The organism is Agrobacterium sp. 22094 (assembly GCF_052046015.1).
Classification (GTDB): Bacteria; Pseudomonadota; Alphaproteobacteria; order Rhizobiales; family Rhizobiaceae; genus Agrobacterium; species Agrobacterium cavarae.
Map to the genome: position 1 here is coordinate 115,344 of NZ_JBQEPX010000005.1, position 56,572 is coordinate 171,915.

56 protein-coding genes (2 of these 56 only partly in view) are annotated in these 56,572 nt (G+C 59.3%); 22 read left to right on the forward strand and 34 right to left on the reverse strand.

What is annotated here, in order from left to right; all coding sequences use genetic code 11:
• Positions 1-347: the beginning of a tRNA (adenosine(37)-N6)-threonylcarbamoyltransferase complex transferase subunit TsaD gene (tsaD, locus tag ACTJK5_RS19435; RefSeq protein ID WP_153312533.1), read on the reverse strand. It extends 751 nt beyond the left edge of the window; 347 of the gene's 1,098 nt are visible here — the first part of the coding sequence; it begins with the start codon at positions 345-347; its stop codon lies off the left edge, out of view.
• A gap of 72 nt (positions 348-419) precedes the next feature.
• Between tsaD and hemC the strand changes: the two genes are divergently transcribed.
• The 7 genes from hemC to ACTJK5_RS19470 all read left to right on the forward strand — a co-directional run bounded on the left by hemC (position 420) and on the right by ACTJK5_RS19470 (position 6,936).
• Entirely contained in the window at positions 420-1,349 is a 930-nt protein-coding gene (gene hemC, locus ACTJK5_RS19440) for a hydroxymethylbilane synthase (protein WP_440613042.1), read from the forward strand.
• 3 nt (positions 1,350-1,352) lie between these two features.
• Positions 1,353-2,111 carry a uroporphyrinogen-III synthase gene (locus ACTJK5_RS19445; RefSeq protein ID WP_440613043.1) on the forward strand — a complete coding sequence of 253 codons (759 nt, stop codon included), beginning with the start codon at positions 1,353-1,355 and terminating at the stop codon, positions 2,109-2,111.
• A gap of 133 nt (positions 2,112-2,244) precedes the next feature.
• On the forward strand, positions 2,245-3,726 hold the full coding sequence (locus ACTJK5_RS19450; RefSeq protein ID WP_440613044.1) for a COG4223 family protein: 1,482 nt from the start codon (positions 2,245-2,247) through the stop codon (positions 3,724-3,726).
• 3 nt (positions 3,727-3,729) lie between these two features.
• On the forward strand, positions 3,730-5,532 hold the full coding sequence (locus ACTJK5_RS19455) for a heme biosynthesis HemY N-terminal domain-containing protein (protein WP_440613045.1): 1,803 nt from the start codon (positions 3,730-3,732) through the stop codon (positions 5,530-5,532).
• Between the two features lie 27 nt (positions 5,533-5,559).
• On the forward strand, positions 5,560-6,051 hold the full coding sequence (locus ACTJK5_RS19460) for a TerB family tellurite resistance protein (RefSeq protein WP_440613046.1): 492 nt from the start codon (positions 5,560-5,562) through the stop codon (positions 6,049-6,051).
• A gap of 259 nt (positions 6,052-6,310) precedes the next feature.
• Positions 6,311-6,625 (forward strand): YggT family protein, encoded by a 315-nt coding sequence (locus tag ACTJK5_RS19465; protein ID WP_062444372.1) that lies wholly within the window; start codon positions 6,311-6,313, stop codon positions 6,623-6,625.
• A gap of 17 nt (positions 6,626-6,642) precedes the next feature.
• Positions 6,643-6,936, forward strand: coding sequence for a DUF167 family protein (locus ACTJK5_RS19470; protein WP_440613131.1), 294 nt, complete (start codon positions 6,643-6,645; stop codon positions 6,934-6,936).
• A 2-nt stretch (positions 6,937-6,938) separates the two neighbouring features.
• On the opposite strand, the gene ppa is transcribed toward ACTJK5_RS19470, so the two are convergent.
• The 4 genes from ppa to ACTJK5_RS19490 all read right to left on the reverse strand — a co-directional run bounded on the left by ppa (position 6,939) and on the right by ACTJK5_RS19490 (position 12,489).
• A complete protein-coding gene (ppa, locus tag ACTJK5_RS19475; RefSeq protein WP_062424907.1) occupies positions 6,939-7,472 on the reverse strand; it encodes an inorganic diphosphatase in 534 nt (177 codons plus the stop codon).
• Between the two features lie 242 nt (positions 7,473-7,714).
• Complete coding sequence (locus ACTJK5_RS19480; RefSeq protein ID WP_062597372.1) at positions 7,715-8,221, reverse strand: GNAT family N-acetyltransferase; 507 nt, start codon at positions 8,219-8,221, stop codon at positions 7,715-7,717.
• A 212-nt stretch (positions 8,222-8,433) separates the two neighbouring features.
• Complete coding sequence (typA, locus tag ACTJK5_RS19485) at positions 8,434-10,254, reverse strand: translational GTPase TypA (protein ID WP_062424909.1); 1,821 nt, start codon at positions 10,252-10,254, stop codon at positions 8,434-8,436.
• A 168-nt stretch (positions 10,255-10,422) separates the two neighbouring features.
• Positions 10,423-12,489, reverse strand: coding sequence for a M3 family metallopeptidase (locus ACTJK5_RS19490; RefSeq protein WP_440613047.1), 2,067 nt, complete (start codon positions 12,487-12,489; stop codon positions 10,423-10,425).
• Positions 12,490-12,730: 241 nt separating this feature from the next.
• Between ACTJK5_RS19490 and ACTJK5_RS19495 the strand changes: the two genes are divergently transcribed.
• Entirely contained in the window at positions 12,731-13,198 is a 468-nt protein-coding gene (locus ACTJK5_RS19495) for a MarR family winged helix-turn-helix transcriptional regulator (RefSeq protein WP_062444380.1), read from the forward strand.
• A gap of 233 nt (positions 13,199-13,431) precedes the next feature.
• On the opposite strand, the gene ACTJK5_RS19500 is transcribed toward ACTJK5_RS19495, so the two are convergent.
• Positions 13,432-14,655: an argininosuccinate synthase gene (locus ACTJK5_RS19500; protein ID WP_112359232.1), complete on the reverse strand. Its 1,224-nt coding sequence runs from the start codon at positions 14,653-14,655 to the stop codon at positions 13,432-13,434.
• A 259-nt stretch (positions 14,656-14,914) separates the two neighbouring features.
• Between ACTJK5_RS19500 and ACTJK5_RS19505 the strand changes: the two genes are divergently transcribed.
• Positions 14,915-15,769, forward strand: coding sequence for an SDR family NAD(P)-dependent oxidoreductase (locus tag ACTJK5_RS19505; protein ID WP_296105944.1), 855 nt, complete (start codon positions 14,915-14,917; stop codon positions 15,767-15,769).
• 78 nt (positions 15,770-15,847) lie between these two features.
• Entirely contained in the window at positions 15,848-16,495 is a 648-nt protein-coding gene (locus ACTJK5_RS19510; RefSeq protein WP_335321927.1) for a LysE family translocator, read from the forward strand.
• Positions 16,496-16,737: 242 nt separating this feature from the next.
• Here the strand turns inward: ACTJK5_RS19510 and ACTJK5_RS19515 are convergent, their stop codons facing one another.
• The 4 genes from ACTJK5_RS19515 to ACTJK5_RS19530 all read right to left on the reverse strand — a co-directional run bounded on the left by ACTJK5_RS19515 (position 16,738) and on the right by ACTJK5_RS19530 (position 20,655).
• A complete protein-coding gene (locus ACTJK5_RS19515; protein ID WP_440613048.1) occupies positions 16,738-17,697 on the reverse strand; it encodes a DUF3829 domain-containing protein in 960 nt (319 codons plus the stop codon).
• A gap of 164 nt (positions 17,698-17,861) precedes the next feature.
• Entirely contained in the window at positions 17,862-18,656 is a 795-nt protein-coding gene (locus ACTJK5_RS19520; RefSeq protein ID WP_440613049.1) for an ABC transporter ATP-binding protein, read from the reverse strand.
• Positions 18,653-19,534: an ABC transporter permease gene (locus ACTJK5_RS19525; protein WP_062424964.1), complete on the reverse strand. Its 882-nt coding sequence runs from the start codon at positions 19,532-19,534 to the stop codon at positions 18,653-18,655. The genes ACTJK5_RS19520 and ACTJK5_RS19525 overlap by 4 nt, the downstream gene beginning before the upstream one ends.
• Positions 19,535-19,701: 167 nt before the next feature.
• A complete protein-coding gene (locus tag ACTJK5_RS19530) occupies positions 19,702-20,655 on the reverse strand; it encodes an ABC transporter substrate-binding protein (RefSeq protein WP_296075042.1) in 954 nt (317 codons plus the stop codon).
• Positions 20,656-21,142: 487 nt separating this feature from the next.
• Here ACTJK5_RS19530 and ACTJK5_RS19535 point away from each other — a divergent pair, with 487 nt between their 5' ends.
• Positions 21,143-21,856, forward strand: coding sequence for a M48 family metalloprotease (locus ACTJK5_RS19535; protein WP_440613050.1), 714 nt, complete (start codon positions 21,143-21,145; stop codon positions 21,854-21,856).
• A gap of 129 nt (positions 21,857-21,985) precedes the next feature.
• On the opposite strand, the gene rlmN is transcribed toward ACTJK5_RS19535, so the two are convergent.
• The 6 genes from rlmN to ACTJK5_RS19565 form a co-directional block, all read right to left on the reverse strand.
• Entirely contained in the window at positions 21,986-23,158 is a 1,173-nt protein-coding gene (gene rlmN, locus ACTJK5_RS19540) for a 23S rRNA (adenine(2503)-C(2))-methyltransferase RlmN (RefSeq protein ID WP_116494339.1), read from the reverse strand.
• Between the two features lie 268 nt (positions 23,159-23,426).
• Positions 23,427-23,930 (reverse strand): invasion associated locus B family protein, encoded by a 504-nt coding sequence (locus tag ACTJK5_RS19545; RefSeq protein ID WP_062424918.1) that lies wholly within the window; start codon positions 23,928-23,930, stop codon positions 23,427-23,429.
• Positions 23,931-24,289: 359 nt separating this feature from the next.
• Entirely contained in the window at positions 24,290-24,667 is a 378-nt protein-coding gene (locus ACTJK5_RS19550) for a YkvA family protein (RefSeq protein WP_440613051.1), read from the reverse strand.
• Between the two features lie 52 nt (positions 24,668-24,719).
• Positions 24,720-25,025 carry a 4a-hydroxytetrahydrobiopterin dehydratase gene (locus tag ACTJK5_RS19555; protein WP_440613052.1) on the reverse strand — a complete coding sequence of 102 codons (306 nt, stop codon included), beginning with the start codon at positions 25,023-25,025 and terminating at the stop codon, positions 24,720-24,722.
• Between the two features lie 147 nt (positions 25,026-25,172).
• Positions 25,173-25,766: an RNA 2',3'-cyclic phosphodiesterase gene (gene thpR, locus ACTJK5_RS19560; protein WP_333631810.1), complete on the reverse strand. Its 594-nt coding sequence runs from the start codon at positions 25,764-25,766 to the stop codon at positions 25,173-25,175.
• Positions 25,767-25,834: 68 nt separating this feature from the next.
• Positions 25,835-26,485: an arylesterase gene (locus ACTJK5_RS19565; RefSeq protein ID WP_440613053.1), complete on the reverse strand. Its 651-nt coding sequence runs from the start codon at positions 26,483-26,485 to the stop codon at positions 25,835-25,837.
• 67 nt (positions 26,486-26,552) lie between these two features.
• On the opposite strand from ACTJK5_RS19565, the gene ACTJK5_RS19570 reads away from it, so the two are divergent.
• The 3 genes from ACTJK5_RS19570 (at position 26,553) to ACTJK5_RS19580 (ending at position 30,861) form a co-directional block, all read left to right on the forward strand.
• Complete coding sequence (locus ACTJK5_RS19570; RefSeq protein ID WP_333631808.1) at positions 26,553-27,266, forward strand: ABC transporter ATP-binding protein; 714 nt, start codon at positions 26,553-26,555, stop codon at positions 27,264-27,266.
• The gene (locus tag ACTJK5_RS19575; protein WP_335321924.1) at positions 27,263-29,812 is read left to right on the forward strand and encodes an ABC transporter permease; all 2,550 of its coding nucleotides are present in this window, start codon (positions 27,263-27,265) and stop codon (positions 29,810-29,812) included. Before ACTJK5_RS19570 ends, ACTJK5_RS19575 begins: the two co-directional genes overlap by 4 nt.
• A gap of 266 nt (positions 29,813-30,078) precedes the next feature.
• Positions 30,079-30,861, forward strand: coding sequence for a Bax inhibitor-1/YccA family protein (locus ACTJK5_RS19580; RefSeq protein WP_062597381.1), 783 nt, complete (start codon positions 30,079-30,081; stop codon positions 30,859-30,861).
• A gap of 189 nt (positions 30,862-31,050) precedes the next feature.
• Here ACTJK5_RS19580 and ACTJK5_RS19585 read toward each other — a convergent pair whose 3' ends face one another.
• The 3 genes from ACTJK5_RS19585 to acnA all read right to left on the reverse strand — a co-directional run bounded on the left by ACTJK5_RS19585 (position 31,051) and on the right by acnA (position 35,478).
• Positions 31,051-31,443 (reverse strand): DUF2794 domain-containing protein, encoded by a 393-nt coding sequence (locus tag ACTJK5_RS19585; protein WP_062444399.1) that lies wholly within the window; start codon positions 31,441-31,443, stop codon positions 31,051-31,053.
• A gap of 298 nt (positions 31,444-31,741) precedes the next feature.
• A complete protein-coding gene (locus ACTJK5_RS19590; RefSeq protein ID WP_082478871.1) occupies positions 31,742-32,524 on the reverse strand; it encodes a DUF1223 domain-containing protein in 783 nt (260 codons plus the stop codon).
• A 260-nt stretch (positions 32,525-32,784) separates the two neighbouring features.
• On the reverse strand, positions 32,785-35,478 hold the full coding sequence (acnA, locus tag ACTJK5_RS19595; RefSeq protein ID WP_274103427.1) for an aconitate hydratase AcnA: 2,694 nt from the start codon (positions 35,476-35,478) through the stop codon (positions 32,785-32,787).
• 273 nt (positions 35,479-35,751) lie between these two features.
• Between acnA and ccmA the strand changes: the two genes are divergently transcribed.
• From ccmA to ACTJK5_RS19620, 5 genes are all read left to right on the forward strand, one after another.
• Positions 35,752-36,393: a heme ABC exporter ATP-binding protein CcmA gene (ccmA, locus tag ACTJK5_RS19600; RefSeq protein ID WP_274103608.1), complete on the forward strand. Its 642-nt coding sequence runs from the start codon at positions 35,752-35,754 to the stop codon at positions 36,391-36,393.
• A gap of 241 nt (positions 36,394-36,634) precedes the next feature.
• Positions 36,635-37,294 carry a heme exporter protein CcmB gene (gene ccmB, locus ACTJK5_RS19605; RefSeq protein WP_062597385.1) on the forward strand — a complete coding sequence of 220 codons (660 nt, stop codon included), beginning with the start codon at positions 36,635-36,637 and terminating at the stop codon, positions 37,292-37,294.
• Between the two features lie 66 nt (positions 37,295-37,360).
• Entirely contained in the window at positions 37,361-38,122 is a 762-nt protein-coding gene (locus tag ACTJK5_RS19610; RefSeq protein ID WP_274103428.1) for a heme ABC transporter permease, read from the forward strand.
• 4 nt (positions 38,123-38,126) lie between these two features.
• Positions 38,127-38,303, forward strand: coding sequence for a heme exporter protein CcmD (gene ccmD, locus ACTJK5_RS19615; protein WP_113178176.1), 177 nt, complete (start codon positions 38,127-38,129; stop codon positions 38,301-38,303).
• The gene (locus ACTJK5_RS19620; protein WP_274103429.1) at positions 38,300-38,902 is read left to right on the forward strand and encodes a DsbE family thiol:disulfide interchange protein; all 603 of its coding nucleotides are present in this window, start codon (positions 38,300-38,302) and stop codon (positions 38,900-38,902) included. Before ccmD ends, ACTJK5_RS19620 begins: the two co-directional genes overlap by 4 nt.
• 18 nt (positions 38,903-38,920) lie before the next feature.
• Here the strand turns inward: ACTJK5_RS19620 and ACTJK5_RS19625 are convergent, their stop codons facing one another.
• The 7 genes from ACTJK5_RS19625 to leuC all read right to left on the reverse strand — a co-directional run bounded on the left by ACTJK5_RS19625 (position 38,921) and on the right by leuC (position 46,729).
• Complete coding sequence (locus ACTJK5_RS19625; RefSeq protein WP_274103430.1) at positions 38,921-40,108, reverse strand: GGDEF domain-containing protein; 1,188 nt, start codon at positions 40,106-40,108, stop codon at positions 38,921-38,923.
• A 93-nt stretch (positions 40,109-40,201) separates the two neighbouring features.
• Positions 40,202-40,798, reverse strand: coding sequence for a DUF2585 domain-containing protein (locus tag ACTJK5_RS19630; RefSeq protein WP_274103431.1), 597 nt, complete (start codon positions 40,796-40,798; stop codon positions 40,202-40,204).
• Positions 40,795-41,445 carry a septation protein A gene (locus ACTJK5_RS19635; RefSeq protein ID WP_274103432.1) on the reverse strand — a complete coding sequence of 217 codons (651 nt, stop codon included), beginning with the start codon at positions 41,443-41,445 and terminating at the stop codon, positions 40,795-40,797. The genes ACTJK5_RS19630 and ACTJK5_RS19635 overlap by 4 nt, the downstream gene beginning before the upstream one ends.
• A 2-nt stretch (positions 41,446-41,447) precedes the next feature.
• On the reverse strand, positions 41,448-42,920 hold the full coding sequence (ftsY, locus tag ACTJK5_RS19640) for a signal recognition particle-docking protein FtsY (RefSeq protein WP_313057832.1): 1,473 nt from the start codon (positions 42,918-42,920) through the stop codon (positions 41,448-41,450).
• A 22-nt stretch (positions 42,921-42,942) separates the two neighbouring features.
• The gene (mtaB, locus tag ACTJK5_RS19645) at positions 42,943-44,217 is read right to left on the reverse strand and encodes a tRNA (N(6)-L-threonylcarbamoyladenosine(37)-C(2))-methylthiotransferase MtaB (protein WP_335321920.1); all 1,275 of its coding nucleotides are present in this window, start codon (positions 44,215-44,217) and stop codon (positions 42,943-42,945) included.
• Positions 44,214-45,146 carry a diaminopimelate epimerase gene (gene dapF, locus ACTJK5_RS19650; protein ID WP_335321919.1) on the reverse strand — a complete coding sequence of 311 codons (933 nt, stop codon included), beginning with the start codon at positions 45,144-45,146 and terminating at the stop codon, positions 44,214-44,216. The genes mtaB and dapF overlap by 4 nt, the downstream gene beginning before the upstream one ends.
• Before the next feature lie 173 nt (positions 45,147-45,319).
• Positions 45,320-46,729 (reverse strand): 3-isopropylmalate dehydratase large subunit, encoded by a 1,410-nt coding sequence (leuC, locus tag ACTJK5_RS19655; protein WP_062424938.1) that lies wholly within the window; start codon positions 46,727-46,729, stop codon positions 45,320-45,322.
• A gap of 452 nt (positions 46,730-47,181) precedes the next feature.
• Here leuC and ACTJK5_RS19660 point away from each other — a divergent pair, with 452 nt between their 5' ends.
• Complete coding sequence (locus ACTJK5_RS19660) at positions 47,182-48,474, forward strand: MFS transporter (RefSeq protein WP_062424939.1); 1,293 nt, start codon at positions 47,182-47,184, stop codon at positions 48,472-48,474.
• Between the two features lie 5 nt (positions 48,475-48,479).
• Here ACTJK5_RS19660 and ACTJK5_RS19665 read toward each other — a convergent pair whose 3' ends face one another.
• From ACTJK5_RS19665 to rplS, 3 genes are all read right to left on the reverse strand, one after another.
• On the reverse strand, positions 48,480-49,295 hold the full coding sequence (locus ACTJK5_RS19665; protein WP_440613054.1) for an amino acid ABC transporter permease: 816 nt from the start codon (positions 49,293-49,295) through the stop codon (positions 48,480-48,482).
• Positions 49,296-49,331: 36 nt separating this feature from the next.
• A complete protein-coding gene (locus ACTJK5_RS19670; protein WP_440613055.1) occupies positions 49,332-50,126 on the reverse strand; it encodes a transporter substrate-binding domain-containing protein in 795 nt (264 codons plus the stop codon).
• Between the two features lie 213 nt (positions 50,127-50,339).
• Positions 50,340-50,885: a 50S ribosomal protein L19 gene (rplS, locus tag ACTJK5_RS19675; protein ID WP_027673599.1), complete on the reverse strand. Its 546-nt coding sequence runs from the start codon at positions 50,883-50,885 to the stop codon at positions 50,340-50,342.
• A gap of 261 nt (positions 50,886-51,146) precedes the next feature.
• Here rplS and ACTJK5_RS19680 point away from each other — a divergent pair, with 261 nt between their 5' ends.
• Positions 51,147-51,893 carry a sulfite exporter TauE/SafE family protein gene (locus ACTJK5_RS19680; protein ID WP_440613056.1) on the forward strand — a complete coding sequence of 249 codons (747 nt, stop codon included), beginning with the start codon at positions 51,147-51,149 and terminating at the stop codon, positions 51,891-51,893.
• On the opposite strand, the gene trmD is transcribed toward ACTJK5_RS19680, so the two are convergent.
• The 5 genes from trmD to ffh form a co-directional block, all read right to left on the reverse strand.
• Positions 51,875-52,573 carry a tRNA (guanosine(37)-N1)-methyltransferase TrmD gene (trmD, locus tag ACTJK5_RS19685; RefSeq protein ID WP_440613057.1) on the reverse strand — a complete coding sequence of 233 codons (699 nt, stop codon included), beginning with the start codon at positions 52,571-52,573 and terminating at the stop codon, positions 51,875-51,877. The genes ACTJK5_RS19680 and trmD overlap by 19 nt on opposite strands.
• A 4-nt stretch (positions 52,574-52,577) precedes the next feature.
• Complete coding sequence (gene rimM, locus ACTJK5_RS19690) at positions 52,578-53,153, reverse strand: ribosome maturation factor RimM (RefSeq protein ID WP_062424944.1); 576 nt, start codon at positions 53,151-53,153, stop codon at positions 52,578-52,580.
• 134 nt (positions 53,154-53,287) lie between these two features.
• Positions 53,288-53,665: a 30S ribosomal protein S16 gene (gene rpsP / locus ACTJK5_RS19695; protein WP_062424945.1), complete on the reverse strand. Its 378-nt coding sequence runs from the start codon at positions 53,663-53,665 to the stop codon at positions 53,288-53,290.
• A 32-nt stretch (positions 53,666-53,697) separates the two neighbouring features.
• A complete protein-coding gene (locus tag ACTJK5_RS19700; RefSeq protein WP_062444677.1) occupies positions 53,698-54,015 on the reverse strand; it encodes a chorismate mutase in 318 nt (105 codons plus the stop codon).
• A gap of 8 nt (positions 54,016-54,023) precedes the next feature.
• Positions 54,024-55,592 carry a signal recognition particle protein gene (gene ffh, locus ACTJK5_RS19705; RefSeq protein WP_062424946.1) on the reverse strand — a complete coding sequence of 523 codons (1,569 nt, stop codon included), beginning with the start codon at positions 55,590-55,592 and terminating at the stop codon, positions 54,024-54,026.
• A gap of 336 nt (positions 55,593-55,928) precedes the next feature.
• Here ffh and ACTJK5_RS19710 point away from each other — a divergent pair, with 336 nt between their 5' ends.
• On the forward strand, positions 55,929-56,572 hold the 5' portion of the coding sequence (locus ACTJK5_RS19710; RefSeq protein ID WP_440613132.1) for an MBL fold metallo-hydrolase. It continues 430 nt past the right edge of the window; only the first 644 of its 1,074 coding nucleotides appear in the window; its start codon is at positions 55,929-55,931; its stop codon lies beyond the right edge, outside the window.

Below are 56,572 nucleotides of genomic sequence, written 5' to 3' on the forward strand. Positions count from 1 at the left end.
GCATAAAGCGGCTTGCCCGCAGCCTTCGCAATTGCCTTGCCGGTCATCAACCCGACGATCAAGCCGCCGATGAGACCAGGCCCAGAGGTGGCGGCAATCGCGTCCACTTGCTCCAGCCTCACGCCCGCCTTGGCGAGCGCTTCCTCGATCAGCGTATCGAGGGCTTCCACATGGGCGCGGGCGGCAATTTCCGGTACCACGCCACCATAGGCACTGTGTTCTTCCAGCTGCGACAAAACGACGTCAGAGACGATCTCACCACGGCCATCAGCATGCCGAACCACCACAGATGCAGCGGTTTCGTCACAACTGGTCTCTATGCCGAGGATACGAAGAAAGGGGGTCATCAGCCGGTTCGTTGATTGCGGTGCTTTTGAAACTTAGGTACGAACACCTCCGGTAACAACGGATAGATGCCGATGCAAACAAAACCTTTCCGAATAGGCACACGCGGTAGCCCGCTGGCACTGGCGCAGGCGTTCGAAACGCGCGACCGGCTGGCGGCGGCCCATGACCTGGCCCCGGAGATGTTCGAAATCGTGCCGCTCGCGACCAAGGGCGACCGCATGACCGACCGCCCCCTGTCCGAAATCGGCGGCAAGGGCCTGTTCACCGAAGAGCTGGAAGCGCAATTGCTCTCCGGCGATCTCGACTTTGCCGTTCACTCGTCCAAGGATATGGCAACCAGGCTACCCGACGGACTGGAGCTGCGCGCCTTTCTGCCGCGCGAAGACGTGCGCGATGCCTTTATCGGCAGAACGGCACCTCGCCTCCTTGAACTGCCGCACGGCGCCATCGTCGGCTCCGCCTCACTTCGCCGTCAGGCGCTCATCCGTCGCCTGCGCCCGGACCTTGAGGTCATCATCTTCCGCGGTCTGGTCGATACGAGACTGCGCAAGCTGGCGGAAGGCCAGGCGGATGCCACCCTGCTTGCCTTTGCCGGGCTGAAGCGGCTGAACAAGGACGACGTTCCAACCGAACTGCTGGACCCGAAGGCATTTCCCCCTGCCCCCGCGCAAGGCGCCATCGGCATCGAATGTCGCATCGGCGATAGCCGGATTCAGGATTTGCTCTCGGCCATCAATGATGGGCCGACCTATGATGCGGTGATGTGCGAACGCGCCTTCCTCGCGGCTCTCGATGGCTCCTGCAGAACCCCGATTGGGGGCCTTGCAACCTGTCATGGGGAGGACCTGCACTTCCACGGCGTCATCCTGACACCCGATGGACAGACCGAACATGCCGTCGAGGTGTCCGGCAGGCTTGCCGATGCCGAAACGCTCGGCCGCCAGGCTGGCGAAAAGGTGCGGCACGCCGCCGGTCCCGGCTTCTTCGAAAGCTGGACCTGAGCCATGCGCGTCGTCGTGACCCGTCCGATGCGTTCGGGGCAGAAGACGGCGACGCTGTTGCGCGAGCGCGGCCACGAAGCCATCCTGCTGCCGCTAACCGAAGCGGTGCACAAGGCGGAAGCTGCAAGAGAGGCGCTGACGCGCCAACCAGACGCTCTCGCCGTCACCAGCGCCGAAGCCATTCGCGCGCTGATGTCATCCGGCATCGATCTATCCGGCCACTTGGACCGCCCGCTTTTCGCCGTTGGTGCGGCAACCGCTCAGGCCGCACGCGAGTGCGGCTTTGAGACCGTGATTACCGGTGAGGGAGATGGCGAGGCACTCGCCCAGCTGGTGAAGACGACACTGACGCCGGACGGGCAAGTATCATCGGCGAAAAGTCCTGCTGCGCACGTGCTCTATCTCGCCGGACGGCCCCGCGAGGGCGGCTTCGAAAACACACTCGCACAAAGCGCGATCACGCTGGATGTCGCCGAGATTTACGAGATGCAGCCTGTCTCGTGGGAAGGGGCAGCCTTGCGGGCCGTGCTCGACATTCCGCCGGATGCGGTTCTCCTCTATTCCCGCGAGACCGCGCGGATCTTCTTTGACCTTGTCCAGGCCCATGATCTGGCGCCCCTTCTGCACACCAGCCGCTTTATCTGCATCAGCGAAAAGGTTCTGGACGTCGTTCCGACACCGCATCGCAGTCGCGCATGTGCAAGCACCACGCCAAGCGAACACGCAATGTTGCAGCTTCTGGACAGGGGCGCTGGAACCTAATTCCCTTTCGCCTCTTTCCTTTGCCACCATCACTGACTAGGTTTGGGGCGTGGCGACATGCGATCCCGTCTTCCCGAAAGGTGGTACGTCGCCACCGCGACCGAGGAATAGACACGACTAGAATGAGGTTGTCATGGTATCCGGAAAGCCGCCACGCCACTCCAAATCCAAGACCGAGCCGGTCACGATTGATCTGGACGCCAAGGACGTGACGGATGTCAGCGCCACCAAGCCATCCACGTCTGCGGATACGACGGCGACAAGCGCATCAAGTGACGCAAAGCCGGTGACGGAACCGAGCACTCCCGAACCCGTCACGCCATCGACCAGCGTAGCGGACGGCACAAAAGCCGAAAACCCGAAGCCAATCTGGGATCAGCCAACCAAATCGCCGATCGAGCCTGAGCCGAATGTCGGAAAACCGCGGGACGCATCCGGCAAAGACGAAGGCCCAGCGAAGACGGACGCGACGGTAAAGCAGGAGCCGCCGAAAGCCACAGCGGCAGCAGCCTCCACCACCACATCGTCCGCTGCATCGAGCAGCGCTGCCGATAGCGCCAAAGCGACATCGAGCACCTTTGGGAAGGACGCCCCAAAGAGCGACCCCTTCAAGCCGCAGACCACGTCATCCACATCCAGCGCATCGTCGGCCAGCAAGCCGTCGGCAGCCACCACATCGACATCGCGGGATGCAAAGCCGCAAGGCAATTCCGGCCTGATTGCCGCCGGCATTGTCGGCGGCCTGATCGCGCTTCTGGCCGCAGGCAGCATGCAATATGCGGGCGTCCTGCCGTCCAGTTCAACCGATAGCGGTTCGTCGACGGAACTGGCCGCGTTGAAGTCTCAGGTCGCCAGCCTGCAGCAGCAGATCGCCGAAGCACCAAAAGGACAGACCGCCGACACGTCTGCGCTCGAGCAGCGCCTTGCCGCGCTGGAAAGCTCCACCGCATCCGGCGGCGACGCCAGCGCGAAAATCTCGCAGCTTGAGACCACGGTTTCGACCTTGCAGTCCGAGCGCGCCGCAGAAGACCAGAAGATTGCGTCGCTGACACAGCGGCTTGACGCGGCAGAAACCAAGATCAACGAGCCTCGGGACGATGTCGAAGTGGCGCGCGCCATTGCCTCGGCAGCACTCAAGGCGGCGATCGATCGTGGCGGTCCGCTCCTCACCGAACTCGACACGCTCTCCAAGGTCACGCCGGACGATCCGGCGATCCAGTCGCTTCGCCCCTTTGCCAATACCGGCGTGCCGACGCGCGCGGAACTGGTGCGTCGTTTCCCCGATGTTGCCAACGCGATGCTGGCGGCCCTTCGCCCGACCGATCCGAATGAGGGGATTATCGACCGGCTGGCCAACAGCGCGATGTCGCTGGTCAAGGTGCGCCCTGTTGGCAATGTAGAGGGCGAAGGCGACGATGCCAAGATCGCCCGCATGGAAGACAAGCTGCAGAATGGCGACCTGAAGGGTGCGGCCCTTGAATGGGATGCTCTTCCCGAAGCCGCCAAGACGGCATCGGCCGATTACAAGAAGTCGCTGGACGCACGCATTCAGGTCGAGGATCTCGTCAACAGCACATTGAACCGCGCCGTCAGCAGCACAGGCCAGCAGGGGTAAGACATGACCAGAATCGTTAGCTTCGTCGTCATCGTCCTTCTCATCGCCGTCGGCTTCGCCTGGTTGGCGGATCGTCCGGGCGTTCTGTCGCTGGAATGGCAGGGGCAGCTGATACAGATGAGCATGATGGTGGCGGCCTCCATGGTTGCCGCCCTCATCGCAGCCATAATGATCTTGTGGTGGATGATCAGCACCCTGTGGAACTCCCCACACGCCGCACGCCGCTACTTCCGCGCCCGCAAGCGGGACCGCGGCTATCAGGCACTGTCGACCGGCCTGATCGCTGCCGGCGCCGGCAATGCCCTACTGGCCCGCAAGATGACGGCGAGAACACAAGGTCTGCTCAGCGCCGATCAGGAGCCCCTGATCCATCTGCTGGAAGCCCAGGCCGATCTCATCGAGGGCAAGTATGACGCCGCGCGCCGCAAGTTCGAGGCAATGGCAAATGACCCGGAGACGCGTGAACTTGGTCTTCGCGGCCTCTATATCGAGGCCCGCCGCCAAGGTGCGCATGAGGCAGCGTTGCAATATGCCGAGGATGCGGCGAAAAACGCACCCTATCTGCCCTGGGCTGCGCAAGCGACGCTGGAAAGCAAATGCCGCAGTGGCGAGTGGGACGATGCGATCCGCCTGCTCGACCAGCAGAAGGCCGCCCACGTCATCGAGCGCGGCGAGGCCGAGCGTCTGAAGGCCGTGCTTCTGACCGCGAAGGCGGAAGAGAAGTTCGAGATCGACCCAAAGGGTGCGCGCGACGACGCAAAAGCTGCGCTGAAACTGTCGAAGGCGCTCGTTCCGGCAGCGCTCGTTGCCGCCAAGTCCTATCTCCGCGAAGACAATCTGCGCAAGGCGGCCGCCATTCTGGAACCCGTCTGGAAGGCTGAGCCGCATCCACAGATCGCCGAGCTTTATGTTCGCGCCCGCAGCGGCGATACGGCCATCGACAGGCTGAAGCGCGCCGAGCGGCTGGAGAGCCTGAAGCCCAACAATATCGAATCGCTCTTTGCCGTGGCACAGGCGGCATTGGCCGCGCAGGATTTCGACAAGGCGAGAGCCAAGGCACAAGCCGCCGCCCGTATCGCCCCGCGCGAAAGCGTCTTCCTGCTGCTGGCTGATATTGAAGAGGCCGAGACCGGCGACCAGGGCCGTGTGCGTCACTGGATGGCGCAGGCGCTGCGCGCGCCGCGCGACCCGGCCTGGGTGGCAGACGGCATCGTTTCGGAAAAATGGCATCCGGTCTCGCCGGTCTCCGGCCGTCTCGATGCCTTCGAATGGAAGGCGCCCTTCGGCCAACTGGAGGGCCCGGTGGAAGATGTGAGTGTCGATAGCGCACTCGCCTCTCTTCCCGACGTGGCGCAGCCGGAAATTCGTGAGCGCATCATCGAAATCCCGGTTCCAGTAAAGCCAGAGCCGGTGAAAACCGAGCCGAAGCCACACGTCGAGACGAAGGTTGAGCCCAAGGTCGAGACGAAGACCACGGTTCATCCCGTGGTAGAAACGCCGAAACCCAAGGTCCAATCGGGTGAACCCACAAAGGTCACGCCCTCGGCGAAAGCGGAGGAAGTCGTTCCCTTCTTCGGCGGCGCGCCGGACGACCCTGGCGTGAAGAAAGCAGAGGGCGCCCCTCTTGCCGAACCCGCGAAGCCCGTGACACCGGTGACCCAGACGCCCAAGGCCGCTGCGCCAAAAACCACAGTGATCGAAAAAAGCGGCGAAGCCGTTCCTTTCTTCGGCGGTTTGCCGGATGACCCGGGGGTTAAGAAACCCTCTGCCCCCGCGGACGAAAAAAACCGCCTCAATCTGTTTTAAGGGAGCCTTTAACGCTCAAGGAGAGCCATGCTCGACCGTATCCAGACCTTCTTCCAAAGCCTGACGAGTGGCGACACGTCTCGCGATTTTCCGCCCGACGACCTGCGCGTCGCCATCGCCGCCCTTTGCTTTCAGGTGATGGAAGCGGACGGAACGGTGTCCAAGGTGGAGCGTGAGCGCCTGCGCGAATTGCTGCAGGAGCATTATGACCTCAGTTCCGGCAAGCTGGATGCGCTGATGGATGCGGGGCAGGAAGCCGGCAAGGAGGCGGTGGATTACTACCGCTTCACCACCGACATCCGCCGCCACCTGAACGAACAGGAGCGCGTCGAACTCATCGGCATTCTCTGGGACATCGTCTACGCAGACGGCGAGCGCAACGAGATGGAAGACAACGTCATCTGGCGCATCGCCGAGCTTCTTGGCGTCTCCGTCCGCGACCGCGTACTGCAGCGCCAGCAGGTGGCAAGCCACAAGCACATTGAAGGTCATGATGAGGCCGACGCAGACGCGATCTAAGCCGCGCCGAGCGACGGTGTGGAGCAGTTTTGCGACGAAGACGCGCGGCAGGCTGGAGTGGCAAAGCGGAGGAAGCTGGCATGAGATATCCCGTCACGCCTTCTGTGCAGCAAAAGCCGAGGTTGGTCTTCGGCTTTTTACCCACCTTGGAAAGAGGCCGCTAAGACAACACACTTTCTAAACGCGCACTTCCGTGTGACGGTACTTGTCGGCTCATGTGGTAATGTCTAAATGTCTGCCAACAACATAGGAGACATTGATGGTAGGCATTATCGACGCGGTGATTACAATCATATTATTGGCGTTGCAAATCTACTGGTGGATCTTGATCGCCAGCGCCATTTTCTCATGGCTCTACGCATTCAATGTCATCAACTCCTCCAATCAGTTCGTAAACGCGATCGGCAACTTCCTGTACCAGGCTACCGAGCCGGTTCTGCGCCCCATCCGCCGGGTTCTTCCGAACATGGGTGGCATCGATCTTTCGCCGCTCGTGGTGCTGCTTGGCATTGTCTTCCTTCAGATGATCATCGCAAATCCGATCAGACCTTTCCTGATCTCGCTCTTCATTTGACGCTCCAGCCCTGGAAGATCGTCGCTCGGCAGATTGAGCTGAGAGTGAGGCTCACGCCCTCTGGTGGGCGTGACGCCATCGATGGGGTGGAGAAGGATGCCGAAGGGCTGCCCTATCTCAAGGCCCGCGTCACCGCCGTGCCGGAAGACGGCAAGGCAAACAAGGCGCTGATTGCGCTTCTGTCGAAGACGCTGAAGATCCCAAAGTCATCGATCAGTTTCGTGTCCGGGGAAACATCGCGCAAAAAAATCCTCCGGCTCGATGGCGAACCGGAGGATCTTTTAGGTAAGCTTGAAAAGCTGATTGGCTGAGATCAGCCCTGCGCCTTGTAGCGTTCGACGGCTTCGAGGATCAGCTTCTTGGCAACGTCGACATCCTGCCAGCCGCCCATCTTCACCCACTTGCCGGGTTCCAGATCCTTGTAGTGCTCGAAGAAGTGCTCGATCTGCTTCAGCGTGATGTCCGGCAGGTCGGTGTAGTTTTTGACCTTGTCGTAACGCTGCGTCAGTTTGGGAGCCGGAACTGCGAGGATCTTTTCGTCCTTGCCGCCATCGTCTTCCATGATCATCACGCCGATCGGGCGAACATTGATGACGCAACCAGGCACCAGCGGGCGGGTATTGCAGATCAACACATCGATCGGGTCGCCATCTTCCGAAAGCGTGTGCGGCACGAAACCGTAATTGCCCGGATAGGTCATCGGCGTGTAGAGGAAGCGATCGACGATCAGTGCGCCAGCATCCTTGTCCATCTCGTACTTGATAGGATGGCCGCCGACCGGCACTTCAACGATCACATTGACGTCTTCAGGCGGGTTCTTGCCGACGGAGATTGCATCAATACGCATACTCTTTCCTTATTTCGGTGAGTTGAGATTGATCCTCGATACTGGGAAAGGCAGCGCTTTGCAACATCGCCTGCCGCAACCTTTGCGCTTTTGTCGAACCAAGAATGGGCTGAGCTTAAAGGTTTGAGAGCGTTACAAGAAACGAGGGGCGAGAAGTCTTAACAGGTACCCTGGCGGCTTCACGGGATCGGGCCAATCGTCATACTTGCGTCAACGCGCACATGACACGGCTTGAAGAACAGTCAGCGCCAGGCAAAACCGATCTTGCGCAGCTGCTTGTCGGCGAAGTCTTCCATGCCTTCGGCAATATCCTTGCCGCCATGCGAGCGGAAGAAGCGGCTGGCGACATCGCTGTCCTCGAGGCACCAAGCCACCACGCCATTGCAGCCGAGCGACTTCAACAGGCGGCGTCCTTCCTTGAAAAGAACGGTGCCAAGGCCGATGCCCTGATATTCCGGACGCAGATAAAGCTCGTAGATCTCGCCATCATAGGGAAGACCGCGGGCGCGGTTGAGACCAAGCGTCGTATAGCCGGCGACAACGCCCGCCACTTCGACCACCAGCAGCGTGGCGGAACCACGGGCAGCACGGCGCCACCAGTCCTCGTCACGACGATCCAGCATCTGCCAGAGCGGCTTGTGCGGAATAAGTCCTGCATAGGCCTGCTCCCAGGACAGCCGATGCGTCTCTGCAATAGCGGCAGCGTCTTCCGGTTCAGCCCGGCGCACATCGATGGATAACGTTTTCATAACGCGATTCTGGCCCCGGCCATGAAAACTTACCAGCCATAAAGGTTAACGGCGGGAAGCTTACCCACAGCCTAATCATGTGGACGATGGGGAAAAGATTAACGCTTTTTTTACCATTGAGACAAGCGGGCTTGATTCGCGCGGACAAAGAAAAACCCGGCTTGAGGCGTGCTCAAGCCGGGTTCTTGGAAACACGGTTAATGGCAGGGCGATCAGCCGGCCATCTTGGCCTTTTCGAAGCGCTTGCGATCGTTCGGATCGAGGTAGAGCTTGCGCAGACGAAGCGACTTCGGCGTCACTTCCATCAGCTCGTCGTCCTGGATCCAGGACAGCGCGCGGTCGAGCGTCATGCGGATCGGCGGCGTCAGCTTCACGGCTTCATCCTTGCCAGCGGCGCGGATGTTGGTGAGCTGCTTGCCCTTCAGCACGTTGACTTCGAGATCGTTGTCGCGGGTGTGAATGCCGATGATCATACCAGCATAAACCTTTTCACCCGGCTCGATGATCATCGGACCACGGTCTTCCAGGTTGAACATGGCGTAAGCGACAGCCTCGCCCGAACCGTTCGACAGCAGAACGCCGTTGACGCGACCTGCGATCTGACCCTTGAAGGGCTGATAATCGTGGAACAGGCGGTTCATGATGGCCGTACCGCGCGTGTCGGTCAGGAGTTCCGACTGGTAGCCGATCAAGCCACGGGTCGGCGCATAGAACTTCAGACGAACGCGGTTGCCACCGGAAGGACGAAGCTCGGCCATTTCAGCCTTGCGCTCGGACATCTTCTGAACGACGACACCGGAATGCTCTTCATCGACGTCGATGACGACTTCTTCGATCGGCTCCAGCAGGGTGCCGTTCTCATCCTTGTGCATCACGACGCGCGGACGCGACACGGCAAGCTCGAAGCCTTCGCGACGCATGGTTTCGATCAGAACTGCAAGCTGCAATTCGCCACGGCCGGACACGAAGAACGAGTCCTTGCCTTCGGCTTCTTCGATCTTCAGCGCAACGTTGCCTTCGGCTTCCTTGAGCAGACGGTCGCGGATGACGCGGCTCGTGACCTTGTCGCCTTCGGTGCCAGCCAGCGGGCTGTCATTGACGATGAAGGACATGGTCACAGTCGGCGGGTCGATCGGCTGCGCGGTCATGGCTTCAGTGACCGAAGGATCGCAGAACGTATCGGCGACGGTGCCCTTGGAAAGGCCAGCGATAGCGACGATGTCGCCTGCATGGGCTTCTTCGATCGCGGTGCGCTCGATACCACGGAACGCGAGGATCTTCGAAATACGGCCGGTTTCGATCGTCTTGCCATCCTGGCCCAGAACCTTGACGGCCTGGTTCGGCTTGATCGAACCGGAAGCGATACGGCCGGTGATGATACGGCCGAGGAAGTTGTTGGCCTCGAGGATCGTGCCGATCATGCGGAACGGACCTTCTTCGACCGTAGGCTCAGGCACGTGCTCGAGAACCAGATCGAGCAGCGGTGCAAGACCCTGATCCTTCGGACCTTCCGGGTTGACGTTCATCCAGCCATCACGACCGGAGCCGTAAAGGATCGGGAAGTCCAGCTGCTCGTCGGTCGCGTCGAGATTGGCGAAAAGGTCGAAGACTTCGTTGATGACTTCCTCGTGGCGGCCATCCGGACGGTCGATCTTGTTGATCGCGACGATCGGGCGAAGACCGACCTTCAGCGCCTTGGAGACGACGAATTTCGTCTGCGGCATCGGGCCTTCGGAGCTGTCGACCAGAACGATCGCGCCGTCCACCATGGAGAGGATACGCTCGACTTCACCACCGAAGTCGGCGTGGCCGGGGGTGTCGACGATGTTGATACGAACACCCTTCCACTCAACCGAGGTCGCCTTGGCGAGAATGGTGATGCCGCGTTCCTTTTCCAGATCGTTGCTATCCATAACACGCTCGGCAACGCGCTGGTTGTCGCGGAACGAACCAGACTGCTTCAGAAGCTCGTCAACAAGTGTCGTTTTTCCATGGTCAACGTGCGCGATGATCGCGATGTTGCGAAGGGCCATATGATTATATCTCTGAGGTTGGGGCGCTGATCGTATGGGATGCGCCAATTTAGTTTGGCGGGCTCATAACCTTTTTTTTGCAAATGCGAAAGGGGGGCCTGTGACATAAGCCCCTTGCGAAAACGCCGTATCAGAGATGTGTGACAGGTTTTTGGGCCCTGAACGGGGTCAGGCTGCCACCAGTCCGCGCTTCTTCAGCATGGCCTCGGGGCTCGGCATCTTGCCGCGGAAGGCCTTATAGGTCTCCTCCGGATCGACCGCACCACCGACGGAATAGACATTGTCGAGAAGCCTGCGCGCCGTTTCCGGATCGAAGGGATTGCCGGTTTCCTCGAAAGCTTCGAAGGCGTCGGCATCCAGCACTTCCGACCACATGTAGGAATAGTAGCCAGCCGAATAGCCATCGCCGGAAAACACATGCTGGAAGTGTGGCGTTGCATGACGCATGGTGATCGACTTCGGCATACGGAGCGAGGCCAGAACCTCTGCCTGCACCGCCATCGGATCCTCCACTGCGCCGCGGGTATGGAACGCCATGTCGACCAGCGCGGAAGACGTGAACTCCACCGTGTTGAAGCCGGCATTGAATGTCTGGGCCGCCAGCACCTTGTCGAGCAGCGCTTTCGGCATCGGCTCGCCTGTCTCGTAATGCAGCGCATAGGTTTCGAGGATTTCCGGCACGGTCAGCCAGTGCTCGTACAGCTGCGAAGGCAGTTCGACGAAGTCGCGGGAGACGCCAGTTCCCGAAACGGAGGGATAGGTGACGTTCGACATCATGCCATGCAACGCGTGGCCGAATTCGTGGAACAGTGTGCGCGCATCATCCAACGAGAGGAGCGCTGGCTTGCCGGCTGATGGCTTTGCGAAGTTGCAGACATTGTAGATGATAGGCAATTCGCCAACCGCGCCATTCTTCAGCGGCAGCTTGTGCTGCGACTGGAAGGAACTCATCCACGCGCCAGACCGCTTGGAGGGCCGGGCGAAATAATCGCCAAGGAACATCGCTTTCAGTTTGCCATTGGCATCGCGGATTTCGAAGGTGCGCACATCGGGATGATAGGCCTGCACGTCTTTCAACTCGACAGCACGAATGCCGAAGAGACGTGTGGCCACATCGAAGCAGGCCTCGATGATTTTCTCCAGTTGCAGATAGGGCTTCAGCTCGGTTTCGGAGAAGTTGAAGCGCTTTGCTCGGAGCTTCTCGGCATAATGGCGCCAGTCCCAGGGCATGACCTCATGGTTCTTGCCCTCCTGCGCAATGATCGCGGCGAGCTCGGCTTCCTCTTCGCCTGCACGCGCAACAGCCTGTTCCCAAACCTCTGTCAAAAGACCGTTCACCGCATCCGGCGTCTTCGCCATCGTGTCATCCAGCTTGTAGGCGGCAAAACTGTCATAGCCGAGCAGCTTTGCCTTTTCCTCGCGCAACGCCAGCGTCTTCTTGACGATCTCGCGATTGTCGCTCTCACCACCATTTTCACCCCGTGCCACCCAGGCCTTGAAGGCCTGCTCGCGCAGATCGCGGCGCTCGGAAAAGGTGAGGAAGGGCTCGATGATCGAGCGCGACAGCGTCACTGCAAACTTGTCCTCCTCGCCATGCTCCTTGGCGGCGCCCGCCATGGCATCGCGCAGGAAGCCCGGAATGCCGGCAAGTTCCTCATCAGAAGACAGCAGCAGCTTCCAGTTCTTTTCATCCGCAAGCACGTTCTGGCCGAAGTTTGCGCCAAGTCCCGCCAGCTCCTCGTTGATGGCGGCAAGACGCTCCTGCTCCGGCTTCGGCAGTTTCGCGCCGGCGCGCACGAAGCCCTTCCAGTGGCGCTCCAGGACCCGCAGTTCCTCATGGGTCAGTCCCAGCGTCTCGCGCTTGTCCCACAGCGTATCGATGCGCTTGAACAGCGCCTCATTCATGCCGATGCGCGAATAGTGGCGCGACATTTTTGGCGCGATCTCGCGCTCCAGCGCCTGGATTTGCGGGTTTGTATGGGCGCCCGCCTTGTTCCAGAACAGCGCGGAGACGCGCGACAACTCATCACCAGCGACTTCGAGCGCAATCACCGTATTGGCGAAGCTCGGCGCTTCGCTGTTTTGGGCAATCGCATCGATCTCTGCATCATGGGCAGCAAGGGCCGCATCGAACGCGCCGGCAAAATCCTCGTCCTTGACAGCATCGAAACGCGGCAGCCCGTTTTTCCCGTTCCAGTCGGTCAGAGCGGAATAATGCGCGATCGTCGATGTCATGGTGATGTCCTCATGCAGATGTGATTGTCAGCCATATGGGCATGCTGACGGCAAGCTTTCAATATCAGACCGCAAGAAGGGCGACGGCATCGGCCCTAAAATCGGCGTCGATTCCGCAAAAGCACGATGCGTGGATATCAAAGACATGGAGCGTGCGGAACACTTTCTTCTCCCATCCGATTGCATGGAAAGACAGAAGTTGTCACAACGTAGAATAGTTCTAGTGAAAAGCACCCATTTGATGACATCCAATCCCGAACGAGAACCGCTGGCCTTTCTGCTCAATAGCAGTGCCCGTTTTCTCAACAGCGTGTTCGAACGGCGTATTGCCAATGCAGGCCTTGGACTGACGCCCGGCGAGGCCCGCGCGCTGCTGACCGTTGCCGCCATCGACGGTGCCAAGCAGGCGGACATCGCTGCTCGCATCGGTCTCGAACCGATGACGGTCTGTACCTATCTCGACAAGCTGGAATCGCTCGCCCTCGTGGAGCGCCGCCCCAACCCGGACGACCGCCGGTCGAAGTGCATCTACTTGACGGAAAGCTCGACGCAGATGCTGAAATCGGTGCGCGAAGAGGTGGATGGCCTGATGGCGCAGGCGACGGAAGGCTTGGGCAGGGAGGACATCGAACGCTTCCATGCGCTGCTCTCCGTCTTGCAGAAGAACCTCCACACCGCAGCGATGGATAAGAGCCGGACAGAAGGCTGAGCCGGGAGCAAAAAAAGCCCCGCGCTAACAGGGCTTCCATGCGTGAGGTGATCTCGTCGTCATCCTCGGGCTTGACCCGAGGATCCATGTTTTCCAGTGGCGTCAACGGCTTATGTATCCTCGGCTCAAGGCCGAGGATGACGGCGGAGAGGCTTTACGCCTTCTCAGCCAAGTTAATTTAGACATCTGAGCCCCGGAAAAAGCGAAGGCTCAGGACAGCCCTTGCGGACCTCTTACTTGCCGAGGTTGCGCTTTGCGAGCGTACGAAGACGCAGCGCGTTGAGCTTGATGAACCCTGCCGCATCCTTCTGGTCATAAGCGCCCTGGTCGTCTTCGAAGGTAACGAGCTTGTCGGAATAGAGCGACTTGGCAGACTCGCGACCTGTGACCATGACGTTGCCCTTGTAGAGCTTCAGCGTCACTTCGCCTTCCACATGCTCCTGGCTCTTGTCGATCAGGGCCTGCAGCATCTCGCGCTCCGGCGAGAACCAGAAGCCGTAATAGATCAGCTCGGCATAACGTGGCATCAACTCGTCCTTGAGGTGGGCTGCACCACGGTCGAGCGTGATGGATTCGATGGCGCGGTGGGCTGCCAGCAGGATCGTGCCGCCGGGGGTTTCGTAGACGCCGCGGCTCTTCATGCCGACGAAGCGGTTTTCTACGAGATCGAGACGACCGATGCCATTGTCGCGGCCATAATCGTTCAGCGTCTTGAGAATTGTCGCTGGCGACATTTCAACGCCGTTGATCGAGCAGGCATCACCCTTGCGGAAACCGACCTTGATGATGGTTGCCTTGTCGGGGGCCGCTTCCGGAGAAATGGTACGCATATGCACGTATTCCGGGGCTTCCTGTGCAGGGTCTTCCAGAACCTTGCCCTCGGAGGAGGAGTGCAGCAGGTTGGCGTCGACGGAGAACGGTGCCTCACCCTTCTTGTCCTTGGCAACCGGGATCTGGTGCTGTTCGGCGAAGTTCAAGAGATCCGTACGGCTCTTGAACGTCCAGTCGCGCCAAGGGGCGATGATCTTGATATCCGGGTTCAGCGCGTAAGCGGAAAGCTCGAAGCGAACCTGGTCGTTGCCCTTGCCGGTGGCGCCATGGGCAATGGCATCAGCGCCGGTCTTCTTGGCGATTTCGATCAGGTGCTTGGAAATCAGCGGGCGGGCAATCGAGGTGCCGAGCAGATAGACGCCTTCATAGACGGCGTTGGCGCGGAACATCGGGAAGACGAAATCGCGAACGAATTCCTCGCGCACATCCTCGATAAAGATTTCCTTGATGCCGAGCATTTCGGCCTTCTTGCGGGCCGGCTCGAGCTCTTCGCCCTGACCGAGATCGGCGGTGAAGGTGACGACTTCCGCGCCGAGTTCGGTCTGGAGCCACTTCAGGATGATCGAGGTATCGAGACCGCCGGAATAGGCGAGAACGACTTTTTTAACGTCTTTCGGGAGTGCCATTCGTGAAATCCATTTGCGTAACCGGCGATCGCTTCAAGCCTCGCCTTTCCTTGGGATTGCGGCACTTTTAGCGAGTTTATCGGTCGGCGCAAGAGATAATGAAAACGGATCGGACCTGGGAACGCTTTGCTTGCCGGATGACTTGTCACGTGACTGAGACGAGAAAAGCGATAGATTTCATAAGGCGCGCCAAAAGGCGTCTGGTTGCATGGGATGCCACTGCCGTTTGATAAGGACGGCCCTGGAGAAGGAGAAACCAATGTCGACATTTCACCCCGCATTCCAACAGGATAATGTTGCCGTCATCACCGGAGCCGCCTCCGGCATAGGTCTTGCAGCGGCAAAACAATGTGCCGGTTTCGGCATGAGCGTCGTGCTGGTCGATCTGGACGGTGAGAAATTGCGAGCGGCAGAACGTGACATTGCCGCCACGGTTGAGGATGGCGCGGCGAAGATCGTCGCCATCCCGACGGATGTCTCCAAGCTCGATGAACTCGAGGCACTCGAACGAGCGGTGATCCAGCGCTTTGGCCGCGTCCATGTGCTGATGAACAATGCCGGCATCCAGCCGGGCAGCGCCCTTTTCGGCCCCCAAGTCAACTGGGACAGGGTGATCGGCGTCAACCTTATGGGCGTCATCAACGGCACCCGCGTATTCGGCGGGGGCATGGTCGCCCATGGAGAGCCGGGCCTCATCATAAATACCGGCTCGAAACAGGGCATCACCACGCCACCCGGCGATCCGGCCTATAACGTATCGAAAGCGGGCGTGAAGGCGTTCACCGAAGCGCTTCAACATGAGCTGCGCACTTCAAACACCGGCGCGATTTCAGCGCATCTCCTGATTCCCGGCTTCGTCTTCACCGGTCTTACCGCAGGCGAGCGTACGAAAAAGCCGGATGGCGCATGGACGCCGGAGCAGACGGTGGACTTCATGCTGGAGAGCATTGGGCGCGGCGATTTCTACATTCTCTGCCCCGACAACGAGGTGGATAGAAAGACCGACGAGAAGCGCATTCTTTGGGCTGCCAACGACATTGTCCAGAACAGACCACCGCTGTCGCGCTGGCATGGCGATTATGCCGAGCACTTCAAGACGTTTTTGAATAGCTGACGCAATACGAAGAGGAATTGGCAGGCTCACGAAACGGCGTTATGAGTATGCAGCAACCCCGTTTTGGATGGTATCACCGTGGACTTCATTCCGAGCCTGCCAACCCTGATTGCCTTCACCGTCGCCATCCTGGTTCTGGCGGTGACGCCCGGTCCGGACATGACGCTCTGGATCAGCCGCTCCCTGCGCGAGGGCCGCAAGTCAGGCTTCATGACGCTCGTGGGCACCAATCTCGGTATCACCGTCCATACGCTGCTGGTCGCCTTTGGCGTGGCAGCCCTCATCGTCGCTTCACCAACAGCCTTCATGGTGCTGAAGACAGGCGGTGCCGCCTATCTCGTCTGGCTGGCCATCCAGGCCATCCGCCACGGTTCCAACTTCGTCATGGAGCGCCCGAAGGAACAGAAGGCGGGCGCATCGATGACATCGGCTCTGGTCAACGGTCTATGGGTCAACCTGCTCAACCCGAAAGTCATCATCTTCTTCATGACCTTCCTGCCGCAATTCGTCACGGCGACAGATCCGCACGTTACCGGAAAGCTGATCTTCCTCGGTCTCTGGTCGATCATCGTCGCGCTGCCCATCGGCATCGGAATCGTGGTGGCTGCAGACTCGCTCTCCGACTGGCTGCAGCGCAATCGCAAGGTTTTGCGCGGTCTGGATTACACCATCGCCGGCGTCTTCTCGCTCTTCGCCGTCAAGATTTTCCTGACGCAGGCGAAGTAAGGCGATAGCTGTCAAAAGCGTTTCGCGGTCTTCCAGATCTGCTCACAAGCTCTGGATCCTTGTTTTATCGCATGTCGTTATCGCAACCGTTGCACATTTTTGCGTAGACCATACTGCAGCCTTGCCAGGCGGAGCCGCAACGTCGTGGGGTCTGGCTTCTCAAGACCGTTTATAAGTCATCGTAGTAAATTGATCTCCGCCTCGAGGGCGAGGATGAGGGTGAGCTTACAAGTCAGCGCCCATCAGCACCTGTTGCCGTTAAATGAACTGATCAGCCAGCTATAGTTCATGTTCAACTGACGGCCATCCGTGTAAACGGGATCTTGGATGGTGTTGACGTAGCGAGGATCAATTTCAACACTGTAATCGCCCTTTTCCGCTCTTTGCACGGCTGTGCGTGCGCCAGCAATGAAGGTGTTGATAGCGCTCATCGTGGCGGGACATCCCTTCGCATCGCTGGACCGAAGTTTCTTGTCCCATGCCACCGACACATCACTCAGGCGGTTAAGGCTGGCTTTCGTATCATCGCGGAGATTGGCGTCACCAGGCGTTGCAAACATGGCAGTCAGTTTGGAGACTGTGTCCTTTGAAAACAAAATGATCCCTGCTCGATCACGCTCCACACTGTCCGGCGCAGCCTCGTCATAGGCTTTGCGCGCCAAATCGTAATCGTGCTTCTGCATACTATTGAAGAAGGCCTCCTCTGCCGCCGCTACTTTCTTCAGGGCATCCACAAAGGCTGGGTCCTTCTCACGTGCGGTCTTGCCACCATCTGCGAGATACCCTTTGGATTGCGCATAATTCGCAAGGTCAGTGTTGATCGGCTCGAAACCGGCCAGAGCATCGGCATAAGACTTCGCTGCAGGATCGATATCTGCAAACGTCGCATCCTTGACGAACGCCTCATTCAGGGCAGACTTGACCTTGGTAACGTCTATGGGGCTTGCGACGGAGTAATTCTGAAGCGGTTTGTCGCCAGCCAAGGCTCGAGCATATGTCTGAGCGTGGCTTTGCAGAACTTGGTTGAAGCTCACGGCCAGCGAATTGGCTGCCTTGACATAAGCGTTGTATTTGGAAACCGCCGCCTGGTCTGCCGCTGCGGCGCCAACACCCTTATTTTCATTATCCTTGTCGTTGCAACCGGTCAGAAGAATTGCAAACGCGGCGGCGAGTACGGCGAGAAGACTTTTTCTGAAAAACATCATTTCTCCATGACTGTGACATTCGACCTGAAACGAACATGACAGGACATCCAGTCCCTCGTGAGGGATTGGATGCGGTAGAAATGGTGCAGCGGTCGTCAAGTTCCAGCGTGGTCTTGTTGCCCGCACTTTAACGGTGACAGGAGCATAGCCTGTCCTGTGCATCACCCGATGAGCAATTCATCATCATCGAGAGTCTGACCACGGATCTTGCGGAACATCTCGATCAGATCTTCCACCTGGAGACCCTTGCGGCTTCCGCCGGAGACATCGAGCACGATTTCACCGGCATGCAGCATGATGGTGCGGTCCCCGTAATCCAGCGCCTGGCGCATGGAGTGCGTCACCATGAGCGTGGTAAGCTTGCGCTCCTCCACCACCTTGCGGGTCAGTTCCATGACGAATTCGGCCATGCCCGGATCGAGCGCAGCAGTATGTTCATCCAGCAGCAGAACATCGGACCCGGCAAGCGTTGCCATGACCAGCGAGACCGCCTGGCGCTGGCCGCCGGAGAGAAGATCCATGCGGTCCTTCAGCCGGTTTTCCAGACCTAGGCCCAGCGAAGCGATACGATCCTGGAAGAAGGCGCGACGTCCACCGCCGAGCGCCGGAAGCAGACCGCGAACCTTTCCGCGTGCGGCTGCCAGCGCCAGATTTTCCTCGATGGTGAGCGCACCGCAGCTTCCTGCCAACGGATCCTGAAACACACGCGCCACTTGCCCCGCACGGCTGGCGGTCGGCTTGCGTGTGACGTCCACGCCGCTGATCGTGACCTTGCCAGCACTCGGCAGCACGTCGCCGGCCAGAACGCCGAGAAGCGTCGACTTGCCAGCACCGTTCGAGCCGATCACGGTGACGAAGGAGCCGGTTTCAATCGTGAGATTGATCTTCGCCAGCGCCTGCTTTTGCAGCGGCGTTCCCTTGCCGAAGATGACCTGAATATCGGACAGCGAAATCATGATGCGGCTCCTCCACGGCGCAGGCGCGGCAGGATGAGGGCGACGGCAACCAGAACGGCGGTAACGAAATTGAGGTCGGAGGCCTTGAGGCCAAGCGCATCGCTCGACAGCGCAAGCTGGATAGCCAGACGATAGGCAATCGAGCCGAAGACGCAGCCGATCAGCGCGATCAGAATGCCGCGAGAGCCGAACAGCGTTTCGCCGATGATGACGGCGGCAAGCCCGACAACGATGGTGCCGACACCCGATGTCACATCGGCAAAGCCGTTGGTCTGGGCAAACAGCGCCCCGCCCAGCGCAACGAGCGCATTGGACAGCGCCATGCCGAGATAGATCTGGTTGCCAGTCTTTACCCCTTGAGCGCGGGCCATGCGGGCATTCGCGCCAGTGGCGCGCATGGCAAGACCTGCATCGCTTTCCAGAAAGCGCCACACGAGGACGACAGCAACGATAACCAGCAGGCCGACGAAGAGCGGCCGCACCAGATAATCGGATATGCCAAGACCATAGAAGGGCTCGATGACCGTTTCCTGATTGAGAAGCGCGACATTCGGCTTGCCCATGACGCGCAGATTGACTGAGAACAGCGCAATCATCGTCAGGATCGAGGCCAGAAGATTGAGGATCTTGAAGCGGACATTCAAAAGTGCTGTGACCATACCAGCGCCAGCACCGGCGATCATCGCAACGCCTGTTGCAAGCCATGGATTGAGACCGGCAATGATCAGCACCGCCGCCACGGCAGCGCCGAGCGGAAAAGAACCATCAACGGTCAGATCGGGAAAATCGAGCACGCGAAAGGCGAGATAAACACCGATCGCGACAAAGGCGAAGACCAGCCCCAGTTCGACGGCACCCCAGAAGGCGATTTGGCTCACGACAGAAGTCCTTGGGTTTTTCGACCGGGCGTTTCGCCGGGCCGATAGAGCAAGAGTGCCGCTGAAGCGCGGCACTCTCGATTGGAAGTGATGTATCTCGGTGATCCGGCCTTGTGTGGACGAAACGACATAAACAATGTCAATCGCGCGAGGCGGACGAGGAGACCTTACTCGATCACCTTCGTAGCGCGCTTCACGACGCTCTCAGGGAAGGTCACGCCAATCTTTTCAGCGGCTTTCTTGTTGAGAACGAGGTCGGTGCCGACAGCTGTGGTTGCCGCAATATCGCCAGGCTTCTCACCCTTCAGGATACGCACAACGACAGCACCCGTCTGCTTGCCCACATCGAAATAGTTGAAGCCGAGCGCTGCGATAGCGCCACGTGCCACGGAATCCGTATCGGCAGCAAAGAGCGGGATCTTCGCTTCAGCCGCAACACCGGCAGCCGCCTCGAAGGCGGAGACGATGGTGTTGTCGGTCGGAACGTAGATTACATCCGCCTTGCCGACCAATGCGCGGGTCGCGCCCTGAACTTCGGAGGACTTGGTGGCGACGGATTCGACAACCGTGAGACCCGCCTTTGCCGCTGCTTCCTTCAGCAGAGCGAGCGTCGAGACGGAGTTGGCCTCAGCCGAGTTGTAGATGTAGCCAATGGTCTTGGCAGACGGCACGATTTCCTTGACCAGAGCCAGATGCTCATTGACCGGAAGCGCGTCGGAAAGACCGGTGACGTTGCGGCCGGGCTTTTCCATCGACTTGATCAGCTGCGCGCCGACGGGATCGGAAACCGCGGTGAAGACGACTGGAATATCGCGCGTTGCGGCAACGACGGCCTGAGCCGAAGGCGTGGAGATCGGCACGATGACATTCGGAGCATCGCCAACGAACTGACGGGCGATCTGTGCGGCGGTCCCTGGGTTACCCTGCGCGGACTGATAGACGAACTTCAGGTTTTCGCCTTCCTTATAGCCAGCTTCGGCAAGTGCGGCCTTCACGCCATCACGTGCAGCATCGAGGGCTGGATGCTCGACAATGGCTGTGACAGCGACGGTGACGTCTTCCGCCTTGGCAGGCAGCACAAGAGCCGTGGCGGCGGCAAGCGCCAGAATAAGTGCGCGCATAGGGGTATTCCTCCGATTGTTTTGCTTTTCCCGCCCTCTTTAAGAAAGGGTTAAGCCGAAATCAATCACGCGGGACAGATCGGAGTGATCAAATATTTGATTGGGTGGAGGGTAAGGTTCAATCGAAAGCCGCTGAGGTCCATAAGCCCGTCGAAAAATGGATCGAAACTGCCGATCCTCTTCTCGCGAATGCCGTCTATACCACGCCAGCCCGATACCCCGCAGCCAAGCTCAAAGCCAACACCCGTCTGACGTAAGACGAAATTTCCGCGATCAAGATACAGACGTGTTCTTGCAATGAGTACTCAAGCCCGACGCAATCAGGACGCTTACGCCTCTGCCGGCATGCGCTATCCTGGAGAGATCACCAAAGTCACAGGCACAAGGGTCTTGAGACAGTGGCTGGGACATGTCATCGGAATGTTCGAGCAAATTGCCCTGCGCGATCGGTGGCGTCAGCCTTGAGTGAGACTTGATTTGGCAAAGATTGTTCTGGCTGAAGGTCGGCATTCCTTTGCTGGCAGTCACAGATAACGAAGCGATGTTCGCCATTCTCATGCATGAGAATGGCCACGTGCTGAACGAGGATGTGAATGGAAAGCTCCGTCTGGCAGAACTCGAAGAAAGCCTTAACATCGTCTTCGACTTCGCTCCACCGGAAGAATCAATCGCCGGACGCCTGCTCTTTGCCGTATGGAAAAGACTCTCACCGTCATTTGAGCGTGAGAAGATGCGTCTGTCTCGAGACGCCGAGATCAAAGCCGACCTCGAAGCGGCAAATGGTGGTCACGGCGAGGAGGCCGCTCGCGCCCTGCTTCTGGTCGATGCGTCCGCCATATTCCGGGAGCAAATATTTTATAAGTCGTTGCGACAACAACATACGGATACCGTGCCACCTGTCATTTCGCCCACAAAACGCCTTTTGAACGCGGTGTCTATGCTCAATATGATCGAGCTGTTGAACATCTATGCCCAGCACGCATGGTCGATGGAGGTCGACGAGCTGTCCTCTCATCCCTCCTGCGCTCAACGTCTTTCAGCGCTGGGCTATGCCGAACGTTTTACCATAGAACCAGTGGCAACATCCGCACTTGCCCTCTTGGAAGACGGTTTTGCCAAGCGAGTATTTGCTGAGCTGGATGAGTTATGGACAAACCCGTTGCCGAGCAAGCTGCAGTCGCAAGCGGAACACAGCGGATAATGTAAAAGGTGCCGGAGGCAGCGGGAGATGACCTGGATTCAAAGGTGACGTCAGAAAGAGTGTCGCCACAAGCCCCTTACCGGAAAGGCTCAAGACTGAGGCTGTCCTCGGGGCGACGACAGCGGAAAATCAGTCGTCAGCCCCATGATTGGCAATCATCATCGCTTCGAACGCCAAGCGCTCGGTCTTGCGCATGCGTTCGGATTCCGACTTCAGCTGGCCGCAGGCTGCCAGAATATCGCGGCCACGCGGGGTGCGGATCGGTGAGGCGTAACCGGCCTGGTTGATGAAGTCGGCAAACTTCTCGATCTGCGCCCAATCCGAGCACTGATAGTTGGTGCCGGGCCATGGGTTGAAGGGGATGAGATTGATCTTGGCCGGAACGCCCTTGAGAAGCTGAGTCAGCATCTTGGCATCTTCCAGGCTGTCATTGACGTCCTTCAGCATCACATATTCGAAGGTGATGCGGCGCGCATTCGAGAGACCCGGATAGTTGCGGCAGGCGTCGATCAGCTCCTTCAGCGGATACTTCTTGTTGATCGGCACCAGCATGTCGCGCAGCTCGTCGCGCACGGCATGCAGGGAGATCGCCAGCATCACGCCGATTTCGTCGCCGGTGCGGAAGATTTCCGGCACGACACCGGAGGTGGAGAGTGTCACGCGGCGCTTGGAGAGCGACAGACCATCGCCATCGGTTGCGATCAGGAGTGCGGTCTTCACATGCTCGAAATTATAGAGCGGCTCGCCCATGCCCATCATCACGATGTTGGAGACCTTGCGGCCTTCGCTCGGCACATAGGCGCCGACCGGCGTCGAGCCGTCCGGGAAATCACCCAGACGATCGCGGGCGAGCAGAAGCTGCGAGAGAATTTCTTCCGCCGTCAGGTTGCGCACCAGCCGCTGTGTGCCGGTGTGGCAGAAGGAACAGGTGAGCGAACAGCCAACCTGGCTGGAGATGCAAAGCGTCCCGCGGCCTTCTTCCGGAATATAAACGGTCTCGATTTCCACCGGGCGACCGGCACCACGCGGGGGAAAGCGCATCAGCCACTTGCGCGTGCCGTCATTGGAAATCTGCTCTTCGACGATTTCCGGCCGCGCGATGGTGAACTTCGCCTTCAGCGTCTCGCGAAGCTCCTTGGCGACATTGGTCATGTTGTCGAAATCGGAGACGCCGCGCACATAAAGCCAGTTCCACAACTGGCTGACACGCATCTTGACCTGCTTTTGCGGCACGCCGATCTCCGTCAGCGCATCCGCCATCTCGTCGCGCGTCATGCCGATCAGCGACGGCTTGTCCGACATGAGGTCGCTGTTGGCGACCAGAGGCGCCTTGACTGCAAGACCGGGTGTAGCTTCCAAAGTGGACATCGTCCTATCCCATCATCCAATGCACGAGCGAAACCGACCAGTCGAAACGGCGGAACGTCATCTGCATGTCGAGAAAATCCAAAAGCGCGGCGATCACCTGATGACGCCAGCATTCGTGTTGGCGCGCATCTAGCATCAAACCGGCAAAAACGCAAATGGCCGGTCAAGGACCGGCCATCAGACTCTAATTTTTTAAAACTGCTTACTTGCAGCTTTCGATCTGCTTGAGAGCAGCCGAGATGCCAGACAGCGAATAGGAATAGGAGGTTGCCGTGCCGCGACCGGAGGTCGCCTTCACGGTCATGCTCTTGCCAACCTTCATGGCCGCGACGAGTGCCGGCTCTTCAGCGGCATTTTCGACCCAGGCCGCCTTGTCCTTGGTGAACATCACGAAGTTCTTGGCATCGATCGTCACATTGACCTTGGAGCCTTCCTTCAGAGGATAGCCCACCATGGCCTGCGGCTCATAGGAAATGTTCTGGCCGGGACGCTGCGACACGATGAAGAAGATATCGCCATGGTCGACACTTGCCGGCTCCTTGGCGGTTGGAACGGAAAGAACATAGCAAACGGTGCTTTTACCCGATTTGTACGAATAGGCACCCCAAGCGTTGAACTGCTGGATGCGCGTGGGCGACTGTGCAGAGGCAATGCTGACGCTGGTCAGCAAAATGGCGGCTGCGGTTGCTACACTTCTTACAAACATTGAAATTCCTGCCGGGTTTATTGTCTTCCAGTTGCCCGAACGGCTAGGCCGGGCCGGTGCGAGGTGAAGGCCGTCATCTTCATTTTGGCTAAGGAACGGTTACCAAACCGTCAACGCCATCATTAAAAGGTGAGAATTGTATCGCGGTGTTACAGTTCGGATACTCCCCGCGCCCCAAGAAACATGCTGCGCCAAGGCCGAAAACGCCTTGACAGAAATGCATGCGTCAGAGGTCCTCAACGCATGTAAAACACGCTTCGAGCGACGCGAGTCAGCGCCACGCAAAAGGTATGACACGGCAATTCAGGCAAGAATTTGTCGGGATTTGGAAGCGCGTCTAACGGCGCATCACAGAGCCGTTATTCTTCGCGCATCTTCTCCAGTGCAATGTCGGCAGCGTCATAATGCTCCATCTTGATATGCGCACGGATCATCGCAAGGGCTGCGGTCAAAACCGCAATATCGTCGGTAAAGCCGATCACCGCCAGCATGTCCGGCACGACGTCAATCGGCATGATGAAATACCCGAGTGCGGCAAGCAGAATACCCTTGGCCCGAAGCGGCGTGGAGGGATCGACAGCGCAATAATAGGCCGCAGCCGCGTCTCTGGCAAAAGGCACCTTGCTAACGACCCGCTTCATCTTCGGCCAGAATTTGGATCGAACAGTCTCCTCGCGTTCCTTCTGCGTGTCGGGATCGCCGGGAAGCAGGATTTCACCGATCTTGACGTCATCCATGGTCGTAGTTCCTTTGGTCATGACGAATAATATAGGCGATGAAGACCGCTGTTCAATTGCTGCGCCCGGCAGCCGCCTTCTCCATCGCCTTTGCCAGCAGGATATCGCGCTCGGTAATCCCTTGGGAATCATGCGTGGTGAGACAGATCTTCACCCGCGAATAGACATTGGACCATTCCGGATGGTGATTGAGCTTTTCTGCCGCGAGCGCGCATTCAGCCATGAAACCGAAGGCTTCGGCGAAACTGGCAAACTTGTAGGCCTTGACGATTGCCAGGCCGTCTTCGCGCAAAGACCAGCCGTCCAGCGTCTCAAGCGCTGTGCGCACTGCGTCCGCTTCAAGTTTTGCATAGGTCATGATGGTCCCTTCCCCTGATACACTGTTCTATGCAACTGAACGGACGGGCATGCGCTTTGGTTCACGTTTGACCGTCAGATCAACCGCGCAAATGGATGCTCGGCCGGGACGATTGCCCAGCCGATACCATGTTCAGACATCATGGAGTTAGAACAGACTCTTCTCCGGAAGCAGTCCACCGTCGGCATAGACGCCAGCTGAACGGCTTTCATAGAGCGGAAAGGCCTCTTCGACGATGTAAGGCCCGCCACCGACAGATTCCTTCGAGGACATCAGCACGAAGCGCCCGACGGTGAAGGGCGAGGTTCGGAAATCCCCGCGGCCTGAAAGATAATGAACCACATCGTCGAGTCTGGAATTGCGAAGCCGCGCCAGCGTCACATGCGGCGTGAACTTTCGCGGATCCGGCGGCAACCCGAGACGCTGGCAGATGCGCTCAATTTCTGCCTGGAGAGCGACCATTTCCGGAGAGGGAGAAACACCGGCCCAGAGGGAATGCGGCTTCTTCGATCCGAAGGAGCCCATCCCCGTCAGGTTGATCTGAAACTCCTCGCGATCGATACGATCCAGCCGGTCGACCACTTCGTCAGCGGTGCGTCCGTCGATATCGCCGATAAAGCGCAAGGTGATGTGATAATTCTCCACATCAATCCACCGGGCTCCCGGTAGACCACCGCGCAACAATGAAAGGCTCATCGCCGCATTGCGCGGAATTTCGAGGGCGGTAAACAGTCTCGGCATGGCGAGCTCCCCGAATCTCTTGGCAGAACAAGGACAGCGAATCATGCAAAGCTTCGCTGCGCAAGTGCTTATTTTTTTTGCTCACGGATAGTCTTAACAAAGGCCTCGACGGCGGGCAGAGACTTCTCCACCATCACTGCAACGCCCTTGGCATTGGGATGCATTCTGTCTTCCAGTTGCAGGCTTTGGTCCAGCACGACGCCGTCTAGGAAGAACGGGTAGAGCGGGATCTGATACTTCTGCGCCAGCCGCTCATAGATAGGGTTGAACGCCTTGCCGTAGTCACCGCCCATGTTTGGCGGCACGATAATGCCCATCATGAGAACCGGGATATTGCGCTTCTGAAACCCTTCGATGATGGCCGCCAAGTTCTTCTCGGTATCCACCGGCGGAATGCCCCGCAGCGCATCGTTGGCACCGAGCTCCAGGATCACGCCATCGGTCCCATCTGGCACCGACCATTCGGCGCGTGCAAGGCCGGCAGAACTCGTATCGCCCGAAACGCCGGCATTGGTCACGACCGCATTGACGCCCTTGGCTTTCAGCGCGGCTTCGAGCTGGGCGGCGTAGCTTTCGTTCGGCGCAAGCTGATAACCGGCCATCAGACTGTCGCCAAAGCCGACGATCTGCAAAGGCTTATCTTGAGCCCCAGCGACTGAAGAGGAAAGAAACGCTCCGAGGATGACGACGAAGTGAGCGGCAACGGCTTTAAAATTCATTCCAGCCTTCCTAATTGGTGAAGCCAGCAAGGCTTCTGCACTCTTGATCATATAGGAACGCAAAAACGTGGCGAAAAGCACCATCGAGCTGAAGAAAGCGGATCTCACCCTTGGCAGCGCCGCCGCCTCCGTCCACGTTTTGAAGAGCATCGATCTCACCATTGAAGAAGGCGAAGCCGTCGGTATTGTAGGGCCTTCCGGCTCCGGCAAGTCCACGCTGCTGATGGTTCTGGCAGGCCTTGAAAGGCTCGATAGCGGCGAGATCACAATTACGGGAACGCATCTCCATACGCTTGGCGAAGACGCGCTGGCGGATTTTCGCGGCAAGAATATCGGGATCGTCTTCCAGTCCTTTCACCTGATCGCCAATATGACAGCGCTCGAGAATGTCGCCGTTCCGCTTGAGCTTGCCAATGTGCCGAACGCCTTCGACATTGCGACACGAGAACTGACCGCCGTCGGCCTCGGCCAGCGCCTCAACCATTATCCCGGCCAATTGTCCGGCGGGGAACAGCAGCGCGTGGCGATTGCCAGAGCGCTTGCCCCCTCGCCTGCAGTGCTGATCGCCGACGAGCCGACGGGCAATCTCGATACCGATACCGGCAAGCAGATCGCGGATCTGCTGTTTTCGAAGCAGGCAGAGCGTGGCATGACGATGATCCTCGTCACCCATGATCCGTCGCTTGCCGCCCGCTGCACCCGCCAGATCAAGGTTCGTTCCGGCCAGATCGAAGGCGAGAGTGCCGGCTCCACAGCCGCCAGACAGGCGGCAAGCGCATGATCCCGTCTGCCACCAACATTCGAAATGCGCTGAGATTGGCACGCCGGGAAATCCGCGGCGGGTTCGGTGGCTTCTACATCTTCCTCGCCTGTATCGCGCTCGGCACAGGTGCTATCGCTGCCGTCAACTCGGTCTCGCGCGCAGTCACCAGCGCCATCGCCGACGAAGGCCAGTCGATCCTGGCTGGCGACGTGCGTTTCGAACTCAGAAACCGCGAGGCGAGTGCTGAAGAGCGCGCCTATATCGATAGCCTCGGTGATGTCGCCGTCTCCGACGGGCTGCGCTCCATGGCGCGACTGGAAGACGGCTCACAGCAAAGCCTGGCCGAGGTCAAGGCCGTCGATGGCGCCTATCCGCTCTACGGCGATTTCGTCGCCGAGCCGGCGCAACCGCTTCCCGCGCTTCTGGCCAAACAAGGCGAGAGCTTCGGCGCGGTCGCGGCCCCCATGCTGCTTGAGCGTCTCGGCATCAAGGTCGGCGACGAACTGCTTCTTGGCAATGCCAGGCTGAAACTGACGGGGACCATCGTCACCGAGCCGGACACGCTATCTGACGGTTTCGGCTTCGCGCCCCGCCTGCTCATCAGCCGCGATGCGCTGATCGCCTCCGGCCTGATCCAGACGGGAAGCCTTGTCGAGCATGCCTACAAGGTTCGTCTGACCGACCCGTCGCAACGCGCGACGATCATCGAAACGACCAACAAGCAGTTTCCGAACGCCGGCTGGTCCATTCGCACCAGCGATCGGGCCGCACCGCAGCTCACCGAAAACGTCAATCGCTTCTCCCAATTCCTGACGTTGGTTGGTCTGACCGCGCTGATCGTCGGCGGCGTCGGTGTTGCCAATGCCGTGCGCGCCTTTCTCGATTCCAAGCGCACCACGATTGCCTCGCTGAAATGCCTTGGCGCACCGGCAAGCGTGGTGACGATGACCTATCTGTTCCAGATCGGTTTCATTGCCTGCGTCGGCATTCTGATCGGGTTGTTGTTCGGCGCCATAGCACCACTCATTGCCATGCGCTTTCTGGACGGTGTTCTGCCGGTGCCGAAGGAACTTGCCTTCTACCCTTCGGCACTCTGGCTTGCCGCCGTCTTCGGTATGCTGACCACACTTGCCTTCGCCATCGTGCCGCTCGGTCAGGCACGCGAAGTGCCGGCAACCGCACTCTTCCGCGAACAGGGCTTCGATGAAGGAAAGCTTCCCTCCTGGCCGTATCTGGCTGCAACGGCAATCCTTCTTGCAGCGCTTGCGAGCCTTGCGATTTTCACGGCGGATGATCGCTTCATCGCCTCGGTCTTTCTCGGTGCGATCGCCTTCGCCTTCGTCGTGCTGAGGCTTGTCGCCTGGGGCATCCGCGCCCTGGCGAGACGCAGTCCACGCGTTCACTCCGCAGCCCTTCGGCTCGCCATCGGCAATATCCACCGCCCCGGCGCGCTGACGCCTTCCGTTGTGCTGTCGCTTGGTCTTGGCCTCACGCTTCTGGTGACACTAACGCTGATCGACGGCAATCTGCGGCGGGAATTGACGTCGACGCTGCCGGAGAAAGCCCCCAACTTCTTCTTCGTCGACATTCAGGGAAGCGAGCGAGATGGCTTCCGCGACCTCGTCAAGCGCGAGGCGCCGGAAGGCACGCTGACAGAAGTTCCCATGCTGCGCGGCCGTATCCTGGCGCTGAACGGTCAGGACGTGACCAAGATCGAAGTACCGCCATCCGGCCGCTGGGTTCTGCGCGGTGATCGCGGCATCACCTATTCGGAAGATGTCCCGCAAAATGCCGAGCTCACGCAAGGCACATGGTGGGGCAAGGATTATAGCGGCGAGCCGCTGGTTTCCTTTGCCGCCGAAGAGGCGGGCGAACTTGGCCTGAAAATCGGCGATACGGTCACCGTCAACGTCCTCGGCCGCAGCATTACCGCCAAGATCGCCAATCTGCGCGATGTGCAGTGGCAGTCCATGTCCATCAATTTCGTCATGGTGTTCTCGCCCAACACCTTCCGGGGCGCACCGCATGCATGGCTGGCAACGCTGGCTGACCCTTCGGCGACACCCGCCAAGGAAGGCGAGATCCTGCGCAACGTTACCAACGCCTATCCGACGATCACCACGGTGCGCGTCAAGGATGCGCTCGATATCGTCGACCGGCTGGTCGGTCAGCTCGCAACCGCGATTCGTGCGGCGGCAGCCGTTGCGCTGATCGCCTCGGTGCTGGTGCTGGCAGGCGCCCTGGCGGCGGGGAACCGTGCGCGCACCCGCGATGCCGTGATCCTGAAAACGCTCGGCGGCACTCGATCCATGCTGATCCGCGCCTTCTCCTATGAATACATGATCCTTGGCGTGGCAACCGCCACCTTCGCCCTTCTGGCAGGCGGCGTCTCCGCATGGTTCGTGATTGCCCGCATCATGAAGTTGCCCTCTAGCTTCCTGCCCGATGTGGCAATCGGCACGCTTGTCGTGTCGCTGGTGATGACGGTGGGCATCGGGCTGATCGGCACATGGCGCATCCTCGGCCAGAAGGCTGCACCCGTGCTGCGCCAGGCGGGCGAGTAAGCCGCTGGATGCAAGTGAAAATCTAAAAAACGGAAAAGTTGTGCGCGATTTAACTTTTACGATTAATTCTTGGTAATGATGTCAAAAACGTTATCGCTTTTCGCGCATACGGTGTTTTTTCGCTATTTTTGGCACTTGTAACGGCTGCGCCATCGCCTCATATTCTCCGGTAGGCTTGCTGTAGCTCCGCAGCGGCGCCTGGGATAGTATCCACATAACGGTCTTATCCCGACACCGTAGCAACTTCGGAGCTAAAAGAGGAAACAATGGCTGACTTTAACAACTACCAGAACCGTATGGCCCAGGGCCGTGCTCAGTCTGGTGCGATGATCGACCAAGGTCTTCGCTCCTACATGGTGAAGGTCTACAACCTTATGGCGCTCGCGCTGGTGATTACCGGTGTTGCTGCCTTCGGTTTTGCTAGCCTCGCTGTAACAACCGATCCTGCGGCGGCCGTCGCGACGCTTAGCAACGGTACAATGCTGACCCAGCTCGGCGCTGCGGTCTACGCATCGCCTCTTCGCTGGGTCGTCATGCTGGCACCGCTAGCCCTCGTCTTCTTCCTGAGCTTCCGCGTTCATAAGATGAGCGTTTCTGCTGCTCAAGCAACGTTCTGGGTCTACGCTGCCCTGGTTGGACTATCGATTTCGTCGATTTTCGTGGCCTACACCGCAGCTAGCGTCGTCCAGACGTTCTTCATCACCGCTGCTTCTTTCGGCGCGCTGTCGCTCTACGGCTACACGACCAAGAAGGACCTGTCCGCCATGGGCTCGTTCCTGATCATGGGTCTGTTCGGCCTGATCATCGCGTCGGTCGTGAACATTTGGTTGGAGTCGAGCGCTGTTAGCTTTGCAGTCTCTGCAATCGGCGTTCTGATCTTTGCAGGTCTGACCGCCTACGACACGCAGAAGATCAAGGAAATGTACTTCGAAGGTGACGACGTTCTCGTGGCCGGTCGCAAGGCGATCATGGGTGCGCTGACGCTCTACCTCGACTTCCTGAACCTGTTCATGTTCCTGCTTCAGTTCCTGGGCAACCGGAACAACTAAGGATCGCAATAGCGCTCAAACAGAAAGGCGGCCACTGGCCGCCTTTTTCATGTCCGCCTATGAGGCCGAAGAAGTCGCTCCCCTGCCGCCTTGCTGCGTCGGCCCGAAGATTGGACTCGATTTCCGGGCCGATGCGTGGATTCAGAAAGGTAAAGCGTCCATTGTACGTCCAATCAGACGCACAGCGCTTTAGTCGATCAGCTTGAGCGCTTTATCGAACACCTTCAGCACCTGCGGCAGTTCATGCCCGCGCTTAAGAATGCGGCCATCGGTATTGATGACGCAGTAGGCGCCCTGCTTGGCAGCAAGCTTCGGGTTCTTCTCGATCCTGAAGAGCGGCATTTCGCCGGAGCGCTTGAAGACGGAGAAGACTGCCTTTTCCTTCATGTGGTCGATGGCGTAGTCGCGCCACTCACCTTCGCCCACCATGCGGCCGTAGACGCGCAGAATGGCGTCCAGTTCCCGGCGGTGGAAGGTCACGGGCAAGGGGTCCTTGGCCCGCTTGTATTCCCGAAGATCAACGACGGTAGAGCCTTCCCGGGTCTGGGAAGTCGCGTATTGCAAATCCGGCTGATCGGCCATCCGGCACCTCGCTCGACTGCTTATGACATCTCTGCGACAGTCTGTCCCCGCCTTGGCGAAATTGCAAGCCCGCAAAGTAGGGCGGCAAGGAGCGGCTTGTCCGGTAACCAATGAGGCAAAACAAGCGGGCGCAAATGCCCAATTTCGAACAAATCATGGCCCGAATTCAATGGAATAGTGCGATTGTCAATTGATGCCTAGGCACCAAGATGACCCGGTCCGGTGCATTGACCCTTTACCCCCAGCCCCCAATGCCCGGGCCGGATCTCCCCCAGCGGAGATCCCCAAAAATCTCGTCTTATCCCTCTGACTGCATCAGCACATTCGCGCCGACAATGGCCGATGGATTGCCAGCCGCATCCATCTTTTGCAGCAGCACGGCGCAGCCGCCGGATTTCGCCTTGCTCATGACGCTTGCTGGCAGCTTCACGGTCATCGCCTTGCCATCCCACATGCCGACCGTCTGCACATCATAGACGCTGTGCCAGTAGGAGATGGTCTTGCCCTGGTTCTCACCCTTCTGCACGTCGACGACCTGCTCGCGGTTGAAATAGGCAACCACGACCTCCGCCTTGCCCTGACCGGCACCGATATCGATCTCGATCTCATCGCCGACACGCTCGGTGCTGATCGGCACGTTCAAGCCCTCGCCCGCCTTGTTGAAATCGTCCAGGCGGCGGTAGATCGTCTGAATATCCGCGCCCTTCACATGGTCACGCCCATTCACCACCGCCTGCGGCGTATAGACGTTGTTGCGGCCAAGCGCACGGGCATAGCCGTACTGCCGCTCGGTATTTTCCTTCGACGCCAGCGAATCCGTCCAGCCGAGATAATTCCAGTAGTCGACATGATAGGACAGACCGATCACATCGCCATTCTGGATAAGCTTGCGCAGGTTGGCATCTGCCGGCGGGCAGGAGGCGCAGCCCTGCGAGGTGAAGAGCTCGACCACGCCTTTCAGCTGATCCTGAGCATAGGCCGCACCCGCAGAAAGCCCGCCGAACAGGCATAGGGAAACGCCGACGCTGCGAAGCCCGTTTCTGAAAATGCCGCTTCGCTGCGGGCCAATTGTATTCGGCATAGCGTGAACCCTTGTCTGAAGGCCGGTCCGAACCATTGATGCAATCAATTCGGGTATGGTGGCAAGGCGGAAAATAGCCTCGAACTCCGTTCAAGAGGAAGTCACGATGGGGTGAGCTTCGCAGGCTTCGCGTGAGGACGAAAAGGCAGGGGTTAAGACCCGTTCCTTCGGACCGATCAGACCCTCGGAAGAGGCCGTCCCAAAGGCCACAAAAAAACGCCGGGATCGCTCCCGGCGTTCGACGTCTTTGGACTGTCGGGTCAGGCTGCCAGATCGCGAAGAACGGTCTGCAGGATGCCGCCATTGTCCATGTAGGTCACTTCGTCCAGCGTATCGATGCGGCAAAGCAGCGGAATTTCCTTCACTGTGCCGTCCGAGTAGGTGATCTTGGCGATCTTGGTTTCGCGTGGCTTGATCTCGCCTTCGAGGCCTTCGATCGTAACCGTCTCGTCACCCTTCAGGCCGAGGCTTGCCCATGTCGTACCTTCCTGGAAGGTGAAGGGCACGACGCCCATGCCGACCAGGTTGGAGCGGTGGATACGCTCGAAGGACTGCGCGATCACGGCCTTGACGCCGAGCAGGTTGGTGCCCTTTGCCGCCCAGTCACGCGAAGAACCGTTGCCGTATTCGACGCCAGCGAAGATGACGAGCGGAACGCCCTCATCCTTGTACTTCATCGCTGCATCGTAAATCGACATCTCTTCCTTGGACGGATAGTGGATGGTGTAGCCACCTTCCTTACCGTTCGGCCCGAGCATGTGGTTGCGAATGCGGATGTTGGCGAAGGTGCCGCGCATCATCACTTCGTGGTTGCCACGGCGCGTGCCGTACTGGTTGAAGTCGGCAACCGCCACACCGTTTTCGGTGAGGTATGCACCGGCTGGAGACGCTGCCTTGATCGAACCGGCCGGAGAAATATGGTCGGTGGTGATCTTGTCGCCGAAGAGACCGAGAACGCGAGCGCCCTTGATGTCCTTGAGGCCAGTGCCCTTCTTGCCCATGCCGACGAAGTAAGGCGGGTTCTGGACGTAAGTCGAGTTGTCGTCCCAGGCATAGGTCTGGCCATCGGGAACCTGCACGGCCTGCCAGTTTTCGTCGCCCTTGAACACGTCCGCATACTTGGTTTCGAACAGCTCGCGCGTAACGTATTTCTGGATGAACTCCTGGACTTCCGCAGAGGTCGGCCAGATGTCCTTCAGGTATACCGGGTTGCCATCCTGGTCTTCGCCGAGCGGCTCCGTGGTAAGGTCCTTCTGCACCGTGCCGGCCAGCGCATAGGCGACGACGAGCGGCGGGGAAGCTAGGTAGTTCGCCTGAACGTCGGGCGAGATACGGCCTTCGAAGTTACGGTTACCGGAGAGAACGCCAGCGGTGATCAGACCCTTGTCGTTGATGGTCTTGGAGATCGGCGCAGGCAGCGGGCCGGAGTTGCCGATGCAGGTCGTGCAGCCGAAGCCGACGAGGTTGAAGCCGAGCGCGTCGAGCTCCTTCTGCAGGCCAGCCTTCTCCAGATATTCCGCCACGACCTGGCTTCCAGGTGCAAGCGAGGTCTTGACCCAAGGCTTGGACTTCAGACCCTTGGCAACCGCGTTGCGGGCCAGAAGGCCGGCAGCGATCAGCACCGATGGGTTGGAGGTGTTGGTGCAAGACGTAATGGCGGCAATGGCTACATCGCCATGGCCGAGATCGTAGCTTTCGCCCTCGACCGCGTAACGGGTGTTGAGCTGGCCTGGCTTCTTGTAGTCGTTTTCGAGAGCCGTTGCGAAGTTGGGTGCAATGGTTTCGAGCGGCAGGCGGCCTTCAGGACGCTTGGGGCCGGCCATGGATGGCACGACGTCGCCGAGTTCGAGTTCGAGCGTGTCGGTGAAGACGAGCTGCGAGCCGTCATTGTCGCGCCACATGCCCTGCGCCTTGGAGTAGGCTTCGACGAGTGCGATACGATCCTTCGCACGGCCGGACATGTCGAGATAGCCGACGGTTGCGGTATCGACCGGGAAGAAGCCGCAGGTCGCGCCATATTCCGGGCCCATGTTGCCGATGGTCGCACGGTCTGCAACCGGCAGCGTATCGAGGCCAGGTCCGAAGAATTCGACGAACTTGGAAACGACGCCCTTCTTACGCAGCATCTGCACGACGGTCAGAACGAGGTCGGTTGCGGTGACGCCTTCTCTCAGCGTGCCCGTCAGCTTGAAGCCGATGACTTCCGGCAGAAGCATGGAAACCGGCTGGCCGAGCATGGCCGCTTCGGCTTCGATACCGCCAACGCCCCAGCCCAGAACGCCAAGACCGTTGATCATGGTCGTGTGGCTGTCGGTGCCGACGCAGGTATCCGGATAAGCGATCGTCTCGCCATCCTCATCCTTCGTCCAGACGGTCTGGCCGAGATATTCGAAGTTCACCTGGTGACAGATGCCGGTGCCAGGAGGAACGACGCGGAAGTTCTTAAACGCCTGCTGGCCCCACTTGAGGAAGCGGTAACGCTCGCCGTTGCGCTCATATTCCAGTTCGACGTTGCGGGCAAAGGCGTTGGCATTGCCGAATTCGTCGACGATGACAGAGTGGTCGATGACGAGGTCGACGGGCACGAGCGGGTTGATCTTTTCAGGATCGCCACCGAGCGCCTTGATGCCATCACGCATGGCTGCAAGGTCAACGACGGCAGGAACGCCGGTGAAGTCCTGCATCAGAACGCGGGCAGGACGGTAAGCGATTTCCGCTTCCTTCAGACCCTTGTTGTTCAGCCACTCGGCAACAGCCTCGATATCGGACTTGCGAACCGAACGGCCGTCTTCGTTGCGCAGCAGGTTCTCCAGCAGAACCTTCATCGAATAGGGGAGATTGGCGACGCCCTTAAGGCCGTTCGCTTCCGCTTTCGGCAGGCTGTAATAGACATAATCCTTACCGTCGACGGTAAGAACGGAACGACAATTGAAACTGTCGAGAGATTTTGCCACGGTTATAAACCCCGTTCATTCTGATAGCCAACACGCGCGTGCGGACACCTATGCACTATCATGCACATCAGGATGCGGGTACGACCATTTCCGCTGTCCGCACGAGAAAATTGCTTCCGCAACATTCAGGTCCGGCGCTAGGTGATGTTCACGCCGGCCGCTGGCGTGGTTGAGACCCATATAGATAATTTCGCTAAAACGTGCCAGACCAACCAACGGCTAATTTCGATTTTTTTTGATCGAGATGATGAAATTCTTAAACGAGGCGCAGCAGTGCATCTGACAGCGGAAAATCTTGGCGTCAGACGGGGCGAAGATTTCATATTCATGAACGTTTCTCTCCAGTTAACGGATGGCGACGCTCTCCTTCTCACGGGCCCCAACGGATCGGGCAAATCCACGCTTCTGCGCGTCCTTGCGGGGCTTCTGCCTGCCGAGGCGGGCACCATAAAGATAGCCGGCGAAGGAATAGAAAAGGGCACACGCCCCGCTGAAGTCAGCCACTATCTTGGCCACCGCAACGCCATGAAGCAGGAGCTGACGGTCTACGAGAACCTGTCCTTCTGGAAACGCTTTCTCGGTGATTTCAACGGCACGCCGTCTGTATCGATCGAAGAGGCAGCCGACATCGTCGGGCTTGCCGGCATCACCCACCTGCCCTTCGGTTATCTCTCCGCGGGGCAGCAGCGGCGATTCGCCATGGCGAAGCTGCTGGTGGCGTGGAAGCCGATCTGGATTCTGGATGAGCCGACGGCGGCGCTGGATGCGGAAGCGGATCGGATGTTTACCGGATTGGTGAAGGCGCATCTTGTCAAGGGCGGAATGGTGATTGCCGCAACCCATCAGCCGCTGGGGTTGGAGGAGGCTAAGGAATTGCGGATGACGGGGTTTGCTGGGGTGGAGGAGGTATATTGATGGGCTCTTTCGTTACCACCTTCGTCGCAGACAGTACCCCCCTCTGCCCTGCCGGGCATCTCCCCCTCAAGGGGGGAGATCGAACCATGGCACGGTCTCGCCAATCTCATCTCTTGAAGATGGAGTGGAGAGCCCGCCTCTTGCCGATCTCCCCCCTTGAGGGGGAGATGCCCGGCAGGGCAGAGCGGGATGAGCAACCAAACCCTCCGTGCGGAACTCCAGTACGCGGGAGCACGCCACGATGACCGCTCTCTTCCTCCGCGATCTCAAACTCTCCATCCGCGCCGGCGGCGGCGCGCTGATCGGCGTTCTCTTCTTCATGACCGTCGTCGCCGTCATTCCCTTCGGTGTCGGACCGGACCTCAACCTCCTCTCCCGCATTGGACCTGCCATCGTCTGGATCGGCGCGCTGCTCGCAGCCCTTCTCGGCCTCGACCGCCTGTTTCAGGCAGAGCGAGACGACGGTTCTCTCGATCTGATCCTGATGCATGAAAATCCGCTGGTGCTGACGGTTTTGGTCAAATGCCTGGCGCACTGGACCGCGACCGGTCTGCCGTTGGTCGTCGCATCGCCACTTCTCGGCCTGTTCATGAATATGGGCGAAGTCGCCATCGGCGCCGTCATGCTGACACTGCTTGTCGGGACGCCGGCCCTCACCTTCATCGGCGCAGTGGGCGCGGCGGTTGCCGTAGCACTGCCACGCGGTGGTCTGCTGGTGTCGATCCTCGTTCTGCCGCTTGCCATTCCCGTACTGATCTTCGGCGTCAGCGCGTCTTATGCCGCGGTGGAAGATCCGGCCCCCTTCATGCCGCCCTTCCTGATCCTGATTGCCATCACGCTCTTTTCATCGGTGGTCGGTCCGTTCTTCGCAGCTTTGGCATTGCGCAATTCCGCCGATTGACAAGGATCAATTGCCGCGGCTTCGTCTGCATTGTAAAAGGGCCTTGCCCGCGGCCAGAAAGATGCCATGACCAATACGAGCCTAGCCATCACCAAATTCAGCGATCTCGCCAATCCCACACGGTTTCTGGCGCTGTCGTCACGCCTCTTGCCGTGGCTTGCGGGGCTATCCGCCCTTTGTCTGGTGGCTGGCCTCTATCTCGCCTTCTCGACGGACGGCGATTACCAGCAGGGCAATACGGTGCGCATCATGTATGTGCATGTGCCCGCCGCCTGGCTTTCGATGATGTGCTACACCGTCATGGCGCTCTCTGCCATCGGCACGCTGGTCTGGCGCCATCCGCTGGCCGATGTCAGCCATAAATCTGCAGCGCCGATTGGTGCTGCCTTTACGTTGATTGCGCTGATCACCGGCTCGCTCTGGGGCAAGCCCATGTGGGGCACATGGTGGGTGTGGGATGCGCGCCTGACCTCCGTCTTCATTCTGTTTCTGATGTATCTCGGCCTGATTGCCTTCAACAAGGCGATGGACGACCCGTCAAAGGCGGCGCGCGTCAGTGCGGTTCTGATCCTCGTCGGCTTCGTCAACATCCCGATCATCAAGTTTTCCGTCGAATGGTGGAATACGCTGCACCAGCCGGCAAGCGTGATGCGCATGGATGGCCCGGCCATCGATCCGGAATTCCTCTGGCCGCTGCTGACCATGGCTGTCGGCTTCACCCTGCTGTTCTTCACGCTTCATCTTGCCGCCATGCGCAACGAGATCATGCGCCGGCGCATCGCCGCGCAACGACGCCTTGCCGCGCGTGCTGCCGGAAGAGGAGCCTGACACCATGACTCACGCCTTTTACATCGGCATGTCCTACGCGCTGACCGGGCTGATCGTCTTTGGATTGATCGCCTGGGTGTGGCTCGACGGACGCGCCCGCAAGCGCGAGCTGAAGGAGCTGGAAGCGCTCGGCATCCGCCGCCGTTCCCGTCCGGCCAAAACCGAGGCATCCTCGACATGAGCGACACGAAAGCGCCTCCTCCTCCCACATCGCGCGGGCGCTCGCGCTACGTGCTCGCACTCCTGCCGCTGCTGGTCTTTGGTGGCTTCGCCGCGATTTCGGCCAAGATGCTCTATGAGCAGGACGTCAACGGCCTCGATGTCAGCGCCATTCCCTCGGCACTGATCGGCACGAAGGCGCCTGCGCTGGCGCTGCCGCCACTGGAGGGCTCCAATCTACCGGCGCTCACCGATGCGGCCATTACCGGCAAGCTGACGCTGGTCAACGTCTTTGCCTCCTGGTGCGTGCCCTGCAGGCAGGAGCACCCGATGCTGAAGGAGTTGTCGAAGGACAGGCGCCTCAACATTGTCGGCATCAATTACAAGGACAAGGCCGACAACGCCGTGCGCTTTCTTGGCGAACTCGGCAATCCCTATGCCGCCATCGGCATCGATCCAAATGGCAGGGCGGCGATCGACTGGGGTGTCTATGGCATTCCGGAAACCTATCTCGTCGGTCCGGATGGCACGATCCTCTACAAGAAGGTTGGCCCGATCGACGTGACGACCTATGAGCGTGAACTGATCCCGGCAATCGAAAGTGCTGCTGCCGGAGATTGATGGCAGCGGTGATAGTCGTCAGCTGGCAACCACTTTGAGGCTTGCCGCAGGCGTGACACCCAGAAGCGCAATTCCTTCCTGGACCACCTGATTTCGACCCGCTTCCTTCGCCCTGTAAAGGAAGCCATCGGCGCGCGAAATCGCATCATGGATGGAGTGGTCGCCAAGCGCGATGGCGGATACACCGAAGCTGCTGGTGATGTGAACCGGAAACGGCCCTTCGGACCAGTTGCGGGCGGCAAAGGCACTGCGCGCCATATTGGCCAGTATCGCAAGCTGCGAGGCCGACATGTCTGGAACATAGGCGACGAATTCCTCTCCGCCAAAACGCGCAACCTTGGCACTGGCGGGAAGCATCTCCTTCAAGAGCGACGCGAGCGCGATGATCACCCGATCGCCGGTGGCATGACCGAAGCGGTCATTGACCGACTTGAAGTGGTCGATATCGCAAATCAGAACTGCGCCTGAAGGCAGTGGCGTCAACCGGAAGTCCGGAGCGGAAAGATCGAAACCCCTCCGATTAAGAAGCCCGGTGAGCGGATCGTGGTCTGCTTCCAGCCGGTGCTGTTCGATAACATCGGCTATCGCACTACCAAGCACCGAAAGCGCCATGAGGAAGCCGCAGATGCTGGCGGTGAACTGCGCCAGATAGGAATAATCCGAGGTAAAATAGGCACCTACGCTTTCCGGCGAGGCGCCGGTCGTAAACCACAGGAATATGCCGACCCTTGCCAGCGTCTCTGCGACCACCAGCGAGGCAGCGGCCAGCAGAACCTTGTCCATCAGGTTTCGCGTCTTGCGACGAACGAGAAAAATGGACGGGGCAAGAATGAGCGCAAGCGTCAGATCCGATGTCGCAAGCTCGTTTCGCAGGTTTGGCTGAACCAGGATGAAGAAGCAGACGGCAAGATAGGCCACGGCGGCAGCACCGAGCCGCATCGTCACATAGGTCGGCGCTCCAAACTGGATGAGAAGAGCGTGACCATAAAGGACAAAGGCGGCAAGGAAGACGAAATTGGCCAGTAGTGCCCCGACAAGATCAAAACTCTCCGGCAGAACCATAGGCAGGGCAAAGCCGACAGCACCCAGAATGTAGCCGAGACCCCAGTAGCGACCGGCGCGAAAGCCCATGACCTGCAAGCCGAGGAAGACCGACCCGAATGTAACCATAATGAAAGGCAGCAGATAGGCAAAATTATCCTGCAAGACGTCGGCCTTCGCGCATGGAAAGAGAGAGGTCCGCAGTTCTAATGGACCTTTCTTAACAAAGCCTCCGCCTCAATACAGAATGACGTCAGATCAGGCGCCGGGAAGCGCATTTTGCCATTCCTTGATGGCGTCCACCGGCCAGACCAGCATCAGCACATTCAAGGTGAGGTTGTCGCGGATCAACCAGCCGGTGAAAATTTCAAAGAAGATCGCGATCAGAACGGTCAGCCACACCGGCACGCGTGCGGCAAAGAAGAAGCCCACGACCATGAAGACCGTGTCCATCGCGGAATTCAGAATGCTGTCGCCGCTATAGCCGAGCGCCATGGTGGCGGTGCGGTAGCGATCGATGATGATCGGGGAGTTTTCCAGAAGCTCCCACGCAGCCTCCACCAGAACGGCAAGAGACAGCCGAAACGACAAGGGCTTGCTGCGGAAGAGAAGCCAGGCAAACCCGTAGAACAGGAAGCCGTGGATGATATGGGACGGCGTGTACCAGTCGGCGATGTGCTGTGAGTTACCGGGCGTGTTCACCCCCGGCTCGAACAGCTTCACATAGCCACATTCGCAGATTGGAACGCGGCCCATCATGTAGAGAATGACGATCTGCGCTAGCAACAGCCCCACAGCCACCCAATACCACTTGACCGGAGACAAGCGGTCGGCAGGCACAACCGTCGTGGTCATTTGTCGTCCTTGTTCAGCGATTCGACCGAGTGGCGCATGACGAGCGGCATCTGCGCCATGGTGAAGATGATGGTGATCGGCATGGTGCCCCATACCTTGAAGGCAACCCAGGTATCGGTGGAGAAGTTGCGCCAGACGACTTCGTTCAGCACTGCAAGAAAAAGGAAGAAGATGCCCCAGCGGAGCGTCAGCTTGCGCCAGCCCTCATCCGTCAGCTTGAAGGCGGAGTTGAACACGTAGCCAAGCAAGGACTGGCCGAAGAACAGCCCACCCAGCAGAATGACGCCGAAGAGCGTGTTGACGATGGTCGGCTTCATCTTGATGAAGGTATCGTTCTGCAAATAGAGCGTCAGCGCACCGAAGACGAGAACCACAAGGCCGGAGATCAGCGGCATCATCGGCAGAGTTCTGGTAAGAATCCAGGAGACGGTGAGCGCGAGTGCGGTGGCGATCATGAAGAGGCCGGTGGCGATGAAGATCGGACCGCCGAATTCATGCAACACGGGAAGCTTTTCCGCCAGCCAGTCGCCCTTGGAGTTGGCAAAGAAGAAGACGACGAGCGGTCCGAGTTCTAAAGCGAACTTCAGGAGCGGGCTGATTTCCCGCACCATCTTTTCGCTTTCGCGCTGATTGCTCTCCACATCCATACTCAAACTCCCGCAATCGCCTTGGCGAAATCTTCTGCTTCGAACGGCTCCAGATCATCCACGCCTTCGCCCACGCCGATGAAATAGACCGGCAACTTATGCTTGGCAGCGATCGCAACGAGGATACCGCCGCGCGCCGTGCCATCCAACTTTGTCATAATCAGGCCCGAGACGCCCGCAACATTGCGGAAAATCTCGACTTGGTTCATGGCGTTCTGACCCGTCGTCGCATCCAGCGTCTGAAGAACGGTATGCGGCGCCTCCGGATCGAGCTTGGCCAGCACGCGTACGATCTTTTCCAGCTCGGCCATGAGCTCGGTCTTGTTCTGCAGACGGCCCGCCGTATCGATAATCAGCACGTCGCTCTTTTTCGCCCGCGCCTGTTCATAGGCATCATAGGCAAGCCCTGCGGCATCGGCGCCAAGCTTGGTGCCGAGGAAGTCGGATCCGGTGCGATCCGCCCAGATCTTCAACTGCTCGATGGCAGCCGCGCGGAATGTATCGCCAGCCGCCAGCATCACCTTCAGGCCGGAGCCGGAGAGTTTTGCCGCAAGCTTGCCGATGGTGGTGGTCTTGCCGGTACCATTGACGCCAACCACCAGAATGACATGCGGCTTGTGCGACAGATCGAGTTCCAGCGGCTTGGCGACAGGCAAAAGAACCTTGGTGATCTCGCTTGCCATGATCTTGGCGACATCCTCGCCGCTGACATCCTTGCCGTAGCGCTCCGATGATAGCGCGCCGGTAATGCGCATGGCGGTCTCGACGCCGAGGTCGGACTGGATCAGCAGATCTTCCAGCTCATCCAGTGTGTCTTCATCGAGCTTGCGCTTGGTGAAGAGTGCCGAAATCTGGTTTGTCAGTTGTGAGGATGTGCGCGCAAGACCAGCACGCAGGCGCTGAAACCAGGTAAGCTTCAGTTCAGGTGCGGCCTCGACCGGCTCGACGCGATCGGCAGCCGACGCAAAGCCCTTTGGAAGGCTAGCCGGAACGGCAGGAGACAGTGCAGCAGGCGGAATGCCGCTGGCGGCCTCCGCTTCGTCCAGAATATCATCCAGCGCATGCTCGTCGAGAGGCGCATCGGCAAGCGACGTGTCCCGCGCATCACCATTGACGCTGTCTTCAGCGGCCGCTTCGGCCTCCAGCAGGGAGAGCGGCACCATGCCGATATCGCCAACCAGTTCAGGCCCTGGCAGAAGCGGCGCATCCTCCTCATCCTGATCGTCGCCGAGATCGGCATCGGCAACGTCAGCCACCTGCTCGACCTCGTCGGAAGCAGGTCCTGCAGCGGTTTTCATTTCCACATCGGGAACAGGGTCTTCGGCGGGCAGCGTGTGAGCTTCCGCCTCGTTCAGCGCCTCTTCGAAGGCGCTGCGATCCTCCTGGCGAGAAACGGCCTCTTCGCTTTCCAGCTTATCCGTCTCGGCCTTGTCCTTGCCGAACGAAAAGACTTTTTTGATGAAGCCGAGGGCCATGACTGTTCCGTCTCTAGATTCTTCAGGCCGCTTGCGCTGCCAGATATTGCATATTCAAGTGCTTACCGTTGTGACCGGTAATGGCAACCCGCGCAAGAGTGCGGGGCGCAAGATCGGGTGCCGCCACCAGAGTAAAGTTGTCGGTATGGGCAAAACCGTTATTTTCGACGAGGATCGTCTGTTCGCTGCCCACCATGTTTTCGAGGTGGGCGATGCGCAGCGTTTCCCCACGCGCGCGCAGCTTTGCCGCCCGTTCCTTCACCAAAGCGCGGTCGAGCTGCGGCATTCTTGCGGCAGGCGTGCCGGGGCGCGGGCTATAGGGAAAGACATGCAGGCTGGAAATGCCGCACTCTTCCGCAAGGGTGGCGGCATTCTCCGCCATCTCATCGGTCTCTGTCGGAAAGCCGGCGATCATGTCCGCACCGAAAGCGATATCAGGGCGTAGCGCGCGCACTTCGCGACAGAAGCGGATGGCATCGTCACGCAGATGTCGGCGCTTCATCCGCTTCAGGATCATGTCGTCGCCATGCTGCAGCGACAGATGCAGATGCGGCATGAAGCGTGGCTCGTCGGCAATCAGGTCCATCAGGTGACGATCCGCCTCGATGCTGTCGATGGAGGAAAGCCTGAGCCGCAGAATATCCGGCACCTGCTTCAATAGCGTTTTCGCCAGATAACCGAGCGATGGTTCGCCCGGCAGATCCGCGCCGTAGCTCGTGGCATCCACGCCGGTCAGGACGATTTCGCGATAACCGCCTTCGGTCAGTTTGCGGGCCTGGTCCACCACCGCACCCATCGGCACGGAGCGGGAATTGCCGCGTCCATAGGGGATGATGCAGAAGGTGCAGCGGTGATCGCAGCCATTCTGCACCTGAATGAAGGCGCGCACATGCCCATCGATGTGCTTGACCATCTGCGGCGCGGTGGCCTTGACGCTCATGATGTCGTTGACGCGCAGCTTCTCTTCCGCCGAGACGCCGAAATCCGGCAGTGCACGATAGGAGGTGCTTTTCAGCTTCTCCTCATTGCCTAGAACGGCATCGACTTCCGGCATGTCGGCAAAGGTCTGCTTCTCGGTCTGGGCAGCGCAACCGGTGACGATGATGCGCGCATGCGGATTGTCGCGCCGCGCTCGGCGGATCGCCTGACGCGCCTGGCGTACGGCTTCACCCGTAACCGCGCAGGTATTGACCAGGACGGCATTGTTGAGCCCCGCCTTTTCGGCCTCAGCCCGCATCACTTCCGATTCATAGGTATTGAGGCGGCAGCCGAAGGTTATGACCTCGACACCGCTCATAAGACGCCCTGCTTCTCGCCCGCCTCTCGCGTCCCCACCTCTTGGTTCGCCAAGTCCCGCGTCCATGCGCCGGTGACGGGATCGACATGCCCGGCCCATTCCCACTCGGCAGGACCGGTCATGATGACGTGGTTGTCCTCGCGCCATTCGATGATGAGCGGAATGCGAACGGGGCTGGATGCCACGTCGATCTCCACACGACGACCGGTGCGTCCGGTCCGAGCGCCCGAGACGGCGGCAGCGCAAGCGGCCGATCCGCAGGCAAGTGTAAGGCCCGCGCCGCGTTCGAAAGTACGGGTGCGAAGCCGGCTGTCGGAGATGACCTGCGCCAGCGTGATATTGGCCTTTTCCGGAAACATCGGATGGTTCTCGAGCAGTGGCCCGATCCGCTCCAGATCGAAGTCCATCGGATCGCGATCCACCCAGAAGACAGCATGCGGGTTGCCCATGGACATGACCGATGGCGAATGCAGCACGGGATCGTCGATGGGTCCGATCTGCAATTCGATGCGGCTGGTATCGTGAAACTCTTCCGACAGCGGAATATCGCTCCAGCGGAAACGCGGCAGACCCATATCGACGGAAATCATCCCATCCTCATGCTCGCTGGCGTTCAGGATGCCGGCGACCGTCTGAAAGGTGAAGGCCTTCTTCCCGGTCTCGGCGGCAAGTGCCTGCACAACGCAGCGCGTGCCGTTGCCGCAGGCCTGCGCCTTGGTGCCATCGCAGTTGAGAATGTCGATATAGGCATCGGTGCCCGCAAGACGCGGATCATGAATCGCCATGATCTGGTCGAAAGCGGTGTCCGGATCGGCATTGAGCGCGATGGCCGCTTGCGGCGAGACCATGTCTTTGCGGCCGCGCATGTCGACAACCAGGATCTTGTTGCCAAGCCCGTTCATCTTTGCGAATTCGACCGTCTGCGTCATGTCCCTACACCCATTGGAGATGCGCGCCTCGTGCGGGCGCATTCGCCCTTATATGGCGGAATTGCAGGGCAATTACCAGTCTGGCTACGGCAAAAGCCTTTGCGCCTGTAAGCTGAAAACAAAACACCCCCGGAGCGATCCAGGGGTGCGGAACTCTTCATAGCAAGCAATACTTACTGCCACTCACGCACATCGACGAAATGGCCGGCAACCGCGGCGGCTGCCGCCATGGCGGGCGAGACCAGATGCGTGCGGCTCTTGTAACCCTGACGGCCTTCGAAGTTGCGGTTGGAGGTAGACGCGCAACGCTCGCCCGGCGCCAGACGGTCGTCATTCATCGCCAGGCACATGGAGCAGCCAGGCTCGCGCCATTCGAAACCAGCCTCGAGGAAGATCTTGTCCAGCCCTTCCTTCTCCGCCTGTTCCTTGACGAGACCCGAGCCCGGAACGATCATCGCCGAAACGGTCGGTGCGACCTTGCGACCTTCGACGATCTTGGCGGCAGCGCGCAGATCCTCGATGCGGCCATTGGTGCAGGAGCCGATGAAGACGCGGTCGATGGCGATATCGGTCATCTTGGTGCCGGGCTTCAGGCCCATATAGTCGAGCGCACGCCACTTGGAATTGCGCTTGTTCTCATCGGCAATGTCGTCAGGGTTCGGCACGATGCCCTGAACCGAAACGACATCTTCCGGAGACGAGCCCCAAGAGACGATCGGCGGCAGGCTGGCGGCGTCCAGAATGACGACCTTGTCGTAATGGGCACCCTCATCCGATTTCAGCGTCTTCCAATAGGCAATCGCCTGCTCCAGCGTCTCGCCCTGCGGCGCGCGCGGCTTGTCCTTGATGTAGTCGAAGGTCGTCTCGTCCGGTGCGATCAAGCCAGCGCGTGCGCCACCCTCGATCGTCATGTTGCAGACGGTCATGCGGCCTTCCATCGACAGCGAGCGGATCGCCTCGCCGGCAAACTCGATGACATGGCCCGTGCCGCCGGCGGTACCGATCTCGCCGATGATGGCAAGGATGATGTCCTTGGCGGTCACACCGTCCGGGATCTTGCCGTCCACACGCACCAGCATGTTCTTGGCCTTCTTCTGGATCAGCGTCTGGGTTGCCAGCACGTGCTCGACTTCGGACGTGCCGATACCATGCGCCAAGGCACCGAAAGCGCCATGGGTGGAGGTGTGGCTATCCCCGCAAACGATCGTCATGCCCGGCAGGGTGAAGCCCTGCTCCGGTCCAACAATGTGAACGATGCCCTGGCGCTTGTCGCGCTCGGAATAATATTCGAGGCCGAATTCCTTGGCGTTCTGCGCCAGCGCTTCCACCTGGATGCGGCTTTCTTCATTCTTGATGCCTTCCAGACGGTCGGCGGTGGTCGGAACGTTATGGTCGACGACGGCCAGCGTGCGGGTGGGCGAATGAACCGGGCGACCGGCCAGACGCAGACCCTCGAAAGCCTGCGGTGACGTCACCTCGTGGACCAGGTGACGGTCGATATAGAGAAGACAGGTTCCATCGGGATCGCGGTTGACGACGTGATCATCCCAGATTTTATCATACAGAGTACGCGGAGCGCTCATGGCTTTATCCATTCGAATATCAAAAAGGAAAGTGGGGACGTCGAGTAAAGGCCGACAGCCTTTTCAGGCCATCAGGCGGACGTAAGTCGACCATTGAACGCGCCGGAAATACGCGCGAAAAATCGTGCCGGCAGACGCTTGTGATCCTGCAGCACGAAAATGTTTGGCGCGAGACATCCGAATTTCGATCCCATGCCTCTCTCATAGCAGATCGGCTTTTCAACAGCAACATGGCGCTTTGTGATTGAAAACGACCCGACCGGTATTTAAGGATTCTCTTTTTGTGCAATGCAAAAAGAAACGCCGGGCGTTGTGTGCGGGATAGAATTCTCGCGTTAAGCGTTAGCACGGCAATGGGACCGCTTTTTCACGATGCCGTGAAAGCCGCGTGAGAACCGGTCTCGTCAAATCGGGCAGCACCTCGGCGTGCCGCCGACAGGGAGGGATACATCTTGGTATCTGAAAAAGCACTTATTTCAAAAATCACCTGGCGACTGATGCCCTTTCTCGGGCTTCTCTATCTCATCGCCTATATCGACCGTCAAAATGTCAGCTTCGCCAAACTGCAGATGGTCGGCGATCTGGGCCTCAGCGAATATGCCTATGGCCTTGGCGCGTCGCTGTTCTTCATCGGCTATTTCATCTTCGAAGTGCCGAGCAATCTGCTGCTCAATCGCTTCGGCGCAAGGCTCTGGTTCGCCCGCATCATCATTTCCTGGGGGCTTGTGACGATTGCGCTCGCCTACACTTCCAGCCCGACGATGTTCTACATCCTGCGCTTCCTTCTCGGTGTCTGCGAGGCCGGCTTCTTCCCCGGTGTCCTCTATCTCCTGACGCTGTGGTTCCCGCGCGATTATCGCGGCCGCATGGTCGGCCTGTTCATGATCTTCTCGGCACTTGCCAATGCAATCGGCGCGCCGCTTGGCGGCATGCTGCTCGATCTGGATGGCCTCTGGGGCTATGCGGGCTGGGAGTGGGTTTTCCTTGCAACCGGCATTCCGGCCGTGATTGCGGGCATCGTCACCATCTTCTACCTCGACGACAAGCCGGAAACGGCTGCGTTCCTGTCTCAGGACGAGAAGGACTGGCTGAACAAGCGCATCGCTTCGGAGAACTCCGGCATGGACGAACATGCAGAGGACGGTTTTCGCGCGCTGATCAATCCGCGCGTCCTCTTCATGTCGCTCTGCTATGTCGGATTCCCGCTCGCCGCCTATGGTCTCAGCTACTGGCTGCCGACCATTGTCAAAAGCTTCGGCGTGTCGAACACCGCGAATGGCTTCATCAACATCATCCCCTGGCTGATCGTTGCCGTTGCCCTCTATCTGGTGCCGTCGGCTGCCGATCGCTCCGAGAAGAAGATCACCTATATCGTGGTGCCCGCCTTCGTTGGCGCGTTCTGCCTGCTGATGTCCGCTCTGATGACGGCGCCGGTCGCGCAGTTCGCCTTCCTCTGCATCGCCGCAGCGGGCATCTTCGCCGGACAGCCGGTGTTCTGGAGCCTTCCTGGTCGCTTCCTGAAGGGTGCGGGCGCTGCGGCCGGTCTGGCAGCCATCAACTCGGTCGGCAATCTCGGCGGCTTCGTCGCCCAGAACGTCGTTCCCTGGATCAGAGATGAGACGGGAAGCACCATCGCACCGATGTTCTTCCTCTCGGCCTGCCTGGCGATTGCCGGTGTGCTCGTGATCATCGCCGGACGCATGATCGCCAGGCAGATCACTTCGCAGCCGAATTTGAAGGCCTGAGGCTCTCAACGCCCCTGCTTGCGGCGCATCCCTTTTTCGATGCGCCGCAGGATCAGCGACAGTCCGAGCGTCAGGATCAGATAGACGTAAGCGACGATGGAATAAGTCTCGAAGAAGCGGAAAGAGCCTGCCGCATAGACCTTGCCGAGCTGCGTGATATCCGCGACACCCAGCACCGAGACCAGCGAGCTATCCTTCACCATCGAAACGAAATCATTGGAGAGCGGCGGAAAGATCGTCCGCACCGCCTGCGGAAAGACGACCAGCCGAAAGCGCTGGTAGCGGCTAAGGCCCAGCGCCTTGGCAGCCTCTATCTGTCCTTGATCGACAGCCTCGATGCCCGCCCGGAAGATCTCGGCGAGGAACGCTCCGTAGCAGAGCGTCAGCGCCAGGATCGCGCGCCACATCAGCGAAAAGTCGCGCACGATGACGGGCTCGATCCAGCCTGCTGCAATCAGCGGCGTCAGCAGCCAGTTGACGAAATCCACCAGCAGCGGCGCGCCGGCAAACGCGATGTAGAACAGCACCACCAGAATCGGAATGCCGCGCATCGTCTCGATGTAGAAACGCGCGATCTGCCGCAGGACAATATGATCGGCCATACCGAGAAGGGCGATCAAAAGACCCCAGAGGCAGGCGAGAAGGAAGGCCACCAGCGTGACGAAGACCGTCATGCCCATGCCATTGATGACGGTGGTGAAGACCTGGGCATAGACGCCATTGACGGCAATCACCACGGCAAGAATGGCGCCGATACCGATAAGCGCCACCAGCCAACAGGGAAAGTCATCCGCCGCCTGTTTCGAATGCGGACGGTTCACGCCGGAACGCTCCAAGGCGATGACAGGCCCATTGGCTTATTCGCCAAGCTTGTAGTCCAGGAACCACTTCTTATCGAGCGCGGCAAAGGTGCCATCGGCCTTCAAGGCAGCAATTGCGGCATTGACCGGTGCCACGAGATCGGAGCCCTTCTTGAAGATGAAGCCGAAATCGTCGCCGCCGAGCGGTCCACCGATCAGCTTCAGCGTGCCATTCGACGAATCGACATAGCCCTTGCCGGCAACGCCGTCGGTCAGCACCAGGTCGACATCACCGGTGCGCAGCGCCTGCACGGTGGCGCCGAAGGTCTCCATCAACTTGACGCGCGGGTTCTGCTCGTTGCCATCGAGAATATCGTAGACGGCCGTATAGAAGGGCGTTGTGCCGGCCTGCGCGCCGATCAGGCCCTTATCGAAGGCCGCAAAGCTCTTGGCGTCGGTAAAGCGCGTCTCGTCTGCCCGCACCAGCATGAACATTTCAGAGCGCATATAGGGATCGGAGAAATCCACCTTTTCCTTGCGCTCTTCCTTGATGCTGATGCCGGTCATACCGATGTCGTACTGCCCGGCGGAGACAGCCGGGATCATCGCGTCCCAGGATGCGTTCTGATACTCGACCTTGGCATTCAGCCGTTTGGCGATCTCGTTCATCGCGTCATATTCCCAACCGATCGGCTTGCCCGTCTTCGGATCGACGAATTGCAGCGGCGGATAGGCATTCTCCGTCACCACGACGATCTCGCGACCCTTCAGATCCGGCAGATCAGCGGCCGATGCGAGAACCGGCGATAGCAGTGTGGCGGCGATGGCGATGAAAAACGAGCGTCTGAACAATGGCGGTCTCCTGAAAACAATGGCGGAAATTGACACGCTTTAAACCCGCCACGCAAGAGATATGCGTTTCAAGAAAGCGGTGGTGGTTAGAATGCCACCCGTCTTTCAACCCAGCTTCGCAATAGAACGCCCGGTGCGCGGCAAGGAGCAGAGCCAGAAAACGAAAAAAGGCGGCCCGAAGACCGCCTTTTCGAAAACCCCAAAAGGGAAAGCTTATTCAGCTGCACCTTCAGCAGCCTTTGCTGCTGCAGCTTCTTCAGCTGCCTTGGCTTCAGCGGCTTCTGCTGCTGCCTTTTCGGCGGCCAGAGCCTGTGCTGCTGCAACCTTTTCAGCTTCGATACGTGCCTTTTCCTCGGCAGCAGCCTGACGCTCTGCGTCGTTGAGCTTGCGAGCGCGAACGCCGGTGTCTTCAACGATACGAGCGGACTTGCCGCGACGGTCGCGCAGGTAGTAGAGCTTCGCGCGGCGAACCTTACCACGGCGAACGATCTCAACGCCTTCAACCAGCGGAGAGTAAACCGGGAATACGCGCTCTACGCCTTCGCCGTAGGAGATCTTGCGAACAGTGAAGTTCTCGTTGAGACCGCCGCCGGAGCGAGCGATAACGACGCCTTCATAAGCCTGTACGCGAGTACGGTTACCTTCCGTAACGCGCACGTTGACGCGAACGGTGTCACCAGGAGAAAATTCAGGAAGCTTGCGCTTTGCTTCGATCTTGGCGGCCTGTTCGGCTTCCAGCTGTGCGATAATGTTGGTCATGTTAACCTCTGAGTTCTTCTGAAACAGCCAGAGCGCTCAACGAGATCATTCCTTGGATCCTGTCCTTGGAATTATGCCTTGCGGCAGGAGCGGGTTCGCCATTCTTTGCTTGCGGTTAATGGGCATAAGCCCAGTTCCACGCGGGCCAATACAGGAAGATCACCGGTTTGTCATCCCTTACATGACAATATTTTGTCGGCCGCCACCTGATTGTCGGAAAGCACATCTGCTTATATGGGAGATGGAACGCCGGGAGGGGCCATGTCCATTGCAATCATTCTACTCTTGTTCGCCAGCGGCTTTCTGTCCGGCGCCGTCAATGCCATTGCTGGCGGCGGCACCTTCCTTACCTTCGGCGCCATGACGGTAGCGGGTATCGCACCGATCTCGGCCAATGCCACCTCCTCTATCGTTCAGTTTCCGGGCTACGTCACCTCGGTGATCGCCTACTGGCCGGAAATTCGTGCCTACTGGAAGGGTGCGGTCCTGCTCGCGGTCCTCTCGATCCTCGGTTCAACCGGCGGCGCACTGCTGTTGCTGTCGCTCGACAACCCCTCCTTCCGCCAGCTGGTGCCGTGGCTCTTGCTTGCCGCAACCGCGCTCTTTGCCGCCGGTCCCTGGCTTCGTCCGCGCTCGAGTGAGGAGCATCCGAAAAGCAATGTCGCGAGCCTGATCGGCCAGTTCCTCACCTCGATCTATGGCGGATTCTTCGGTGCCGGCATGGGCATCATGATGCTCGCGGTGCTGGGATTGACCGCAGGCGGCACCTATCACCATCTGAACGCGCTGAAGAACCTGCTGGCGGTCGTCATCGCCGCCGTTGCCATTATCGTCTTCGTCGGCGGTGGTGTCGTCGCGTGGCATGCGGCGCTGATCATGATCCCGGCGTCTGCGCTTGGCGGCTATTGCGGCGTCTATCTTGCCCGCCGCGTTCCGCAGTGGATCATCCGCGCATTGGTGATCACGGTCGGGCTCTTGCTGACGGGCTATTATTTCTTGACGGCCTGAGTACCGGCAAGGAGGTCGGGTCGGCGCTCTTTCGTCAGGGAAAGCGCCTGCTCATGCCGCCACGTGTCGATCAGCTTGTGATTGCCGGAGGTGAGGACCGCGGGGATATCGCGCCCCTCCCAGACCTGTGGCCTTGTATAATGCGGATGCTCCAAAAGCCCGCCTTCGAAACTTTCATGCACGCCGGACAGATCGTTGCCCATCACGCCGGGGAGAATGCGCACCACCGCATCGAGAAGCGTCAGTGCCGCAGGCTCGCCACCTGAAAGGATATAGTCGCCGATGCAAACCTCTTCGAGGCCACGCGCGTCGATCACCCGCTGGTCCACGCCTTCGAAGCGACCGCAAACAATGATGACGCCCTCTCCGGCGGCCAATTCGCGCACACGCTTCTGCGTCAGCGGTTTGCCGCGCGGGCTCATCAAAAGGCGCGGACGGGAATCACCCTCCGACACCGCATCGATCGCCGCTGCCAGCACATCGGGTTTCAGCACCATGCCGGCACCGCCACCTGCCGGAGTGTCATCGACACTGCGGTGCTTATCAGCGGCAAAGTCGCGGATCTGCACCGGCTCCATCTGCCACTGGCCGCGCTCCAGCGCCTTGCCAGCCAGAGAATAGGACAGATGCCCCGGAAACATCTCCGGGTAGAGCGTCAGCACGGTTGCCTTGAAGCTCATCGCCTTACTTCTTGCCCTTGCCGAAGATCGGATGCTCGGGATCGTCCTTGCCATCTTCCGGATTGTCGATCAGTCCGGCGGCAAAGGGATCAATCAGGATCTTTCCGCCTTCCAGGTCGATTTCGAGAACAGCAGCCTCGGTAAACGGGATGAGCGCCGGGCGACGTCCCGCACCCTTCAGCTCAAGCAGGTCGCCTGCGCCGAAATCGTAGACGGCACTGACCGAACCATAGCTCTTGCCTTCGGCATCGACCACGTCGAGACCTTCGAGATCGGTGTAGAAGAACTCGTCCTCGTCCAGATCCTCGTCAGGCAGGTTGTCGCGATCGACGAAAAGCTCAAGCCCGTTCAACGCTTCAGCGGCGTTGCGGTCGTTGATGCCACGGAAGCGCACGATGACGACATTCTTGCCTTGGCGCACTTCGAGAATTTCAAACACGCGCCCATCGGCGGCAACAAGATTGCCGTAATCGCCAAGCGCCATGGGATCGTCGGTATAGGAGCTGACCCGCACCTCGCCGCGCAAGCCTTGAGCTGCGCCAATCTTGGCCATGAGAATGGGGTTTTCCAGCTTTGCCATTGAACCGTCCGTTATCGCGTTTTGCGCGTATCTTTTAGTGCCTGGCTGATCTCTCGCCAAGCCCATGGGGATTAAACATGAAAACGGGCGGCGCGGAAACCGCACCACCCGTCGTCAATCGGGATAAACCGAACTTATTCTGCAGCAGCAGCTTCAGCGGCAGCAGCAGCAGCGTCTTCAGCCTTCTGCTTCTTCTCGGCAACGCGCTCGAGAGCCTTCTTGCCTGGCTTCGCCTTTTCAGGGTTGCTGCGCGCGTCGCGCGTCGCAATGCCGGCTTCAGCGAGGAAGCGCAGAACGCGGTCGGTCGGCTGTGCACCCTTTGCGATCCATTCCTTGACGAGGTCGCCATTGATCTGGATGCGGTCAGCGTTGTCCTTCGGAAGCATCGGGTTCCAGGAACCGACCTTCTCGAGGAAGCGGCCGTCGCGCGGGCTGCGGGCGTCAGCAACAACGATCTGGTAGTACGGGCGCTTCTTGGAACCACCGCGTGCGAGACGAATTTTCAGTGCCATGTGAGTTCTCCTTATAATGGCTTGCCCGCCGGTCAGGCGGTCTTTTCTGTGCCGTTGTGTTCAGCGGCAATTGCTTCATGATGCCGGATGACTTCCTTGATGATGAAGTTCAAGAACTTCTCGGCGAAATCCGGATCCAGATTGGCATCCTTGGCCAGGCGGCGCAGGCGTTCGATCTGGTATTCTTCGCGCGCCGGGTCCGCCGGCGGCAAATCGTAGGTGGCCTTCAACACGCCCACCGCCTTGGTACAGCGGAAGCGTTCAGCCAGCATATGCACCAGTGCGGCATCGACATTGTCGATGGACTGGCGGTATTCAGCGAGTTTTTCTTTGACGTCTGTCGTGGTCACCGATGGCCTCACTTCTTCTTGCCAAAACCGGGAAGACCCGGAAGACCGCCGAGACCCGGCAGCTTGCTGCCACCGAGACCAGGCAATCCGCCTGGAAGACCGCCAAGACCCGGAGGCAGAGCGCCCGGCTTGCCAAGACCTGCGGCTTCAGCCTGCTTCTGCAGCGCTTCAAGCTGCTTGGGGTCCATATTGGCGAGATCAGGCATGCCGCCCATGCCGCCGAGACCCATCTTGCCGGCCAGACCGCCCATCATCTGCTTCATGATGCCGCCCTTGCCCTTGCCGCCCATGGCTTTCATCATGTCGGCCATGCCGCGATGCATCTTCAAGAGCTTGTTGATTTCGGCAGCATCCGTGCCGGAACCGGCAGCAATGCGCTTCTTGCGGCTGTGTTTGAGAATATCCGGATTGGCGCGCTCGGCCTTGGTCATCGAGGAGATGATCGCCAGCTGACGGTCGAACATCTTGTCGTTCAAACCGGCGGACGCCATCTTGTCCTTCATGCCGGCCATGCCGGGCATCAGACCCATGATGCCGCCCATGCCGCCCATCTTCTGCATCTGGCGCAGCTGGTCGGCCAGATCGTTGAGGTCGAACTTGCCCTTGGCCATCTTCTCGGCCATGGCGCGGGCTTTTTCCGCATCGATATTTTCCGCGGCCTTTTCGACCAGCGAGACGATATCGCCCATGCCGAGAATGCGGTCTGCGATACGGCGTGGATGAAACTCATCCAGTTCGTTCATCCGCTCGCCGGTACCGATGAGCTTGATCGGCTTGCCGGTGACGGCACGCATGGAAAGCGCTGCACCGCCGCGGCCATCGCCATCCATACGGGTCAGCACAAGGCCGGTGATACCGACACGTTCATCGAAATTGCGCGCCAGATTGACGGCGTCCTGACCGGTCAGGCTGTCGGCAACCAGCAGGATTTCGTGCGGATTGGCCTTCTTCTTGATGTCAGCCATTTCCAGCATCAACGGCTCGTCGATGTGGGTACGGCCGGCGGTATCGAGGATCACGACATCATGGCCGCCAAGCTTGGCTGCCTGGACCGCGCGCGAGGCGATATCGGTCGGCGACTGGCCGGCAACGATCGGCAGCGTATCGATGCCGGTCTGTACGCCGAGCTGGCGCAGCTGTTCCTGGGCGGCGGGGCGGCGCGTGTCGAGAGATGCCATCAGCACCTTCTTCTTCTCGCGATCCGTCAAACGCTTGGCAATCTTGCCGGTGGTGGTGGTCTTACCCGAACCCTGCAGACCCACCATCATGATGACGACGGGTGCCGGCGCATGAAGATCGACCGAAACACCTTCCGAACCCAGCATTTCGACAAGCTCGTCATGGACGATCTTGACGACCATCTGGCCGGGCTTGATGGACTTCAGAACGGAGGCGCCAACCGCCTTTTCGCGCACCTTTTCGGTGAAGGTACGAACGACTTCCAGCGCCACGTCCGCTTCCAGAAGCGCACGGCGAACCTCACGCAGCGCTGCGGAAACATCGGCTTCCGAAAGCGAGCCACGGCCGGTCAGTCCATTCAAAATGGAGCCAAGGCGGTCCTGGAGGTTTTCAAACATCGTTTCATCCTTCTTCGTTTCGGTTTCCCGAAACGTCGGTGCTTTTGCCGGCAAAAACAAGACGCCCTGAAATGGGCAAAGCCAAAAAGCACCCGAGGGCGCGTCGCGCTGTCGGGTGTTGACCTCCGGGATCTCTTTATACCTTGACGGGTCCCGGTCGGTGGCTTGGAGTCTTGAAACTGCCAGCTGATGCGGCGGGATAAACAGGAAATGCGCGCCAAAGTCAAGGCAAGTCCGCAGTTTTGGCCGAAGCGCCGTCAATTTGTCGACGTCGAGGCGCTTCTTCTATGGGTCAGACGCTTGTTGTTTATCGGTGCGCTTCCTATAGCTTATATTATGAACCGTCGAAACTTCTTTCGCCTCTCCGCCATTGGCGGCCTGCTGCTTGCCAGCGGCGGCATTTTTGCCAGCCGTTCCTATGCCAGCGCTTATTACAAGGGCCCTGCCTCCGATCATTTCGACGGCACGCGGTTCTTCAATCCCAATGGGGAGCAGCCGAATGGTTTTAGCGACCTGATGAAATGGCGCTTCAACGGCCAGAGAGCCGAGTGGCCGGAGAACTATCCAAGCCCCTATCCGACCGCGAAACCAGACGCCCGCGTCGAAGGGAAAGATCTGCGCGTCACCTTCGTTGGCCACGCCTCGTTCCTCATTCAGACGGCGGGACTGAATATTCTGGTCGATCCGGTCTGGTCGGAGCGCACAAGTCCGTTCAGCTTTGTCGGGCCAAAGCGTGTCAACCCGCCCGGCATCCGCTTCGAGGACCTGCCGCCGATCGATCTCGTGCTCGTCACCCATAATCACTATGACCATCTCGATCTCGAAACGCTGCATCGGCTGCATGTCGAGCACAAGCCGCTTTTCGTCACGCCGCTTGGCAATGACGCGATCATCCGCACCAAGGTGCAGGCTGCGAAGATTTCGGTGGGAGACTGGGGCGATGCGATTGCCGTCAGCCCCGACGTCAAAGTCCATTTCGA

Bases quoted from the DNA above. Each gene is read 5' to 3' on its own strand.
- ACTJK5_RS19505 (WP_296105944.1), top strand. From the start codon at position 14,915: ATGTCGACATTTCACCCCGCATTCCAACAGGATAATGTTGCCGTCATC.
- hemC (WP_440613042.1), top strand. From the start codon at position 420: ATGCAAACAAAACCTTTCCGAATAGGCACACGCGGTAGCCCGCTGGCA.
- ppa (WP_062424907.1), bottom strand. From the start codon at position 7,472: ATGCGTATTGATGCAATCTCCGTCGGCAAGAACCCGCCTGAAGACGTC.
- ACTJK5_RS19450 (WP_440613044.1), top strand. From the start codon at position 2,245: ATGGTATCCGGAAAGCCGCCACGCCACTCCAAATCCAAGACCGAGCCG.
- trmD (WP_440613057.1), bottom strand. From the start codon at position 52,573: ATGAGCTTCAAGGCAACCGTGCTGACGCTCTACCCGGAGATGTTTCCG.
- mtaB (WP_335321920.1), bottom strand. From the start codon at position 44,217: ATGAGCGGTGTCGAGGTCATAACCTTCGGCTGCCGCCTCAATACCTAT.
- ACTJK5_RS19445 (WP_440613043.1), top strand. From the start codon at position 1,353: ATGCGCGTCGTCGTGACCCGTCCGATGCGTTCGGGGCAGAAGACGGCG.
- ACTJK5_RS19465 (WP_062444372.1), top strand. From the start codon at position 6,311: ATGGTAGGCATTATCGACGCGGTGATTACAATCATATTATTGGCGTTG.
- rlmN (WP_116494339.1), bottom strand. From the start codon at position 23,158: ATGTCGGACAAGCCGTCGCTGATCGGCATGACGCGCGACGAGATGGCG.
- ACTJK5_RS19575 (WP_335321924.1), top strand. From the start codon at position 27,263: ATGATCCCGTCTGCCACCAACATTCGAAATGCGCTGAGATTGGCACGC.
- ACTJK5_RS19490 (WP_440613047.1), bottom strand. From the start codon at position 12,489: ATGACATCGACGATCGCGCATTATTCCGCTCTGACCGACTGGAACGGG.
- ftsY (WP_313057832.1), bottom strand. From the start codon at position 42,920: ATGGCCCTCGGCTTCATCAAAAAAGTCTTTTCGTTCGGCAAGGACAAG.
- ACTJK5_RS19630 (WP_274103431.1), bottom strand. From the start codon at position 40,798: ATGACCACGACGGTTGTGCCTGCCGACCGCTTGTCTCCGGTCAAGTGG.
- ACTJK5_RS19565 (WP_440613053.1), bottom strand. From the start codon at position 26,485: ATGAATTTTAAAGCCGTTGCCGCTCACTTCGTCGTCATCCTCGGAGCG.
- ACTJK5_RS19500 (WP_112359232.1), bottom strand. From the start codon at position 14,655: ATGGCACTCCCGAAAGACGTTAAAAAAGTCGTTCTCGCCTATTCCGGC.
- rpsP (WP_062424945.1), bottom strand. From the start codon at position 53,665: ATGGCACTGAAAATTCGTCTCGCACGCGGTGGTTCCAAGAAGCGCCCG.
- ffh (WP_062424946.1), bottom strand. From the start codon at position 55,592: ATGTTTGAAAACCTCCAGGACCGCCTTGGCTCCATTTTGAATGGACTG.
- ccmD (WP_113178176.1), top strand. From the start codon at position 38,127: ATGACTCACGCCTTTTACATCGGCATGTCCTACGCGCTGACCGGGCTG.
- ACTJK5_RS19585 (WP_062444399.1), bottom strand. From the start codon at position 31,443: ATGGCCGATCAGCCGGATTTGCAATACGCGACTTCCCAGACCCGGGAA.
- ACTJK5_RS19590 (WP_082478871.1), bottom strand. From the start codon at position 32,524: ATGCCGAATACAATTGGCCCGCAGCGAAGCGGCATTTTCAGAAACGGG.
- rimM (WP_062424944.1), bottom strand. From the start codon at position 53,153: ATGGCAAAGCTGGAAAACCCCATTCTCATGGCCAAGATTGGCGCAGCT.
- ACTJK5_RS19460 (WP_440613046.1), top strand. From the start codon at position 5,560: ATGCTCGACCGTATCCAGACCTTCTTCCAAAGCCTGACGAGTGGCGAC.
- ACTJK5_RS19455 (WP_440613045.1), top strand. From the start codon at position 3,730: ATGACCAGAATCGTTAGCTTCGTCGTCATCGTCCTTCTCATCGCCGTC.
- ACTJK5_RS19520 (WP_440613049.1), bottom strand. From the start codon at position 18,656: ATGATTTCGCTGTCCGATATTCAGGTCATCTTCGGCAAGGGAACGCCG.
- ACTJK5_RS19515 (WP_440613048.1), bottom strand. From the start codon at position 17,697: ATGTTTTTCAGAAAAAGTCTTCTCGCCGTACTCGCCGCCGCGTTTGCA.
- thpR (WP_333631810.1), bottom strand. From the start codon at position 25,766: ATGCCGAGACTGTTTACCGCCCTCGAAATTCCGCGCAATGCGGCGATG.
- ccmB (WP_062597385.1), top strand. From the start codon at position 36,635: ATGACCGCTCTCTTCCTCCGCGATCTCAAACTCTCCATCCGCGCCGGC.
- ACTJK5_RS19555 (WP_440613052.1), bottom strand. From the start codon at position 25,025: ATGACCTATGCAAAACTTGAAGCGGACGCAGTGCGCACAGCGCTTGAG.
- ACTJK5_RS19530 (WP_296075042.1), bottom strand. From the start codon at position 20,655: ATGCGCGCACTTATTCTGGCGCTTGCCGCCGCCACGGCTCTTGTGCTG.
- ACTJK5_RS19680 (WP_440613056.1), top strand. From the start codon at position 51,147: ATGTCCATTGCAATCATTCTACTCTTGTTCGCCAGCGGCTTTCTGTCC.
- ACTJK5_RS19545 (WP_062424918.1), bottom strand. From the start codon at position 23,930: ATGTTTGTAAGAAGTGTAGCAACCGCAGCCGCCATTTTGCTGACCAGC.
- leuC (WP_062424938.1), bottom strand. From the start codon at position 46,729: ATGAGCGCTCCGCGTACTCTGTATGATAAAATCTGGGATGATCACGTC.
- ACTJK5_RS19620 (WP_274103429.1), top strand. From the start codon at position 38,300: ATGAGCGACACGAAAGCGCCTCCTCCTCCCACATCGCGCGGGCGCTCG.
- rplS (WP_027673599.1), bottom strand. From the start codon at position 50,885: ATGACCAACATTATCGCACAGCTGGAAGCCGAACAGGCCGCCAAGATC.
- dapF (WP_335321919.1), bottom strand. From the start codon at position 45,146: ATGACGCAGACGGTCGAATTCGCAAAGATGAACGGGCTTGGCAACAAG.
- ACTJK5_RS19580 (WP_062597381.1), top strand. From the start codon at position 30,079: ATGGCTGACTTTAACAACTACCAGAACCGTATGGCCCAGGGCCGTGCT.
- ACTJK5_RS19495 (WP_062444380.1), top strand. From the start codon at position 12,731: ATGACATCCAATCCCGAACGAGAACCGCTGGCCTTTCTGCTCAATAGC.
- ACTJK5_RS19610 (WP_274103428.1), top strand. From the start codon at position 37,361: ATGACCAATACGAGCCTAGCCATCACCAAATTCAGCGATCTCGCCAAT.
- ACTJK5_RS19550 (WP_440613051.1), bottom strand. From the start codon at position 24,667: ATGGATGACGTCAAGATCGGTGAAATCCTGCTTCCCGGCGATCCCGAC.
- ACTJK5_RS19635 (WP_274103432.1), bottom strand. From the start codon at position 41,445: ATGGATGTGGAGAGCAATCAGCGCGAAAGCGAAAAGATGGTGCGGGAA.
- typA (WP_062424909.1), bottom strand. From the start codon at position 10,254: ATGGCCCTTCGCAACATCGCGATCATCGCGCACGTTGACCATGGAAAA.
- ACTJK5_RS19480 (WP_062597372.1), bottom strand. From the start codon at position 8,221: ATGAAAACGTTATCCATCGATGTGCGCCGGGCTGAACCGGAAGACGCT.